The 53,685-nt window shown below is 69.4% G+C and carries 56 protein-coding genes and 1 pseudogene (2 of these 57 cut by a window edge); 28 read left to right on the forward strand and 29 right to left on the reverse strand.

What is annotated here, in order from left to right; genetic code table 11:
* Together Sp245p_RS13520 and Sp245p_RS13525 are read right to left on the reverse strand one after the other, a co-directional pair.
* Nucleotides 1–536 carry the 5' portion of an ABC transporter permease gene (locus Sp245p_RS13520; protein WP_109138547.1) on the reverse strand. The gene continues 430 nt to the left of window position 1, outside the view, so the window shows 536 of its 966 coding nt (coding positions 1–536); the start codon lies at nt 534–536; its stop codon lies beyond the left edge, outside the window.
* Nucleotides 537–681: 145 nt separating this feature from the next.
* A complete protein-coding gene (locus tag Sp245p_RS13525; protein WP_338084135.1) occupies nt 682–2,343 on the reverse strand; it encodes a peptide ABC transporter substrate-binding protein in 1,662 nt (553 codons plus the stop codon).
* Nucleotides 2,344–2,536: 193 nt separating this feature from the next.
* Between Sp245p_RS13525 and Sp245p_RS13530 the strand changes: the two genes are divergently transcribed.
* Nucleotides 2,537–3,316, forward strand: coding sequence for an enoyl-CoA hydratase-related protein (locus Sp245p_RS13530; protein WP_014239364.1), 780 nt, complete (start codon nt 2,537–2,539; stop codon nt 3,314–3,316).
* 102 nt (nt 3,317–3,418) lie between these two features.
* Nucleotides 3,419–4,870, forward strand: coding sequence for a DHA2 family efflux MFS transporter permease subunit (locus Sp245p_RS13535; protein WP_165359974.1), 1,452 nt, complete (start codon nt 3,419–3,421; stop codon nt 4,868–4,870).
* Between the two features lie 27 nt (nt 4,871–4,897).
* Here the strand turns inward: Sp245p_RS13535 and Sp245p_RS13540 are convergent, their stop codons facing one another.
* A complete protein-coding gene (locus tag Sp245p_RS13540) occupies nt 4,898–5,143 on the reverse strand; it encodes a hypothetical protein (protein WP_014239362.1) in 246 nt (81 codons plus the stop codon).
* A gap of 423 nt (nt 5,144–5,566) precedes the next feature.
* Here Sp245p_RS13540 and Sp245p_RS13545 point away from each other — a divergent pair, with 423 nt between their 5' ends.
* Nucleotides 5,567–6,457 (forward strand): LysR family transcriptional regulator, encoded by an 891-nt coding sequence (locus Sp245p_RS13545; RefSeq protein ID WP_041811445.1) that lies wholly within the window; start codon nt 5,567–5,569, stop codon nt 6,455–6,457.
* Nucleotides 6,458–6,932: 475 nt separating this feature from the next.
* Here Sp245p_RS13545 and Sp245p_RS13550 read toward each other — a convergent pair whose 3' ends face one another.
* From Sp245p_RS13550 to Sp245p_RS13565, 4 genes are all read right to left on the reverse strand, one after another.
* Nucleotides 6,933–7,259 (reverse strand): hypothetical protein, encoded by a 327-nt coding sequence (locus tag Sp245p_RS13550; RefSeq protein ID WP_014239358.1) that lies wholly within the window; start codon nt 7,257–7,259, stop codon nt 6,933–6,935.
* 163 nt (nt 7,260–7,422) lie between these two features.
* The gene (locus Sp245p_RS13555; protein WP_014239357.1) at nt 7,423–7,938 is read right to left on the reverse strand and encodes an outer membrane lipoprotein; all 516 of its coding nucleotides are present in this window, start codon (nt 7,936–7,938) and stop codon (nt 7,423–7,425) included.
* A 229-nt stretch (nt 7,939–8,167) separates the two neighbouring features.
* On the reverse strand, nt 8,168–8,587 hold the full coding sequence (locus Sp245p_RS13560) for a hypothetical protein (protein ID WP_014239356.1): 420 nt from the start codon (nt 8,585–8,587) through the stop codon (nt 8,168–8,170).
* Nucleotides 8,588–8,710: 123 nt separating this feature from the next.
* Nucleotides 8,711–9,550, reverse strand: coding sequence for a universal stress protein (locus Sp245p_RS13565; protein ID WP_014239355.1), 840 nt, complete (start codon nt 9,548–9,550; stop codon nt 8,711–8,713).
* Nucleotides 9,551–10,010: 460 nt separating this feature from the next.
* Between Sp245p_RS13565 and Sp245p_RS13570 the strand changes: the two genes are divergently transcribed.
* Entirely contained in the window at nt 10,011–11,759 is a 1,749-nt protein-coding gene (locus tag Sp245p_RS13570; RefSeq protein ID WP_014239353.1) for a putative bifunctional diguanylate cyclase/phosphodiesterase, read from the forward strand.
* A gap of 21 nt (nt 11,760–11,780) precedes the next feature.
* Here Sp245p_RS13570 and Sp245p_RS13575 read toward each other — a convergent pair whose 3' ends face one another.
* On the reverse strand, nt 11,781–12,416 hold the full coding sequence (locus Sp245p_RS13575) for a glutathione S-transferase family protein (protein ID WP_014239352.1): 636 nt from the start codon (nt 12,414–12,416) through the stop codon (nt 11,781–11,783).
* A gap of 208 nt (nt 12,417–12,624) precedes the next feature.
* Here Sp245p_RS13575 and Sp245p_RS13580 point away from each other — a divergent pair, with 208 nt between their 5' ends.
* On the forward strand, nt 12,625–14,040 hold the full coding sequence (locus Sp245p_RS13580) for an aspartate aminotransferase family protein (RefSeq protein WP_014239351.1): 1,416 nt from the start codon (nt 12,625–12,627) through the stop codon (nt 14,038–14,040).
* Between the two features lie 73 nt (nt 14,041–14,113).
* On the opposite strand, the gene Sp245p_RS13585 is transcribed toward Sp245p_RS13580, so the two are convergent.
* Nucleotides 14,114–14,527 (reverse strand): hypothetical protein, encoded by a 414-nt coding sequence (locus Sp245p_RS13585; RefSeq protein WP_014239350.1) that lies wholly within the window; start codon nt 14,525–14,527, stop codon nt 14,114–14,116.
* Between the two features lie 456 nt (nt 14,528–14,983).
* Here Sp245p_RS13585 and hemA point away from each other — a divergent pair, with 456 nt between their 5' ends.
* The 3 genes from hemA (at nt 14,984) to Sp245p_RS13600 (ending at nt 17,831) form a co-directional block, all read left to right on the forward strand.
* A complete protein-coding gene (gene hemA / locus Sp245p_RS13590) occupies nt 14,984–16,198 on the forward strand; it encodes a 5-aminolevulinate synthase (RefSeq protein ID WP_014239348.1) in 1,215 nt (404 codons plus the stop codon).
* A gap of 197 nt (nt 16,199–16,395) precedes the next feature.
* Nucleotides 16,396–16,941 (forward strand): hypothetical protein, encoded by a 546-nt coding sequence (locus Sp245p_RS13595; protein ID WP_014239347.1) that lies wholly within the window; start codon nt 16,396–16,398, stop codon nt 16,939–16,941.
* Nucleotides 16,942–17,054: 113 nt separating this feature from the next.
* Nucleotides 17,055–17,831 carry a response regulator gene (locus tag Sp245p_RS13600; RefSeq protein ID WP_014239346.1) on the forward strand — a complete coding sequence of 259 codons (777 nt, stop codon included), beginning with the start codon at nt 17,055–17,057 and terminating at the stop codon, nt 17,829–17,831.
* A 93-nt stretch (nt 17,832–17,924) separates the two neighbouring features.
* Here Sp245p_RS13600 and Sp245p_RS13605 read toward each other — a convergent pair whose 3' ends face one another.
* Nucleotides 17,925–18,662, reverse strand: coding sequence for an SDR family NAD(P)-dependent oxidoreductase (locus tag Sp245p_RS13605; protein ID WP_014239345.1), 738 nt, complete (start codon nt 18,660–18,662; stop codon nt 17,925–17,927).
* 142 nt (nt 18,663–18,804) lie between these two features.
* On the opposite strand from Sp245p_RS13605, the gene Sp245p_RS13610 reads away from it, so the two are divergent.
* Nucleotides 18,805–19,980 (forward strand): ChaN family lipoprotein, encoded by a 1,176-nt coding sequence (locus Sp245p_RS13610; protein ID WP_014239344.1) that lies wholly within the window; start codon nt 18,805–18,807, stop codon nt 19,978–19,980.
* A 20-nt stretch (nt 19,981–20,000) separates the two neighbouring features.
* Here Sp245p_RS13610 and Sp245p_RS13615 read toward each other — a convergent pair whose 3' ends face one another.
* The gene (locus tag Sp245p_RS13615) at nt 20,001–20,585 is read right to left on the reverse strand and encodes an NUDIX hydrolase (RefSeq protein ID WP_014239343.1); all 585 of its coding nucleotides are present in this window, start codon (nt 20,583–20,585) and stop codon (nt 20,001–20,003) included.
* 175 nt (nt 20,586–20,760) lie between these two features.
* Here Sp245p_RS13615 and Sp245p_RS13620 point away from each other — a divergent pair, with 175 nt between their 5' ends.
* From Sp245p_RS13620 to Sp245p_RS13650, 7 genes are all read left to right on the forward strand, one after another.
* Nucleotides 20,761–22,251 (forward strand): DNA recombination protein RmuC, encoded by a 1,491-nt coding sequence (locus Sp245p_RS13620; RefSeq protein ID WP_014239342.1) that lies wholly within the window; start codon nt 20,761–20,763, stop codon nt 22,249–22,251.
* 201 nt (nt 22,252–22,452) lie between these two features.
* Nucleotides 22,453–22,662, forward strand: a complete 210-nt coding sequence (locus Sp245p_RS13625) for a cold-shock protein (RefSeq protein WP_014239340.1) — start codon at nt 22,453–22,455, stop codon at nt 22,660–22,662.
* Between the two features lie 108 nt (nt 22,663–22,770).
* Nucleotides 22,771–23,001, forward strand: a complete 231-nt coding sequence (locus tag Sp245p_RS13630; RefSeq protein WP_014239339.1) for a hypothetical protein — start codon at nt 22,771–22,773, stop codon at nt 22,999–23,001.
* Nucleotides 23,002–23,127: 126 nt separating this feature from the next.
* A complete protein-coding gene (gene def / locus Sp245p_RS13635) occupies nt 23,128–23,634 on the forward strand; it encodes a peptide deformylase (RefSeq protein ID WP_014239338.1) in 507 nt (168 codons plus the stop codon).
* A gap of 24 nt (nt 23,635–23,658) precedes the next feature.
* The gene (gene fmt / locus Sp245p_RS13640) at nt 23,659–24,627 is read left to right on the forward strand and encodes a methionyl-tRNA formyltransferase (RefSeq protein ID WP_014239337.1); all 969 of its coding nucleotides are present in this window, start codon (nt 23,659–23,661) and stop codon (nt 24,625–24,627) included.
* Nucleotides 24,609–25,346: a tRNA pseudouridine(38-40) synthase TruA gene (gene truA, locus Sp245p_RS13645; protein ID WP_014239336.1), complete on the forward strand. Its 738-nt coding sequence runs from the start codon at nt 24,609–24,611 to the stop codon at nt 25,344–25,346. Before fmt ends, truA begins: the two co-directional genes overlap by 19 nt.
* Before the next feature lie 83 nt (nt 25,347–25,429).
* Nucleotides 25,430–26,776, forward strand: coding sequence for a branched-chain amino acid ABC transporter permease (locus tag Sp245p_RS13650; RefSeq protein ID WP_014239335.1), 1,347 nt, complete (start codon nt 25,430–25,432; stop codon nt 26,774–26,776).
* Between the two features lie 24 nt (nt 26,777–26,800).
* Here Sp245p_RS13650 and Sp245p_RS13655 read toward each other — a convergent pair whose 3' ends face one another.
* The 5 genes and pseudogenes from Sp245p_RS13655 to leuC form a co-directional block, all read right to left on the reverse strand.
* On the reverse strand, nt 26,801–27,241 hold the full coding sequence (locus Sp245p_RS13655) for an EVE domain-containing protein (RefSeq protein WP_014239334.1): 441 nt from the start codon (nt 27,239–27,241) through the stop codon (nt 26,801–26,803).
* Nucleotides 27,242–27,249: 8 nt separating this feature from the next.
* Entirely contained in the window at nt 27,250–27,627 is a 378-nt protein-coding gene (locus Sp245p_RS13660) for a VOC family protein (protein ID WP_014239333.1), read from the reverse strand.
* Between the two features lie 105 nt (nt 27,628–27,732).
* Complete coding sequence (locus Sp245p_RS13665) at nt 27,733–28,212, reverse strand: helix-turn-helix transcriptional regulator (protein WP_014239332.1); 480 nt, start codon at nt 28,210–28,212, stop codon at nt 27,733–27,735.
* A 45-nt stretch (nt 28,213–28,257) separates the two neighbouring features.
* Nucleotides 28,258–28,422, reverse strand: a pseudogene (locus tag Sp245p_RS36260) (helix-turn-helix transcriptional regulator); the annotation flags it as partial.
* A gap of 81 nt (nt 28,423–28,503) precedes the next feature.
* On the reverse strand, nt 28,504–29,907 hold the full coding sequence (gene leuC / locus Sp245p_RS13670) for a 3-isopropylmalate dehydratase large subunit (protein ID WP_014239331.1): 1,404 nt from the start codon (nt 29,905–29,907) through the stop codon (nt 28,504–28,506).
* 248 nt (nt 29,908–30,155) lie between these two features.
* On the opposite strand from leuC, the gene Sp245p_RS13675 reads away from it, so the two are divergent.
* Together Sp245p_RS13675 and Sp245p_RS13680 are read left to right on the forward strand one after the other, a co-directional pair.
* Nucleotides 30,156–30,353 (forward strand): hypothetical protein, encoded by a 198-nt coding sequence (locus tag Sp245p_RS13675; protein WP_014239330.1) that lies wholly within the window; start codon nt 30,156–30,158, stop codon nt 30,351–30,353.
* A gap of 103 nt (nt 30,354–30,456) precedes the next feature.
* A complete protein-coding gene (locus Sp245p_RS13680; RefSeq protein WP_014239329.1) occupies nt 30,457–31,386 on the forward strand; it encodes a DMT family transporter in 930 nt (309 codons plus the stop codon).
* A gap of 203 nt (nt 31,387–31,589) precedes the next feature.
* Here the strand turns inward: Sp245p_RS13680 and rplS are convergent, their stop codons facing one another.
* From rplS to ffh, 5 genes are all read right to left on the reverse strand, one after another.
* Nucleotides 31,590–31,985, reverse strand: a complete 396-nt coding sequence (gene rplS / locus Sp245p_RS13685; RefSeq protein ID WP_014239328.1) for a 50S ribosomal protein L19 — start codon at nt 31,983–31,985, stop codon at nt 31,590–31,592.
* A 40-nt stretch (nt 31,986–32,025) separates the two neighbouring features.
* A complete protein-coding gene (gene trmD / locus Sp245p_RS13690) occupies nt 32,026–32,826 on the reverse strand; it encodes a tRNA (guanosine(37)-N1)-methyltransferase TrmD (protein ID WP_014239327.1) in 801 nt (266 codons plus the stop codon).
* On the reverse strand, nt 32,823–33,419 hold the full coding sequence (gene rimM, locus Sp245p_RS13695; protein ID WP_014239326.1) for a ribosome maturation factor RimM: 597 nt from the start codon (nt 33,417–33,419) through the stop codon (nt 32,823–32,825). The genes trmD and rimM overlap by 4 nt, the downstream gene beginning before the upstream one ends.
* Before the next feature lie 146 nt (nt 33,420–33,565).
* Entirely contained in the window at nt 33,566–33,919 is a 354-nt protein-coding gene (rpsP, locus tag Sp245p_RS13700; protein WP_014239325.1) for a 30S ribosomal protein S16, read from the reverse strand.
* An 81-nt stretch (nt 33,920–34,000) separates the two neighbouring features.
* Entirely contained in the window at nt 34,001–35,368 is a 1,368-nt protein-coding gene (gene ffh / locus Sp245p_RS13705; protein ID WP_014239324.1) for a signal recognition particle protein, read from the reverse strand.
* A 394-nt stretch (nt 35,369–35,762) separates the two neighbouring features.
* Between ffh and Sp245p_RS13710 the strand changes: the two genes are divergently transcribed.
* Entirely contained in the window at nt 35,763–37,127 is a 1,365-nt protein-coding gene (locus Sp245p_RS13710) for a pentapeptide repeat-containing protein (RefSeq protein WP_109138548.1), read from the forward strand.
* A gap of 43 nt (nt 37,128–37,170) precedes the next feature.
* Here the strand turns inward: Sp245p_RS13710 and Sp245p_RS13715 are convergent, their stop codons facing one another.
* From Sp245p_RS13715 to Sp245p_RS13730, 4 genes are all read right to left on the reverse strand, one after another.
* Nucleotides 37,171–37,866, reverse strand: a complete 696-nt coding sequence (locus Sp245p_RS13715; RefSeq protein ID WP_014239321.1) for a hypothetical protein — start codon at nt 37,864–37,866, stop codon at nt 37,171–37,173.
* A gap of 147 nt (nt 37,867–38,013) precedes the next feature.
* Complete coding sequence (locus Sp245p_RS13720; RefSeq protein ID WP_014239320.1) at nt 38,014–38,655, reverse strand: hypothetical protein; 642 nt, start codon at nt 38,653–38,655, stop codon at nt 38,014–38,016.
* 26 nt (nt 38,656–38,681) lie between these two features.
* Nucleotides 38,682–40,013, reverse strand: a complete 1,332-nt coding sequence (locus tag Sp245p_RS13725) for a DUF2336 domain-containing protein (protein WP_109138549.1) — start codon at nt 40,011–40,013, stop codon at nt 38,682–38,684.
* The gene (locus Sp245p_RS13730; RefSeq protein WP_246119778.1) at nt 40,010–41,452 is read right to left on the reverse strand and encodes a sensor domain-containing diguanylate cyclase; all 1,443 of its coding nucleotides are present in this window, start codon (nt 41,450–41,452) and stop codon (nt 40,010–40,012) included. The genes Sp245p_RS13725 and Sp245p_RS13730 overlap by 4 nt, the downstream gene beginning before the upstream one ends.
* A gap of 447 nt (nt 41,453–41,899) precedes the next feature.
* On the opposite strand from Sp245p_RS13730, the gene Sp245p_RS13735 reads away from it, so the two are divergent.
* The 4 genes from Sp245p_RS13735 (at nt 41,900) to Sp245p_RS13750 (ending at nt 45,381) form a co-directional block, all read left to right on the forward strand.
* Entirely contained in the window at nt 41,900–42,571 is a 672-nt protein-coding gene (locus tag Sp245p_RS13735) for a pyrimidine 5'-nucleotidase (protein ID WP_372441578.1), read from the forward strand.
* A 137-nt stretch (nt 42,572–42,708) separates the two neighbouring features.
* Nucleotides 42,709–43,551, forward strand: coding sequence for a 2,3,4,5-tetrahydropyridine-2,6-dicarboxylate N-succinyltransferase (gene dapD / locus Sp245p_RS13740; protein WP_014239316.1), 843 nt, complete (start codon nt 42,709–42,711; stop codon nt 43,549–43,551).
* Between the two features lie 19 nt (nt 43,552–43,570).
* Nucleotides 43,571–44,764 carry a succinyl-diaminopimelate desuccinylase gene (dapE, locus tag Sp245p_RS13745; RefSeq protein ID WP_014239315.1) on the forward strand — a complete coding sequence of 398 codons (1,194 nt, stop codon included), beginning with the start codon at nt 43,571–43,573 and terminating at the stop codon, nt 44,762–44,764.
* A gap of 47 nt (nt 44,765–44,811) precedes the next feature.
* Nucleotides 44,812–45,381: a hypothetical protein gene (locus Sp245p_RS13750; RefSeq protein ID WP_014239314.1), complete on the forward strand. Its 570-nt coding sequence runs from the start codon at nt 44,812–44,814 to the stop codon at nt 45,379–45,381.
* A 146-nt stretch (nt 45,382–45,527) separates the two neighbouring features.
* Here the strand turns inward: Sp245p_RS13750 and cobT are convergent, their stop codons facing one another.
* On the reverse strand, nt 45,528–46,556 hold the full coding sequence (cobT, locus tag Sp245p_RS13755) for a nicotinate-nucleotide--dimethylbenzimidazole phosphoribosyltransferase (RefSeq protein WP_014239312.1): 1,029 nt from the start codon (nt 46,554–46,556) through the stop codon (nt 45,528–45,530).
* A gap of 174 nt (nt 46,557–46,730) precedes the next feature.
* Here cobT and cobS point away from each other — a divergent pair, with 174 nt between their 5' ends.
* Genes cobS through Sp245p_RS13770 form a run of 3 tightly spaced genes read left to right on the forward strand, consistent with a single transcriptional unit; the run spans nt 46,731 to nt 48,679 of the window.
* Nucleotides 46,731–47,510, forward strand: coding sequence for an adenosylcobinamide-GDP ribazoletransferase (gene cobS, locus Sp245p_RS13760; protein ID WP_014239311.1), 780 nt, complete (start codon nt 46,731–46,733; stop codon nt 47,508–47,510).
* A complete protein-coding gene (locus tag Sp245p_RS13765; protein ID WP_014239310.1) occupies nt 47,507–48,133 on the forward strand; it encodes a histidine phosphatase family protein in 627 nt (208 codons plus the stop codon). Before cobS ends, Sp245p_RS13765 begins: the two co-directional genes overlap by 4 nt.
* Before the next feature lie 36 nt (nt 48,134–48,169).
* Nucleotides 48,170–48,679 (forward strand): pyridoxamine 5'-phosphate oxidase family protein, encoded by a 510-nt coding sequence (locus Sp245p_RS13770; RefSeq protein ID WP_014239309.1) that lies wholly within the window; start codon nt 48,170–48,172, stop codon nt 48,677–48,679.
* A gap of 153 nt (nt 48,680–48,832) precedes the next feature.
* On the opposite strand, the gene Sp245p_RS13775 is transcribed toward Sp245p_RS13770, so the two are convergent.
* From Sp245p_RS13775 to Sp245p_RS13785, 3 genes are all read right to left on the reverse strand, one after another.
* Nucleotides 48,833–49,960, reverse strand: coding sequence for a UDP-3-O-(3-hydroxymyristoyl)glucosamine N-acyltransferase (locus tag Sp245p_RS13775; RefSeq protein ID WP_014239307.1), 1,128 nt, complete (start codon nt 49,958–49,960; stop codon nt 48,833–48,835).
* 80 nt (nt 49,961–50,040) lie between these two features.
* Entirely contained in the window at nt 50,041–50,877 is an 837-nt protein-coding gene (locus tag Sp245p_RS13780; RefSeq protein ID WP_051657739.1) for an ABC transporter permease, read from the reverse strand.
* Complete coding sequence (locus tag Sp245p_RS13785; protein ID WP_014239305.1) at nt 50,864–51,664, reverse strand: ABC transporter ATP-binding protein; 801 nt, start codon at nt 51,662–51,664, stop codon at nt 50,864–50,866. Before Sp245p_RS13785 ends, Sp245p_RS13780 begins: the two co-directional genes overlap by 14 nt.
* Before the next feature lie 109 nt (nt 51,665–51,773).
* Between Sp245p_RS13785 and Sp245p_RS13790 the strand changes: the two genes are divergently transcribed.
* Nucleotides 51,774–53,114, forward strand: coding sequence for an ActS/PrrB/RegB family redox-sensitive histidine kinase (locus Sp245p_RS13790; RefSeq protein ID WP_014239304.1), 1,341 nt, complete (start codon nt 51,774–51,776; stop codon nt 53,112–53,114).
* Between the two features lie 14 nt (nt 53,115–53,128).
* Nucleotides 53,129–53,685: the 5' portion of an ActR/PrrA/RegA family redox response regulator transcription factor gene (locus tag Sp245p_RS13795; protein WP_014239303.1), read on the forward strand. The gene runs 28 nt beyond the window's last position; 557 of the gene's 585 nt are visible here — the first part of the coding sequence; the start codon lies at nt 53,129–53,131; the stop codon falls past the right edge of the window.

Genomic DNA, 53,685 nt, shown 5'->3' on the forward strand with positions numbered 1-53,685 from the left:
TCCCACCAGCCCTCCCCGCCCACCGGGCCGAGGCCGGAAGCCGGCAGCCATTGCAGCTCCACCGCGAAGAGCAGGATCAGCAGCAGCGCCAGCCAGAAGGCCGGGACGGAGATGCCGGCGAAGCAGAACAGGTTGATGGCGTTGTCCGCCCAGCCGTAGGGCCGCCGCGCCGCATAGACGCCGAGCGGCAGAGTCACCGCCAGGGTCAGCGCCATCGCCGCGCCGAGCAGCAGCAGCGTGTTGCCCAGCCGCGGGAGGAGAATCGTCAGAACCGGCTGCGCGTAGAGCCGGGAGAAGCCGAAATCCCCCATCAGCGCCGCCTGGAGCCAATGCCAATAACGGTCCAGCAGAGGCTTGTCGAGGCCGTAGAGCGCCTTCAGCCGCGCCGCGTCGGCGGGCGTGGCGCGCGGGTTGCCGGCCAGCATCATGTCCACCGGATCGCCCGGCATCAGCGTCATCAGGACGGTGATGACGAAGCTCATCAGCAGCAGGACGACCAGCGCCTGGAGCAGACGGGAGGCGAGGAAGCGGGTCATGGGAGCGGAGCGCCCACGGCGAAGAGCTTTGCCCCCACCCTGACCCTCCCCCGCTTCGCAGGGGAGGGAACTGCCGCCGCTTCGCAGAAGGCACCCTCCCCTGCGAAGCGGGGGAGGGCCGGGGCGGGGGCCCGACGCGACACCCTCACTCCTTCGCCTTCCACGTCTCGATCCACAGCGTGCTGGAATCCAGATGCCCGGTCGGCACCACGCCCTCCAGCCAGGGCGGCAGGATGAACGGGTCGGCGCGGAAGAACAGCGGCAGGTTCGGCAGGTCCTGGGCGTAGAGCGTCTGCAGCTTCGCCCAGAGCGCGCGGTTGGCGTCGGGCTCGCAGACATGCTCCAGGTCCTCCAGGACCTTGTCCATCTCCGGGTTCCGGTAGCCGGTGTAGTTCTGGCCCGCCCAGTTGTTGGCTTCCGTCGGGATCATGCTGGAATGCAGGATGGTGCGCGGGATGTTCTCCGGCGCGCTGATCCAGGCGAACAGCGCCATCGACTTGAAGCGGCGCTTCTCCAGCGTGTCGCCGAACAGGACGCGGGCCGGCTCGTTGACGATGCGCACCTCCACCCCGGCCTGCCGCCACTGCGCCTGGAGCACCTGCTGCAACACCTCGCGGGAGCGGTTGCCGGCGGTCGTCATGATCTCCAGCGACAGCCGTTCCCCCTTGGCGTTGTGGCGCACCCCGGCGCGCCGCTCGCTCCAGCCCGCCTCGTCCAGCAGCTTGCCGGCCAGCGCCGGGTCGAAGGCGTAGGTCGGGTAGCCCGGCGCGTGCACGCGGTCGAGCGGGCTGATCTCGTTGTGGGCGACCGGCTGGCGCCCGTCGTAGAGCTGCTTGGAGATCGCCTCGCGGTCGATGGCGTGGAGCAGCGCCCGGCGCACCCGCACGTCGGCCAGCGCCGGGTTGTCGAGGTTCAGCTCGACATGCTCGAAAAACAGGCCCGGCTTGTAGAAGACGTTGTAGCGGCTGCCGTGCCGCTTCTCGAAGGCGAGCACCTGATCGAGCGGCAGGCCGGTCTCACCCGGCACCATGTCGACCTGCCCGGCCAGCAGGTTGGCCTCCAGCGCGGCGGTGTTCTCGATGGACTTCACGACCACCCGCTTGAAGGCCGGCTTGGCCCCCCACCAGGTCGGGTTGGGCTCCAGCACCACATGGCTGCCCGGCTCGACCTGGGCGATGCGGTAGGGACCGAACCACAGGCCGGGATTCGTCGTGTCGGTCTCGTACTTGGAGCGGTTGCGGTAGGTCGCCGGGTCGGCCTCGAACACCGCGCGCTCCAGATGGGCGGGCAGGATCTCGAAGTCGTTGATCTCGGCGTAGCTGCACACCGCCTTGTCGCGGTGGATGGTGAAGGTGCGCTCGTCCTTGGCGTCGATCGCCACGATGTCGCGGGCGAACAGGTCGAAGTTGCTGTAACCGCTCTGCGGGTGCTTGCCCACCGCCCAGGTGAACAGCACGTCCTCGGTCGTCACCGGCGTGCCGTCGCCCCAGGTCGCCTTGGGGTTGATGGTGTAGGTGACCTTGATGCCCTTCTTGCCGTCGGCCCGCGTCTCGACCTCCGCGGTGCCCTTGTCCAACGCCGGCAGCTCGGTGCAGAGCAGGCAGGTCAGCCGCCAGTCGGCGTCGTAGGCGGTGAAGGGCCGGCGCGCCATGGACAGGACGTAGCTCTTCGCCATCATCGCTTCCATGGAGGGGTGCCAGTTGGACGGGAACTGGGTCATGCCGATCACCAGTTCGTCCTTCGCCGCGAAAGCGGACGAGCCCATGGGGGCGGCGGCCAGAGCGGCGGCCAGGGTGAAAGCGGCCAATCCCGTTCGCGCCAATCCCGTTCGCATCGCGGCGTCATCTCCGTCCGGTGAAGTCCCGGCTACGAACTATGGGGACCCGCGGCCCTGCGGTCCAGAGTGGAAGCGGCCTTTGCGAAGCCCTTGACGGAACGGGGCCGCCGGTGTTTGTGGTCTGCCCCATACGCAACCGAATGGATGGGGAGCCCGACAGGCCATGGCCGGCACCGTGACCCTGAGCCGCGACGGCGTCGTCGCCACGCTGACCCTCAGCAACCCCGACAAGCTGAACGCCTTCGACAAGCCGATGTGGCTGGCGCTGATCCCGCTGCTGCGCCGGCTCGGCGCCGACGAGACAGTGCGCGCGGTGGTGCTGCGCGGCGCCGGCGGGCGGGCCTTCAGCCCCGGCGCCGACATCTCCGAGTTCGAGACGGAGCGCAACAGCCCCGAGCAGGGCGCCGATTACGGCGTGCTGATGGACGAGGGGCTGGCCCTGCTGCGCGATCTGCCGCACCCGACGCTGGCGGCCATCCAGGGCGCCTGCTGCGGCATCGGGCTGGCCGTGGCGCTGGCCTGCGACCTGCGGGTCTGCACGGCGGGCAGCCGCTTCGGCGTGCCGGTCAGCCGGCTCGGCATCTCCATGGCGCTGCCCGAGCTGAAGCTGCTCCACGACATCGCGGGCGGTCCGGCGGCGCTGGAGATCCTGCTGGAGGGCCGCGTCTTCGGCGCGGACGAGGCCAAGGACAAGCGGCTGGTCCACCGCCTCGTCGCCGACGACGCCTTCGAGGAGGAAATCGCCGCGACCTGCGAACGCATCGCCGGGGGCGCCCCGTTGGCCGCCCGCCTGCACAAGCAGTTCGTCCGCCGCCTGTCCGACCCCGCCCCGCTGTCGGAGGCGGAGATCGCCGAATGCTACCACTGCTTCGGCACGGAGGATTTCCGCGAGGGCTACCGGGCGTTCCTGGAGAAACGCAAGCCGGTCTTCAAGGGGCGGTGAGCGCCCGCGCATGCCAGGGTTCACCCCATAGCGATGGTTTCCGGACGGGGGAAGTCCAGATTGGGAAGGTTGCCTCCCCCGCCCCACCGCACCGTCCCCGCCATGCCTTCCGCCATGCCCCGTGCCACCCGCTGCATTCCCTTCATCATCGCCTGCGCCCTGTTCATGGAGAATCTGGACGCGACGGTGATCGCCACGGCGCTGCCGGAGATCGCGCGGTCGATGGGCGAGGACCCGCTGCGCCTCAGCCTCGCCATGACCTCCTATATGCTGGCGCTGGCGGTGTTCCTGCCGGTCAGCGGCTGGATGGCCGACCGCTACGGCACGCGGACGGTCTTCGCGGCGGCCATCGGGGTGTTCACCGTCGGCTCGATCCTCTGCGGCCAGTCGGACGGGCTGTACGAGCTGGTGGGCGCGCGCATCGTCCAGGGGCTGGGCGGGGCGATGATGGTGCCGGTCGGGCGGCTGATCCTGCTGAAGACGGTGCCCAAGGAGAAGCTGGTCGCCGCCATGGCCCAGATGACCCTGCCGGCGCTGATCGGCCCGGCGCTGGGTCCGCTGGTCGGCGGCTTCATCGCCACCTACGCCTCCTGGCGCTGGATCTTCTACATCAACGTGCCGATCGGGCTGATCGGGATCGCGCTGGTGCTGGCCCTGATCCCGAACGTGCGCGAGACCGAGCGCGACCCCTTCGACGGCCGCGGCTTCATGCTGAGCGCGCTGGCCCTGGCCGCGCTGATGTTCGGGCTGGAGAATGTCGGCCGCGGCGTGCTGCCGCCCGTCGCGGTCGCCGGGGTGCTGGGGCTGGGCTTCGCCGCCGCGTGGCTCTACCTGCGCCACGCCCGCGGGATGGAGCGGCCGGTGCTCGACCCCTCGCTGCTGCGCCTGCCGACCTACTTCGCCTCGGTCATGGGCGGCACGCTGTTCCGCATCGGCATCGGCGCCGTGCCCTTCCTGATGCCGCTGATGCTCCAGGTCGGCTTCGGGCGCACGCCCTTCGAGTCCGGGGCGCTGACCTTCGCCGGGGCCGCCGGGGCGCTGACCATGAAGGCGCTGGCCGGCCCCATCCTGCGCCGGCTGGGCTTCCGCCGGGTGCTGACCGCCAACGCGCTGCTCAGCGGCCTGATCCTGGCAAGCTACGCCACCTTCCGGCCCGAGACGGCGCACTGGGTCATCCTGGGCGCGCTGCTGATGGGCGGCTTCTTCCGCTCGCTGCAGTTCACCGGCCTGAACAGCCTGGCCTACGCCGAGGTGCCCAAGGCGTGCCTGAGCCGCGCCAACACGCTGGCCAGCGTGATGCAGCAGGTTTCGCTCAGCCTGGGCGTGGCGGTCGGGGCGACGGTGCTGCACCTGACGCAGAGCGTCACCGGCGGCCCCGGCGCCGCGCTGACGCCCACCGACTTCGTGCCGGCCTTCCTGACGGTCGGGGGAATGGCCTGCGTCTCGGCCCTGTTCTTCCTGCGGCTGCCGCCCGACGCCGGCGCGGAGATCAGCGGCCACCGCGCCCGCGCGCGGGCCAAGGAGCCGCCGCGCGCGCTCGAAGCGGCCGACTGAAGCCCCGCCGGATCAAAGGCAGCCGGATCAGCGGTCTTCCCAGTCCGGCTCGTCGGCCTTGAGAAGCTCCAGGAGCCGGGCGACCCGGCCCGAGGGGGGATGCCGCGTCGCCTCCCCCATGTAATCGTCGGCACCGGTCCAGCTGGTGGCCTCCATCAATTCGGCGGGCGTCGCGCCCGTGCCGATGATGCTGGCGATGCGCATGTCGTCCAGGCGCCCGCAGATGTCGATCACCTGATCGCGGGTGAGCGCCGGCTGATGCTGATCGGGCATTCGGAATCCCTCCTTCCCAAATCCGCGTCACACCCGATTTGCGGCCCGTCCGCCGCCCGACGCAACGGCGCAAGGGTGGAAGCCCCGCCGCAACAAGAGGGAGGTGCCTTCCCAGGGTCCGCCGGCCCGAGTCTCCCAATCCTGCGCCGGGTCTCGATTGTCGTCCGAGCAAATCCAGAGCAGCGAGGTCGTCCTTCGGTTGCGGGAACGGCAAAAATCCCACAATGCGGGATAAACAAATGTGCGCTCTTCGCAGCACAACGGAAAATTCTTACCAAGCTTGGCTCTTTTTCGTGCGGTGGGCCTTTGGTTGGGGGTGCGTTCGCCGCGCGTTCCCGGTATAAATGAGCATGGCGGCTATGCGCCGTCTTCAAGAATGAACGGGAGGCTCCCCGCCAGGGCGCGGGCAGCAAGACAGGCATGATGGACTGGGACAAGCTTCGGGTCTTCCACGCCGTGGCCGAGGCTGGAAGTTTCACGCACGCCGGCGAGACGCTGAACCTCAGCCAGTCGGCGGTCAGCCGCCAGATCAGCGCGCTGGAGGAGAGCCTCGGCGTGCCGCTGTTTCACCGGCACGCACGCGGCCTGATCCTGACCGAGCAGGGCGAGCTTCTGCACCGCACCGCCCGCGACGTCTTCGCCAAGCTGTCGATGACCGAAGCGATGCTGACCGAAAGCCGGGAGCATCCGAAGGGTCCGCTGCGCGTGACCACCACGGTGGCCTTCGGCTCGACTTGGCTGACCCCGCGCGTCAACGAGTTCCTGTCGATCTACCCGGACATCCAGCTCACCCTGCTGATCGACGACAACGAGCTGGATCTGGCAATGCGCGAGGCGGACATCGCCATCCGCATGAACACGCCGCGGCAGCCCGACCTGATCCAGCGTCACCTGATGTCGGTGCATTTCCATCTCTACGCTCATCAGGAGTATTTGAAGAAGCGCGGCGCCCCGAAGATCCCCGCCGATCTGGACGGGCACGACATCGTCGCCTACCCGCCGGACGTCCGTGCGCCGATCGCCAACGTCAACTGGATCAACGAGGTGGGCGACCCGGCCCCGGGCGCGCGCAAGCCGATCCTGCAGGTCAACAGCATCTACGCCATGTACCGCGCCGTGGAGAGCGGCCTGGGCATCGCCGCCCTGCCCGACTTCCTGGTGGACGGCAGCAAGGAGCTGACGCGCGTCCTGCCCGATGTGGACGGCCCGAAGGTCGACGCCTACTTCGTCTATGCCGAGGAGCTGCGCCATTCCAAGCGCATCGCGGTGTTCCGCGACTTCCTGGTGAAGAAGGTGGCGGAGTCGGCCTTCTGACCCAGCCCAGCCTTTGGGCAGACACCATGTTTGCCTGTTTTTAATGCACGGGCGCTCGGCAAGCCATGCCGGGCGCCTTTCTTTTTGTACGGATTGTACCGAAACCCGTCCCGCATCTTTGCAATACGGTTGCCGTTTTCCGTGCGAGGCCACCTGCCCTTCAGCACCATACGCATCCGCACGCCAATTTCTCACGCTTCTTCAAGCCTTTACAAGCTATGCGGTTCTCGCATGGCCGAATTGGATATTTGGGGATGGAATCCTTTGGGCAGAATGGTCAAATCTTGGGCGTTGGATGTTGCGCCGCAGCATCCGGCGTTTCGTCCCGGAAGCCCGCTTCCGGGGTTGGGTCTTCGGACCCAGCGTCTCCCAGACGTGAAGCCTCCCTGTTCAACTCGCCGCTAGCCCACTGGGTTAGCGGCAGTTTTTTTGTCGGGATGGTACCTGTGGGCACAGGATGGGAGGAGCCGGCGCGTTATCGGACGTCGGGAAGCCGGGCACCCTCACGCGCATAGATCTGGCGCGGCGCGCAATATTCATCGAGTTGCACCACCACGGCTCCGGGCTGGCTGTTCAAGCCCACCCAGGCATCGTAGCCGACGATGTCGCCCGGAATGTTGCGATACAGGCCATAGGCGAGATAGCGGACGTCGGACACCGGTATCCGCACCCCGGCGAGGGACGAGGCGACGGCCCCGTTGCAGCGGTTCGGGCTCAGCCGATCCAGGGCGCTCACCGCGCCGGGCTCGGGGGTGGCTTGCGGGGGCGGGCTCAGCCCGGCGCAGGCCGCCACAAGGACCACCGACGCGACGCCTCCACCCCGTTGGAGCGCCCGGAGGCACCCTGCCCTCCCGACTGTTCCACCCATCATCGGATCATCCTCCTGCACGCCGTTCCTTCGTCCCCCCGGATCAACAGGCAGGAGGACGTCCTGTGCCGGGGCGCCAACCCACGGCCAGAACACCTCAATTCACCACTTTGATGCCCTTGGGACGGCTCGTTTCGGTCGGCAGATGATCGGCCGACAGGACGCGCTGGTAGGTGCCGTTCGTCTGCACCATCACGCGCTGGCCGGGACCGAAGACCGGCTCGTTGGCCCCCTGCTCCTGAACGATGGTGATCGTGCGGCCGGTGGCCAGCGTCACCACATACTCGATCCCCGTGCGATCCGAGATCGCCTGCTCCGCCACGGCGCCGGCCACAGCGCCCACCACCGCACCGCCCAGGATCGCCGCCACGTTGCCGGAGCCCTTGCCGACGTTGGACAGCGCCAAACCGCCGGCAGCCCCACCGACCAGCCCGCCAACTCCCGTGTTCTGCCCCTGGATGTCCACCGGACGGGTCGCCATCACGGTGCCGAACTCGACCGAGGTCGCTTGGCCGACATCCCGGTAGCTGTAGCGGTTCTGGCTCTGGCCGGCGCAGGCGCCAAGCGACAGGACCGTCAGACCCGGCATCGCCGCGGCCAGGCCGCGCTTCATCGACCGACGGTGTTTCGTTTCTTGATAAAGGGAGGACATCGCATCCTCATGCACGCACAGCGCGGCGCCCCGAACCGGGCGCCACCGCCGCGAGCATGGGCGGGCAGCGGGCCGTTGTCCATGCGAGAATACGTCATTGCGGTGCCGTTCCCGCGACGCCCATTCCTTTCAGACAGGTCTTTTCAAACAGGCCGTCTTGAAGCGGACAGCCTTGAAGCGGACCGGCCCGTCACCAGCCCCGGCCCGACGACCAGCCGCCATAGAACTGCACGCTCGGCCCCGGATAGGGACGGGGCCCCCAATCGTTGCGCCAGGCGCGGTGGTGATGGTGACGGGGCGGCGGTCCCCAATAGGGGGGCGGAGCGACCACGATGGGCGGCGGGGGGCGGTAGCCCGGCACGACGATCACCCGGCTTCCCGGCGGCGGTACGATCACCGAAGGACCGCCATAGGGAGAACCGCCATAGGGAGAACCGCCATACCAGGAGCCGCGGTCACGCGGGCCATGCGCGTCCGCCGACGTGGGAAGAACGGCCAGCGCCAGCGCACCGGCGACGCCCAGCACCGCCATACGGGCCGCCGAACGAAAAGCCACAGCCACGCCCGTAGGACGCATGCGGTGGAGGAACGTGGGGATCAGCGCGCTCATACCGGTCTTCCTTCACAGGTCCGGCGGCACCCGTCGACCGAAGTCCCTCGGCCGAAGCCCGGCGCCGCCTCACTGGGATGAACAGGCGGCCCCGCCGGACTATTCCCGGACGACCGGATGACCTCAATGGCTCATCAGGACCGGAACCGTCATGTGTTCCAGCATGTAGCGGGTCATGCCGCCCAGCACCTGTTCGCGCAGCCGCGAGCGGCCGTAGGCGCCCATGACCAGAAGATCGCAGGATTCGTCGGCGACCATGTTCAGCAGTGTGTCGCCCGGATCGATCTGGTCGGTCACGATGTGGGTGGCCTCCACCCGGCAGCCGTGGCGCGACAGATGCTTGGCGATGTCCGCGCCCGGCTCGTCGCCGATGCCGGCGGGACCGGCCTTGGGGTTGACGGCCATCACCACCACGCGCTTGGCGGCGGTCAGGATGGGCATCGCGTCGGCCACCGCGCGGGCCGCCTCGCGGCTGCCGTTCCAGGCGACCAGCACGCGCTCCCCGATGTGGGGGAAAGAGCCGGCGTAGGGCACGACCAGCAGCGGACGCCCGCATTCGAACACCAGATCCTGCGGCAGAGCGATCGGGCGGTCACGGTCGCGGTGCGGATCGGCCTGCCCGACCACCACCACGTCGGCGTAGCGCCCGTGCAGCGCCGCGCTGTCCGTCGGATGGCCGTAGAGGACCCGCCATTCCGAGCGGTCGGTCAGGCCGTTGCGGCGCACCGCGTCGGTGAAGAGTGCCTCCGCCCTGGCGGTCTGGTTCTCGATGTAGCCGCGCTGCATGGCGCGCACCTCGTCCGGCAGTTCCGCCTCGACATAGCCCGGCAGGGTCAGCGGGACGACGGGGTAGAGGCCGGTGATGTGGCCGTCGGTGCGCGCGGCCAGTTGGGCGGCGGCGTCGATTCGCGCCGCAGCGGCGGCGGTGTCGTCGACGACCACCAGCAGGTCCTTGAGTGCCATGGCGATTCTCCCTCGCTCGCGCGGGTGGGCGATCGTTGTGCACCACCTCTTCTCGCGCATTGGTCGAAATTATAGCCCGGCGTGGCCCTCTCTGACGATGCTCAGAATGGGGAACGCTGGCATGCCGCATCTGCGCGCGCCGCCGGCTCGGTCGCCGGCCTAGGATTCGACCATTCGTGGCCTTTCACAGCTCCGGCAACCTGCCGTGGTTTGGCACGGATCGGCACGCGGCACCCCCGGCCCCGTCCGCCACCGATGCCGCAAAATCAATCACCGCCAATCAAAACATCAACCGTGATTTGCATGAATACCCGAGTATGAAGGTCGGTTCTGTCCTCGGGCAACTATAGTGGGGCGATGCTTTCCACCGTCTTCGGCGGCTTTGGTTTTGACGGGCGGGCATTCTTTCGCGTAAGTGTTGATCGTGGTTTTCCCAACGGTGTCTCGACCATTCGCGCCCATGAAGCCGGACCCTCACCTCGCCTCCCTTGCCGCAGCCCTGTCCGGCACCGCTTCCGGGGCTCCGGCGCTCGACACCCTGCGGCAGCTTCTCGACGTCATGCCGGCGATGGTCGGCCTGCTCGACACGCAGCGGCGGCACCTCTACGCCAACCAGGCGTATCTGGACTATATGGGCCGCACGCTGGACTCCCTCATCGGGACCACGGTGGGCGACATCCTCGGGCCGGAGACCCAGCGCAACAACAGCGCCGCGGTTGAACGCGCGCTGGACGGCGAGACGGTGCAGGTGGAGGGCTGGCTTCCCCGGTCCAGCGGCGGCAACGACTACGTGACGCGGGTGCACGCGCCCTACCGCGGCCCGGACGGCTCCATCGCCGGCTACTTCGTCATCATGCAGAACATGACGGAGCGCCGCCGCACCCAGGACGACCTCTTCCGGCTGGCCTACTACGACCCGGTGACCGGGCTGGCGAACCGGCTCCTGCTGGTCAAGCACATGGCCGACTTCCACGGCATGGGGGAACCCTTCACGCTGGTCATCGTGGACTTCGACCGCTTCGTCGACGTGCGCACCAGCCTGGGCCAGAGCTTCGCCAACGAGATCCTGACCGACGTCGCCACGCGGCTGAGCGTGCGGGCCGGGTCGGTGGACCTGATCGCCCGCATCAGCGACCACGCCTTCGCGCTGCTGATCGGCGGCACGCAGGACCCGCTGGCGGTGGAGGAGCGGCTGACCACCATCGCGTCGCTGGTCCGCTCCGCCAAGACGGCGTCGGGCGCCTCGGTCTTCCTGTCGGCCAGCATCGGCGTCGCCGCTTCCTGCGACACCCACACCCGGCCCGAGGACGTGCTGCGCGACGCGGAGATCGCCACCGGCCGCGCCCGCGAGCAGGGCGGCGGGCGCCACGCCTGGTTCGACCCGGCCATGCACGCCCGCGTCGTCGAGCAGGTGCGGCTGGAGCACGACCTGCGCCGCGCGCTGGAGCGCGGCGAGGAGCTGTGGGTCGCCTACCAGCCGATCGTCGAGATGGTCACCGGCGGTCTGGCCGGGTTCGAGGCGCTGGTGCGCTGGAACCATCCCGAACGCGGCAACATTCCCCCCGGCGTCTTCATTCCGATCGCCGAGAGCACCGGCCTGATCGTCACGCTGGGCGCCTGGGTGCTGCGCGAGGCGTGCCGGCAGATCGCCGCATGGCAGGACCAGCGCCTGCCCGGCTCGGCCAACCTGTTCATGAGCATCAACCTGTCCACCCGCCAGCTGAACGACCCCGACATGGTCTCGCTGGTGCGCGAGGTGCTGCGCGAGACCGGGGCCGAGCCGTCCTGGATCAAGCTGGAGATCACCGAAAGCGCGGTCATGGAAAAGGCCGAGCAGTCGATCCGCCTGCTGCAGACCCTGCGCGGGCTGGGCATCAAGATGTCCATCGACGATTTCGGCACCGGCTATTCGTCGCTGTCCTACCTGCACAAGCTGCCCATCGACAGCCTGAAGGTGGACCGGTCCTTCGTCATGGCCATGCACCAGTCGGAGGAGAACCGCGCCATCGTCCGCATCATCATGGATCTGGCGCGGCTTCTCGGCTTCGACGTCATCGCCGAGGGCATCGAGACGAGCGCCGACGCCAACCTGCTGCGCGCGCTCGCCTGCGATTATGGGCAGGGCTACCATTTCGCCCGCCCGATGCCCGCCGCCGACGCCGACCGGCTGGTCGGAGCCGAGCATCTGCCCTGGCAGGTGCCGCGCTGAGCGGCACCCCCCTTTGTTTGCTCAATAGTAAGGGTCGCCGAGCCCTTCGGCCTCGAACGTCGCCTTGACCGCGGGACGGTCCAGCACGCGGGCGAGGTAGGGGCCGAGGTTGGGCAGGCTGCGCGCCGGCGTTCCCATGAAGCGGGTCCAGCGGGCCAGCATGAACAGGTAGGGATCGACGGCGCTGTAGCGGTCACCCAGGAACCACGCCTTGTCCGCCAATTCGCGGTCCAGCAGCGTGAAGCGCTCCAGCAGCCGCGCCTCCGCCATCGCCTTGACCGAAGCCTGCGCCTCCGCCCCTTCGGCGTGACGCTCCGGGTAGAAATAGACCAGCATGTCGGCCTGGACGGTGTTGGTCAGGAAGACCAGCCACTGGTAGAAATGTGCGCGCTCCGCCGTGCCGGGCGCGGGGGCCAGCCCGGCGGCCGGGTGCGAATCGGCCAGATGCAGGCAGATCGCTGCGGCCTCGAACAGCACCAGATCGCCGTCGACCAGCGTCGGCACCCGTCCGTTGGGGTTCAGCCGGAGATAGTCCGGCGCCTTGTGCGCGGCGGTGGCGCGGTCCAGCAGGACGAGGTCAAAGGACAGCCCGATCTCGCGCAGCAGGATGTGCGGGGCCATCGACGCGCTGCTCGGCATTCCATACAAGGTGATCATCGTTCCCCTTCTCTTCCGAAACTCCGGAGCTTGTGCAACGGGCCTGGGTGCCATGCAGGACGGGAATGCCCGCCCCACCCCCTGATTCTCCGGCTTTGTCAGGAGGGCCAACCATGCCTATGATCGGGGGCGCCGTTTAACATTTTCAACAGCGGCGAACCAGCATCGGCAACGACCGACTCCGGCAGCGAACACAGGGATAGAGATCATGACCGAACAGGGCGTCGCGGCGACTGAAAGTTTTGAGCCCGACAATCATGGCGCTGGAAACTCCGCCGCCAGCCGCGACAAGGCGTATTTCCTCCACCCCTACACGAACCTGCACGCGCACGAGACCCAGGGTCCGCTGATCATCGAGCGGGGCGAGGGCGTGCGCGTCTTCGATGACAGCGGCAAGGAATACATCGAGGGTCTGGCCAGCCTGTGGTGCGTGTCGCTGGGCTGGGGCGAGGAGCGCCTCGTCGAGGCCGCCACCCGCCAGATGCGCAAGCTGCCGACCTACCATGTCTTCGGCCACAAGAGCCACGAGCCGGGCATCGATCTGGCCGAGCGGCTGATCAAGCTGGCCCCGGTGCCGATGTCCAAGGTGTTCTTCGCCAACTCCGGATCGGAGGCGAACGACACCGCCGTCAAGCTGGTCTGGTACTACAACAACGCGCTGGGCCGCCCGGAGAAGAAGAAGATCCTGTCGCGCGTGAAGGCCTATCACGGCGTCACCGTGGCGACGGCCAGCCTGACCGGCCTGGTGAACAACCACCGCGATTTCGACCTGCCGATCGCGCGCATCCAGCACACCGACTGCCCGCACCACTACCGCTTCGCCGAGCCGGGCGAGAGCGAGGAGGATTTCGCGACCCGTCTGGCGGAGAGCCTGGAGGCGCTCATCCTGGCCGAGGGGCCGGAGACCATCGCCGCCATGTTCGCCGAGCCGGTGATGGGGGCCGGCGGCGTCATCGTGCCGCCCGCGACCTACTTCGCGAAGATCCAGCCGATCCTGAAGAAGTACGACATCCTCCTGGTCGCCGACGAGGTGATCTGCGGCTTCGGGCGCACCGGGAATTTCTGGGGCAGCCAGACCATGGGCATGCAGCCGGACATCCTGACCTGCGCCAAGCAGTTGTCCTCCGGCTATCTGCCGATCTCCGCCGTGATGGTGTCGGACGCGGTCTACCGGGCCTGCGTCGAGGAGAGCAAGAAGATCGGCACCTTCGGCCACGGCTACACCTACTCCGCCCACCCGGTGGCGGCGGCGGTCGCGATCGAGACGCTGAAGATCTACGAGGAGCGGGACCTGGTCGGCCATGTCCGCGCCGTCGCCCCGCTGTTCCAGCGCCGGCTGAAGGCCCTGGCCGACCATCCGCTGGTCGGCGAGGCGCGCGGCGTCGGGCTGATCGGCGCCCTCGAACTGGTCGCCGACAAGGAGACCAAGACCCCGTTCGATCCGGTGGGCCGGGCCGGCGCCGTCGTGAACGGGCTGAGCCAGGAGAACGGCCTGATCATCCGCGCCATGGGCGACAGCGTGGCGGTCTGCCCGCCGCTGGTCATCGGCGAGGAGGACATCAACCGGATGTTCGACCGCCTGACCACCGCGCTGGACGCCGCGATCCCCGTCCTGCGCGGGTAACGGCCGGTTCCGCGACGAGAAAGGGCCGCCCCGCCATCCGGCGCGGGCGGCCCTTTTCATTCGATGAGGGGCCTCAGGACCGGGCGGTGTTGATGACGTGCGACGAGACCGGGACGCCCGCCGCGGCCGCGTCGCGGATCAGCGCGTCGGCGGTCGGCCAGACCATGCGCCCGTCCAACTGCACCAGCGTGTCCTCGCGCACGGCCATATAGCCGCCCACGCTCGCCATGTAGATCAGCCGCGCCAGACGCTCCGGCCGAGGCGCGGGCTCCGCCGGCTGGGCCACCGCCGCGGCGCGGGCCGGGGACGGGACCGCGGGACGCCGCGGCAGGGGCGCCGCCGGGGAAACCGCCGGGGAAACCACTGCGGCGGGGACCGAACGGAAGGGAATGACCTTGCTCCCGCCGGGACCGATCGCACCACGGCTCAGCTCCGTGCCGGACATTCGCCGGCCACGCGCGCTGTCGAACGTCAGAACGGCATTCATTGCACAACACTCCCCATCAACGGCTTGAATGAACCCTCTCACTTCTCCCCTGTTATCGTCCATACGACCTTGTTCGTAAAAGAACACGACAAAGGTATTCGGCGCAATCGGACAGCAAACGGCCGGCTTATTGCTGTCCGTTATACATTGTGAACATTCAAAAAGACTTGTGATCACCAATGGAACAGCGGCGCGAAAGGGTGTTTCCCGGCCTCGGCAACGGCATGACGGGTCCCGGACATGAGACGCTTCGCCACAGCGATCATCCATAGGTCGAATGGTTCCGCGGCGCCGGATCGGCGAGAATTGGCGTCTCACAGGGCAGAGCTTTTGACCTCGGTCAATGCCGGGTGGCAACACGGCAACGATCATGCCATCTTCCTAACGTGCTAGGCCCGGTGGCTGGACCGCCCGGACTGCACCCGCCCCTTCGGATGAATGCGAACGGAACGCGCGATGGATTACGAGAGCTTTTTCCGCACCCAGATCGCCAGCCTGAAACAGGATGGCCGCTACCGGGTGTTCGCCAACCTCGAACGGCACGCGGGGAACTTTCCGAAAGCCACCTTCCGCGACGCCGCCGGGAAGGAGCGGGAGGTCACCGTCTGGTGCTCCAACGACTATCTGGGCATGGGCCAGAACCCGGTCGTCCTGAAGGCGATGCACGACGCCATCGACGGCGTGGGTGCGGGCGCCGGCGGCACGCGCAACATCTCCGGCACCAACATCTACCACGTGCTGCTGGAGCGCGAGCTGGCCGACCTTCACCAGAAGGAGGCGGCGCTGCTGTTCACCTCCGGCTACGTGTCCAACGACGCGACGCTGGGGACGCTGGGCAAGCTGCTGCCGAACTGCGTGATCCTGTCGGACGCGCTGAACCACAATTCGATGATCACCGGCATCCGCAACAGCGGCGCCGAGAAGCACATCTTCCGCCACAACGACCCAAAGCATCTGGACGAGCTGCTGTCGCAGATCGCCCCGGACCGCCCGAAGGTCGTGGCCTTCGAGAGCGTCTATTCCATGGACGGCGACGTCGCCCCGATCCATGACCTGTGCGACGTCGCCGACAAGCACGGCGCCATGACCTATCTGGACGAGGTGCACGCGGTCGGCATGTACGGCCCGCGCGGCGGTGGCGTGGCGGAGCGCGACGGCGCCATGGACCGGCTGACCATCATCGAGGGCACGCTGGGCAAGGCGTTCGGCGTCCAGGGCGGCTACATCACCGGCTCCACCGCTCTGGTCGACTGCATCCGCAGCTTCGCCGCCGGCTTCATCTTCTCCACGTCCCTGTCGCCGGTCCTGGCCGCCGGGGCGCTGGCCAGCATCCGCTACCTGAAGACCAGCCAGACGGAGCGCGACCAGCATCAGGAGCGCGCGGCGACCCTGAAGCGCCTGATGGCCGAGGCCGGCCTGCCGGTGATGCCGTCGGCCAGCCACATCGTCCCGGTGATGGTCGGCGACGCCCACCGCTGCAAGCGCGCCTCGGACGAGTTGATGGAACGCCACGACATCTACGTCCAGCCGATCAACTACCCGACCGTGCCGCGCGGCGGCGAGCGCCTGCGCTTCACCCCCACCCCGCTGCACAGCGACGCCGAGATGGCGCGTCTCGTCGACGCCCTGCTCGACGTGTGGAGCCGCCTGGACCTGCGTCTGGCGGCGTAAAGCCCCACGACACCCCTCCCCCACGGTCCTGCCGCACGGGGGAGGGGATTCGGTGATCTCCGTGCGATGATGGCATCGGCGCTCTGGACTTGTGGGCCGGAGCGCCTTACCTTTAGGCGTTGATGAGAACGTTTCGCAACGTTCGGTCCGCAACCGTCGACAGCCGCCGTCCAATTGCCACCGCCCAGGAGTTCGCCATGTACCGTGACAACTCGCTGATGCCGAAGGAGGCCGTGCGCCTCGCCGTCCTGGGCACGCTGATCCAGAACGGGCCGCAGCGTTACGCCGAACTGGCCGGCGCGCTCCGCCATTTCCTCGACCGCATCGTCGGCCCGTCGCTCGACCTCATGGGCACGTCGCTGGAGATGCTGCGCTACGAGGGGCTGATCGAGGCGCTGGACGGCACCGGCATGGAGGACAACGCCCTGCTCGGCGCGACCGAGGCCGGACGGGCGGAGTTCGACACGCTGATGCGCGCCAACGTCCGCGCCCCCTCGGCGGACGGGCTGAACAAGCTGGTCATCGCGCTGAAGCTGCGCTTCCTGCACCTGCTGGACGTCGAGTCGCAGCGCGACCAGATCGACCACCTCGCCTCCCTGTGCGAGACGGAACTGGCCCGGCTGGGCGACCTGAAGCGGGCGAGTGCGGGGACCGACGGCCATTTCGCCGATTGGCTGGAGCACGACATCGCCCAGGCCGAGGAACGGCTGAGCTGGTTCAACAATCTCCTGTCACGGTTGTGATCGGCGCGGCGTTTTAGCCGCGTTTCATGCGGGAGTTTGTTTCGCGTTAGGGTTCTGGTGTAACTTTCGGGGCCATAATGCCTAACCCGAAAGCATAGTCAGGACCCCCTCCCATGGCTTCCAACCTGTCGCCCGACGATCTTGAAGACCGCCTGCGCGTCGAATTCATGGACGACGCCCGCGACCGGCTGGAGGTGATGAACGCCGCCCTGGAAGGCGTGGCCAAGGGCACGCGGGAGGAAACCGCGGTCATCGGCGTGCTCCGCCTGGAAGCCCACAATTTCAAGGGCATGGGCACCAGTTTCGGCTACCCCACCGTCAGCCTCGTCGCGCACCGGCTGGAGGATTACCTGTCCGGCCTGAAGCGGCTGGAGGCGCGCGAGCTGAACGACGCGCAGACCTTCGTGGACCGGATCGCCGAGCTGGTGGACCGCGCCGAACAGCCGCAGGTTGCGGAAACGAACCGGATCATCCGCGCCCTGCCGGTGCGTTACCAGTTCGAGATCACCGACATCCAGATCAGCAATGTCGAGATCATGCTGGTCACCCCGTCCAAGGTCGTCGCCAAGAAGCTGGGCAGCGAACTGGCGGCCTGCGGCTTCCGCACCGTGACGGTCAGCGACCCCATCGAGTCGATCAGCCTCGCCGTGCGCGTCCCGCCGGACATGCTGATCGCGTCGATGGTGATGGACGGCCTGTCCGGCCTGGACCTGATCCGCGGCCTGCGCGCGATGAGCGTCACCCACAACGTGCCGATGGCGCTGCTGACCTCGATGAGCCTGGACAACCCGGCCCTGAAGGAAATCCCGCACGGCGTCTCGGTCATCCGCGTCGGCGAGCATTTCGGCGACGACTTCGCGGCGGTGGTGGCGAAGCACAACCTCGGCTGAGGTGGCTGAACACCGTTGCGGGCGACAGCGGCTTCACGGATTACACGGAGTTACCTAGAGAAATCCGCGCAATCCGTGGGTCGGCCATCCGCATCAATACAGGTGTTGCCCGCCGGTGATGAACATTTCCGTTCCGGTGACGTAGCCCGAGTCGGGGCCGCACAGGTAGAAGATCACCGCCGCCACGTCCTCCGGCGTGCCCATGCGCTTCAGCGGGATGCGCGGGATCAGCACGTCGTATTCCGGCCCGGTCATGGCGGTTTCGATCTCGCCCGGCGCCACGGCGTTGACGCGCACGCCGATCTCGGCGAACTCCACGGCCATCTCGCGGGTCAGACCGGACAGCGCCGCCTTGGACGTCGAATAGGCCGACCCCGCGAAGGGGTGCACCGAATGGCCGGCGATGGAGGTCACGTTGACGATCGCCCCCTTCGCCCGCGACAGCGGCGCCGCGAAGCCGCGGGCCAGGACCAGCGGGGCGAAGAAGTTCAGCTCGAACACCCGGTGCCAGCCTTCGATGGCCCCGTTCAGGCAGCCGAGACGCTCCTTGATCGGCGTCTTGGGCGAGATGCCGGCGTTGTTGATCAACGCGTGCAGCGGCGCCCCGTCCAACGCCCGGTTGGCCTCCTCCAGGAAGCGGGCGCGGCTGTCCGGATCGGACAGGTCCGTCGGTATGTGGTGGGTCCAGTTCGGATCGCGCCGGCAATGGTCCGGCACCTCCTCGCGGGAACAGGAAATGACCCGCCAGCCCTCGGCGCTGAAGCGCTGCACGGTGGCGTGGCCGATGCCCCGGCTCGCGCCGGTCAGAATGACGGTTTTACGGTGCGGCATGATGTCCGAAGATACCCCGCTTCGCCGCACCGCGCCAGCGCGGCCGTTGCCAGTCAGACCATGCACCGTTGACGGGCGCCCTCCACCGCCCAACCTTCAGCCTGCGTCCAACCGTTTCACCGAGTCCAGGAGGACCGCCGACGTGCTCCCCCGTTTGATGGCCGTCCTTCTGCTCTCCGGCGGCCTGCTGGCCAGCCTGGGCGACACGGCTACGGCGCAGGCCGCCGCCCGAACCGACGCCTGCGTGCCGCCCGGCGGCTGGGCCGACGCCGCCGCGCGCCCGCTGAACGCCGCCGACCTGCTGCGCCGCGCCGCGGCGTCGCCCGCCGTGCTGCTGGGGGAGCGGCACGACAACGCCGACCACCACCGCTGGCAGCTTCACAGCCTGGCGGCGCTGCACGCGCTGAACCCCGATCTGGCGGTCGGCATGGAGATGTTCCCGCGCAGCGTCCAGCCGGTCCTCGACCGCTGGAGCGCCGGGCAACTGACCGAGGCGGAGCTGCTGCGCGAGACCAACTGGCCGAAGGTCTGGGGCTACGACGCGCGCTTCTACCTGCCGATCCTGCATTTCGCCCGGATGAACCGGCTGCCGGTGGTCGCGCTGAACGTCGACCGCGGGCTGGTCAGCCGCACCGCACGCGAGGGCTGGGCCGCCGTTCCCGCCAACGAACGCGAAGGCGTGGGCGACCCGGCCCCTCCCCCGGCCTCCTACACCGAGCGGCTGCGCCAAGTGATGGCCGCCCACGGCCCGGGTGAGCGCCGCTCCGGCAGTTTCGAACGCTTCGTCGAGGCGCAATCCGTCTGGGACCGCGCCATGGCCGAGCGGATCGCCGAGACCCACCGCCAGACCAACCGCACCGTCGTCGCCATCCTGGGCCAGGGGCACATCGAAGGGCGCGACGGCGTGCCCCACCAGCTGGCCGATCTGGGCATCCGGAACAGCGTCGTCCTGCTGCCCTGGGACGAGGACCGCCCCTGCGCCGAGCTGGACGGGCGGATCGCCGACGCGGTCTACGGGCTGGGCGAGAGCGAGGCGCCGGCCGAGACGCCGCGCCCCCGGCTGGGCGTGATGCTGGAGCCGGGACCGGACGGGGTGCGCGTGCGCTCCGTCACCGAGGGCAGCGTCGCCGCCGCCGCCGGCCTGACGGCGGGCGACCTCGTGGTTGCGGCGGCAGGGTCCCCGGTGCGCGAAGCCACCGACCTGACGACGGTGGTGCAGCGCCAGGCTCCCGGCACATGGCTGCCGCTGACCGTGAAGCGCGAGCAGGGCACGGCGGAGCTGGTGGCGAAATTTCCCGCTTCGCCCACGGTGGAATAACGGGGCGGAGTGATCGGGAGCTAGAGCATGCGCTCCCACTGCGCCAGCACGTCCGGCGTGGGGTTCACCGCCGGGGCGAAGTCCTGGCGGCCCAGCCGCGACCGGTGCTCGCGCAAGGCCCACTGGACGGTCGGGAAGGCCAGATCGTCCCAAGGGATCTCCTCCCAGCGGAACAGCCCGACCTCCTGGCTCTCCGGCCCGGCGGACACGTCCGGCGACAGCAGCCGGGCGCGGAAGATCATCTGCACCTGGCTGATGCGCGGGATGTCGTAGACGGCCAGCAGCGAGTCGATGGCGATTTTGGCCCGCGCCTCCTCCCACGCCTCGCGGGCGGCGCCCTCCATGGTGCTCTCCCGTTCCTCCATGAAGCCGGCGGGCAGCGTCCAGTAGCCCTTGCGCGGTTCGATGGCGCGGCGGCACAGCAGGATGCGGTCCTCCCACGTCGCCACCGACCCGACGACGATCAGCGGGTTCTGGTAGGCGATGTAGCCGCAGTCCGGACAGGTCAGCCGCTCGCGGTCCTCGCCGGGCGGGATGGTGCGGACGCGGGGGCCCTTGAGGGGGCCGGCAGGAAGACCGGAGGAGGAGGACGGATCGTCGGGCATCCGTCGGATATGGCGCAGACGGGGACGGCGGGCAAGCCCGCTTCACCGACCCGCAGCGCAGGCGGAACGGAACCGGGAAGGGATTTGTCTTTGTTCATTGCCCGTTCTCTTTCCTGATTCGTTCCTGTAGTCTCGCCTGTGGTCTCGGCATTTGCAGCGATCTTCGGGGAATTTCATGCAGTTCGCGTTCGACGCACAGTCGGTGCTTCTCGGCGGCCTTGCCGGCGCCCTTCTCGGGGCGATCCTCGCCGGCATGATCGTGCGCCTCTACGCCGCACGCGCCGAGGCGGAGGCCGCCGCCATCCACGCCGAACTGGTCACCCGGCTCGACGTGGCCGAGCGAATCGAAGGCGACCTGCGGGAGGAGGTGGAGGCCCGCGACCACCAGATCACCCGGCTGACCGGCGAACTGTCCGCCGCCCGCGAACGGCAGGCGGAGCTGTCCACCACGCTGGCCCGCGAGCGCGCGTCGGCGGCGGAGAAGCTGGCCCTTCTGGAGCGTGCGCAGGCCACCCTGTCCGACAGCTTCAAGGCCCTGTCGGCCGAAGCCCTGCGCTCCAACAACCAGAGCTTCCTCGACCTCGCCAAGGAGACGCTGACGACCTTCCAGGAGCAGGCGCGCGGCGACCTGGAGAAGCGGCAGACCGCCATCGCCGACATCGTCGCCCCGGTGCGCCAGTCGCTGGAGCGCATGGACGGCCAGATCCAGGAGATGGAGCGCAGCCGCGCCGGCGCCTACGAGGGGCTGAAGCAACAGGTGCTGTCGCTGGTGGAAACCCAGTCCCAGCTCCGCGCCGAGACCGGCAACCTCGTCCGCGCCCTGCGCAGCCCGGTGGCCCGCGGCCGCTGGGGCGAGATCCAGCTCCGCCGGGTCTGCGAGATGGCCGGCATGCTGGACCATTGCGACTTCGCGGAGCAGATGAGCGTGGAGGCCGCCGGCGGGCGGCTGCGCCCCGACCTCGTGGTCAAGCTGCCCGGCGGCAAGACCATCGTGGTGGACGCCAAGACGCCGCTGGAGGGCTATCTCGACGGGGTGCAGGCGGCCGACGACGGCGCCCGCCGCGACGGGTTGTCGCGCCACGCCCGCCATGTGCGGGAGCATATGAAGCAGCTCGGCACCAAGGCCTATTGGGACCAGTTCACGGATTCGCCGGAATTCGTCGTGCTGTTCCTGCCCGGCGAGAACTTCTTCTCCGCGGCGCTGGAGCACGACCCGGCGCTGATCGAGGCGGGCATCGACCACCGGGTGATCCTGGCCACCCCGACGACGCTGATCGCGCTGCTGCGCGCCGTTGCCTACGGCTGGCGACAGGAGCGGCTGACCGACAGCGCCCGCGAGATCAGCGCCTTGGGCGCCGAACTCTACAAGCGCCTGCACGACCTGGGCGGCCATATGGAGCGGCTGGGCGGGCAGCTCGAAAAGGCCGTGGGCAGCTACAACGGGGCGGTCGGCAGCCTGGAATCCCGCGTGCTGGTCACCGCCCGCCGCTTTCGCGACCTCCACGCCACCCCGGACAGCGCCGAGGAGATTCCGTTGCTGGAACCGCTGGACCACGCCCCACGCCCGCTCCAGGCGCCGGAACTTCGCGCGGCCGAGCCCCGGGCAGCGGAATTGAGGGCAACAGAATTGAGGGCGGCGGAACTGCGAGCAGCGGCCAGGGCGTAGGGCTGAAGACTGCAACCCAGATTTGCCCGTCTTGTTTCGCCTTGCAAAGGACGGGAGCGGTCCCAATTTCCCTCCTGTCATTCTGCTTCGGACTGCCGGCCTGCTACGCCTTCGGGTGCCCAGATCGTCGCTATGCCTGGACACAGTCTGATGCGCCGCACCGGCCGATGCGGCGCCTTTCATACTAATCGGAGAGCAATCATGCCCGTCGGTACCGTCAAGTGGTTCAACAGCACCAAGGGTTATGGCTTCATTCAGCCGGACAACGGTGGTGCGGACGTCTTCGTCCACATCTCCGCGGTCGAGCGTGCGGGCCTGCGCAGCCTGAATGAAGGCCAGAAGGTGTCCTACGAGGAGCAGCGCGATCCGAAGCGCGGCAAGACCTCGGCGGAGAACCTGAAGGCCGTCTGAGCCACGTCTCACGGCACGGCATCGGAGGGGGCACCGGGAAACCGGTGCCCTTTTCCGTTGCGCGCTTTTCCTCTACAAGCACCCCCCTGACGTTCGGAGTTTCCCCCCATGGCCAAGACCAAGAAGAAGCAGCCGGTGGACAGCGCCTTCGTGCTGTTCGACGTGCTGTACGAAGACGGCGCCCGCACCTCCAACCGCAAGGTCCCCGGCACGCTGGTCGGCGGCCTGGACGGCGATGAGCCGGCCCGCGGCTTCATCGAGGAGCAGGACCGCAAGATCGCCGAGATGTCCGGCAATCCCCGCGGCCCCATCAAGTCGATCACCCGCTCGCCCCTCTGAGGTGCGGCCGTCCCGATGGGATCGGCGGGTCGCCGCGGGTTGTGCCTTGCGCCTTCCTTGACCTCGTGGCCCGCCCCCCATATTTTGACGGATTGTCGCACCTCCACGCACCGTTGCTGAGTTCCCATGGCCGTTCTCGATATCCTCGTCGCCCCGCACCCCGTCCTGAAGCAGAAGGCGAAGCCCGTCGACAAGGTCGACGCCCGCATCGCCAAGCTGATGGACGACATGGTCGAGACCATGTACGCCGCGAAGGGCATCGGCCTCGCCGCGCCGCAGATCGGCATCCTGGAGCGGGTGATCGTCGTGGACGTGCACGACAAGGACGAGAAGCCGAACCCCATCCGCCTCGCCAACCCGGAAATCGTCTGGAAATCGGACGAGACCTCGGTGTGCGAGGAGGGCTGCCTGTCGGTGCCCGACCAGTATGCCGAGGTCACCCGCCCGTCGTCGGTCCGCGTCCGCTATCTGGACGAGACCAACGAGACGCGCGAGATCGAGGCCGACGGCATGCTGGCCACCTGCATCCAGCACGAGATCGACCATCTGAACGGCGTGCTGTTCGTCGACTACCTGTCGATGCTGAAGCGCAACATGATCCTGCGCAAAGTCCAGAAGATGCAGCGCGCCTAACCTTCTGACGTTGGACGACTCTTCATGACGCCGCTCCGCCTCGTTTTCATGGGCACGCCGGACTTCGCCGTGCCCAGCCTGCGCGCCCTGGCCGATGCCGGGCACGAGGTGGTCTGCGTCTACAGCCAGCCGCCCCGCCCGGCCGGGCGCGGGCAGCAGGTCCAGAAATCCCCGGTCCACCGCTTCGCCGAGGAACGCGGCATCCCCGTGCGCACGCCCAAGTCGCTGCGCAACGCCGAGGCCCAGGCGGAGTTCGCCGAGCTGAAGGCCGACGCCGCGGTGGTCGCCGCCTACGGTCTGATCCTGCCGCAGCCGATCCTCGACGCGCCGCGGCTGGGCTGCCTGAACGTGCACGGCTCGCTGCTGCCGCGCTGGCGCGGGGCCGCCCCGATCCAGCGCTCGATCCTGGCCGGCGACGCCGAGACCGGCATCACCATCATGCAGATGGACATCGGGCTGGACACCGGGGCCATGCTGCTGAAGGACGCGGTGCCAATCACCGCCGAGACCACCGCCAGCAGCCTGCACGACGCGCTGGCCGACATGGGCGCCCGCCTGATCGTCGAGGCGCTCGACGGCCTTGCCGCCGGCCGCCTGACCGCCGAGCCGCAGCCCGAGGCGGGCGTGACCTACGCCGCCAAGCTGACGCGCGAGGATGGCCGGCTCGACTGGACGCGCGACGCCGCCTATGTGGAGCGGCAGGTCCGCGCGCTCACCCCCTGGCCCGGCTGCTGGTTCGACGCCCCGACGCCGACCGGCGGGGTGGAGCGCATCAAGATTCTGAAGGCCGAACCGGTCCCCGACGCCCGCAAGGCGGCCCCCGGCACGCTGCTGGACGACCGTCTGACCGTGGCCTGTTCCGACGGCGCCGTGCGTCTCACCCTGGTGCAGCGGCCCGGCAAGGCCCCGGTGGACGGCGCCGCCCTGCTGCGCGGCTTCGCCCTGCCCGTCGGCACCCGTCTCGGCGACGCCGCATGCAGCGCTGGAAACTGACCCTCGAATATGACGGCCGGCCCTTCGTCGGCTGGCAGCGGCAGGACAACGGCCCCTCCGTCCAGCAGACGCTGGAGGAGGCCATAGAGCGCCTGTCCGGCGAAACCGTGCGCGTCCACACCTCCGGACGGACGGACGCCGGGGTGCACGCGCTGGGGCAGGTCTGCCATTTCGATCTGGAAAAGCCCTTCACCGGGCTGAAGCTGCGCGACGCGCTGAACTTCCACCTGAGGCCCGCCCCCGTCGCCGTCCTGCAGGCCGAGGCGGTACCGGAGGATTTCCACGCGCGCATGACCTGCCTGGGGCGCAGCTACGTCTTCCGCATCGTCAACCGCCGCGCCCCGCTCGCCCTGGAGACGGGCCGCGCCTGGCACGTCATGCGGCCGCTGGACGCCGAGGCGATGCACGTGGCCGCGCAGGTCCTGGTCGGCCAGCACGACTTCACCAGCTTCCGCGCCGCGCTCTGCCAAGCCAACTCCCCGGTCAAGACGCTGGAGCGGCTGGCCGTCGAGCGGGTCGGCGACGAGGTCCGGGTGCACGCCGCCGCCCGCTCTTTCCTGCACCATCAGGTGCGCAACATGGTGGGCACGCTGGAGCTGGTCGGTGCCGGCAAGTGGAGCGCCGATGACCTGCGCCGCGCGCTGGAGGCCCGCAACCGCTCCGCCGCCGGGCCGACCGCCCCGCCCGATGGGCTGTATTTCGTCAACGCCCGCTACTGACGCCCATAAGGCGGCGTCTGGCGCTCGTCGCCAATTGCCGATAGACTCCCAGGCGAAGCACAACCGGCCGGATTTCCGTCGCCGTGCACCGCCGTCCGCCACGCCTGTTCCCACCGTTCCTTCTGCTGATCGTCGCGCTGCTGCTGACCGGCTGCGGCGTGGACGGCGATCAGGCCGCTCTGTGCCGCAAGCTGATCCCCGCCTTCGACTCCGGCCCCGTCACCATCTTGGACACGGAGGCGCTGGGCGGCGACGAGCCCGCGTTGCGCCTGACCTACCGCACGGACAACGGCGGCGCAGAAACGGGCACCCACTGGATCGCCTGCCGCTTCGGCGGACGCTTCTTCGACTCGCGCCGGCACGAACTGGTGGCGGTGGCGACCGACCGCATGGGGCGGCTGCGGCCCATGCAATTCACCATGCTGCGCGTCTGGGCCGGCCTTCCCGCCGCCCGCCTCGGCCTGCCGCCGGAGTCGAGCGGACCGGAACCGCAACCGCGGACGGACTGGGCGCCGCTGCTGTTCTTCCTGCAACAGCTCATCAACGCGGCCACGGTGGCCTGCGTCTACGGGCTGCTGGCGCTGGGCTACACGCTGGTCTACGGCATCCTCGGGCAGATCAACCTCGCCATGGGCGAGCTGACGATGATCGGCGCCATGCTGACCGCCATGGGGGCGGCGGCGCTGGGCATGGCCGGGCTGGGCAGCCTTCCGCTGGCGGTGCTGGGAGTCTTCGCCACGGTGATGGCCTTCACCGCCGTCCAGGGCTGGACCATGGACCGGCTGGTGTTCCGCCGCCTGCGCCGCACCCACAACCACACGCCGCTGATCGCCGCCGTCGGCCTGTCCATCGCCTATCAGGAGGGGATGCGGCTCCTGCACGGCGCCCGCGACTGGTGGCCCGCCCAGTTTCTGGCCGACCGGCACGAGTTGCTCAGCGACGGCGCCTTCACCGTCACCGCCCTGACCTCGCAGGCGGTGATCCTGCTGATGACCGGCGGGCTCTACGCCCTGCTGTGGGCGATCATGCAGCGCACCGCCTACGGCCGCGCCCACCGCGCCTGCGCCGACGACGTGGGGGCCGCCGAACTGGTCGGGGTGGATGTGGACCGCACCGTCGCCACCACCTTCGCGGTGGGCGGCGCGCTGGCCGCGGCGGCGGGGGCGGTGATCGCGCTCTATTACGGCGGGGTGAATTTCTACACGGGCTATCTGGTGGGATTCAAGGCGCTGGCCGCCGCGGTGGTCGGCGGCATCGGGTCGGTCCCCGGCGCCATGCTGGGCGGCGCCCTGCTGGGGCTGGTCGAGACTTTCTGGTCAGCCTATTTCGCCATCGCCTACAAGGATATCGTGGCCTTCGGCCTGCTCACCCTCTTCCTGATCTACCGCCCGGACGGGCTGATGGGCCATCGCCGCGGGCGGGGGGATTGAGAGCCCCCCGGTGGCGGGGACCGGTCAGGGAAGGTCCGCCCCCATGGCTGCGGCGATGGTGTCCAGGTCGCGGTCGGTGACCGTGAACAGCCCGAAGCGGAACGGATAGCCCCAATTCCGCACCCCGGCGGAGAAGTCCAGCCGGTCGAGCAGGGGCAGGATCGGCGTCTCCCGCCCGTCCAGCCACCGCACGTCGCGGCGGAAGGGAACGAAGCCCCCGCCCATGTCGAACGGGTAAGGCGTGCCGTCCCGCACGATCCCCACGGCGGTGAAGGACTGCAGGCGGTCCTTTCCCTGGAAGCGCTCGGTCGGCGAATAGTAGGCGACGCGGTCCCCCGGACGGATGCGGCGCAGCGGCGCCGCCTTGCCGTGGCAGACCTGCATGAAGCCCTCCGTCCGCCCCCGCCGGACATGCTCGGCGGAGGCGACGGCGATCCAGCTGCGGCTGGCGGTGGTCCGATCCATGGCGGACCTCACGCTTCCGTCGGGGCGAAGACGCGCAGGCGGTGCCCGTCCGGGTCCAGCGCGACGAAGGTGTGGCCGAAATCCATGGCGGTCGGCGGCTGGGCGATGGTCAGGCCGCGCCGCACCCAGTCGTCGTGAAGGGCCTGCACCGCCTCGGCACCGCCCACCCGGAAGCCGATCTCCCCGCTGCCGCCGAGCGGCCCGGCGGAGGCCGCCGGCTCCACCGTGTGGCGCGACCACAGCCCCAACATGACGCCGGAGTCCAGGGCGAACATGGCGAAGGTGGGCGACGCCTCGACCGGCGGCTTGCCGGTCAGGTCGGCGTAGAAGGCGGCGCTGGCGGTCGGGCTGTCCACATAGAGAAGGATGATGTTGGCGCTGAACATGGGCTGTTGTCCTCGCTGATCTCCGGCACGGGCGATCCCGTCCGGCGAAGACCAAGCTAGGCCAACACCCTGACAGTTTCTGTCAGCAGTCGTGCGCGGGCACGCTCACCGGACCGGGATGCCCTCGGCCTCGCGCCATTCCTTCAGCAGCGCCTGCCGCCGCCGCGGGTAGCGGGCTTCCAGCGCCGTCACGGAGACGATGCGGTCGGCACGGAAATGGCGGATCGCCCCGCGCAGCTCGCACCACGCGACCATGACGCGCAGCCGGTCGAAGAAGCCGAGCGCGAAGGGCCAGACGGTGCGCTCGGTGGCGGCCCCGTCGCGGTCGCGGTAGGCGATGGACAGCTTGCGCTCGCTGCGGATGGCCCGCCGGACGACGGCGAGGTCGACGCCGTCCCCGACGATCGGCTCTCCCGGCCCGACGAGCAGCGCGGAGGCGTCCATACGGTCGCGGAGGTCCCGTGGCAGCACCACCGCGATCTTGGCGAGCGCGTTCTGCGCCGCCGCCCCCAGCGCGCCGTCGGCGCGGTCGGCCACCCAGCGGATGCCCAGCGCGAGCGCCTCGATCTCCTCCTCCGCGAACATCAGCGGCGGCAGCAGGAAACCGGGCTGGAGGAGATAGCCGACGCCCGGCTCGCCGTCGATGCGGGCGCCCTGGGCCTGGAGGGTGGCGATGTCGCGGTAGATCGTGCGCAGGCTGACGCCGAGTTCGTCGGCGAGGACGTGCCCGCTGACCGGCCGGCGATGGCGCCGCAGGCACTGGATCAGATCGATGAGGCGTTCGGCGCGCGACAGCGGAGATGCCCCTAAAAACGACGAAGCGGGGACGGCTGGAAGGCCATCCCCGCTCCGGGCGTCACAGCGGACCGTGAGAGCTTACAGGCTGCGCACGTCGGTCAGGTGCCCGGTCACCGCCGCCGCGGCGGCCATGGCCGGGCTGAGCAAGTGGGTGCGCCCGCCGCGGCCCTGGCGGCCCTCGAAGTTGCGGTTGGAGGTCGAGGCGCTGCGCTCGCCCGGCGACAGGCGGTCGGCGTTCATGGCGAGGCACATGGAACAGCCCGGCTCACGCCACTCGAAGCCGGCCTCGGTGAAGATCTTGTCCAGGCCCTCTTCCTCCGCCTGATCCTTCACCAGACCGGAGCCCGGGACGACCAGGGCGCGCACGCCCTCGGCGACCTTGCGGCCCTGGGCGATCACCGCGGCGGCGCGCAAATCCTCGATACGGCCGTTGGTGCAGGAGCCGATGAAGACGGTGTCCACCTTCACGTCGGTCAGCTTCTGGCCGGGCTCCAGGCCCATGTAGGCCAGCGAGCGCTCGACGGCGGCGCGCTTGCCGGCGTCGGCCACGTCGGCCGGGTTCGGCACGGTCGCGGTGATCGGCAGCACGTCCTCCGGGCTGGTGCCCCAGGTGACCTGCGGAACGATGTCGGCGGCGTTCAGCACGACGGTGGTGTCGTAGACCGCGCCCTCGTCCGACGGCAGGGTCTTCCAGTATTCCACCGCCTGCTCCCAGGCGCCGGCCTTCGGGGCCAGGGCGCGGCCCTTCACATACTCGAAGGTCTTCTCGTCCGGGGCGATCAGGCCGGCGCGGGCGCCGCCCTCGATGGCCATGTTGCAGACGGTCATGCGGCCTTCCATCGACAGGCCGCGGATGGCGTCGCCGGCGAACTCGATGACGTGGCCGGTACCGCCGGCGGTGCCGATCCGGCCGATGATCGCCAGCACGATGTCCTTGGCGGTCACGCCGGCCGGCAGCTCGCCGTCGACGCGGACCAGCATGTTCTTGGCCGGCTTCTGCAGCAGGGTCTGGGTGGCCAGAACATGCTCCACCTCCGACGTGCCGATGCCGAAGGCGAGCGCGCCGAAGGCACCGTGCGTCGCCGTGTGGCTGTCGCCGCAGACGATGGTGGCGCCGGGCAGCGTGAAGCCCTGCTCCGGACCGACGATGTGCACGATGCCCTGGCGGACGTCGTCCATCGGGAAGTAGCGGACGCCGAAGTCGCGCGCGTTCTTGTCCAGCGTCTCGACCTGGATGCGGCTTTCCTCCTCGACGATGCCCTTGGAGCGGTCGGTAGTCGGCACGTTGTGGTCGGGAACGGCGAGGGTCGCTTCCGGACGGCGCACCGGACGGCCGGCAAGCCGCAGCCCCTCGAACGCCTGCGGGCTGGTCACTTCATGGACCAGATGGCGGTCGATGTAGAGGATGCAGGTGCCGTCGTCCTGACGGTGGACGACGTGGCTGTCCCAAATCTTGTCGAACAGGGTGCGCGGCTTGGACATAGCAACTCTCTCTCGCGGCAATTCTCTCTCGCAAACCACAGACCGGACGAACGAAGCGTGCGGTAAGAGGGCCGCACAATAGCCGTCTCTTTCAACCAGGACAAGGCCGAGCCTGTGGAAAACACCCCGCATCCCGCAGCGAAAAATCGCCGCTCCCCCGCGCCGCCCATCGGCTGGCGGGGAAGGCGCTCCTTATGGTAGCGTCCGCCCACCGATCTCCATTGCCCCATTCGATGAAGGGTCATCCCGTGACGGACCCCACTGTCCGCTGTGAACGCTGCGAACGGCCGTATCCCGCCGAGCTTCCCGGCTGCCCGAACTGCCGGCGCATCCGCCAGACCAACATCGCCATCGCCACCACCATGATCCTTCTGGTGCTGTTCGCCATCGGCGGCTGGTTCGGCATCCAGGTCTTCACCGGCTTCTCCACCGGCGGCACGCCATAACGCCGTAACGCCGGCCCCTCGCGGGGCTGCCGCACCGGGAACGCAGACCTCCCGCCCCCACCCGCGCCGTAGGATGCGGCAAAATTCAGGGTTGGGAGGACTCATGGCGGATCAGGCCATGCCACGCGCCGCGGCCGGCCAGGGACCCGTGGGCGGTCCGGGCGCCGTGGTCTACGCGCAGCTTGCGGGAATCGTGCTGTTCTGGGGGGCCAACTGGCCCCTGATGAAGCTGGCCCTGTCCGACATTGGGCCGCTGACCTTCTGCTTTCTCCGTTTCGCCGGGGCGGCGGCGGTGCTGGCCCTGCTGTCGCGGGTGCTGCGCTTCCCCCTCCTGCCGCCGCCGGGGGAGCGCTGGCCGCTGGCCCTGGTCGGGCTGCTCCAGATCGCCGGCATGCTGGACCTCAGCTCCATCGCGCTGCGGGTGGTGCCGCCGGGACGGGCCGCGGTGCTGGCCTACACCATGCAGATGTGGGCGCTGCCGCTGGGCGTCCTGCTCGCCGGGGAGCGCTTCACGCGCGGGCGAGTGATCGGCGCGCTGCTGACCTTCGCCGGCGTCCTCGTCTTCTTCAACCCTGCGCTGATGGACTGGAGCGATCCGGCGGTTCTGCTGGGCAACGGGCTGCTGCTCGCTTGCGCGCTGAGCTGGGCGCTCGGTGCCACCCTCTACCGCCGGCGCCGCGGCGGCTGGCGCACGCCCTTCTGGACCCAGACCTTCTGGCAGATCGCCGTCAGCGCCGTGGCGACCGCGCCGCTGGCCCTGGCGGCGGAGCACGCCCGGCCGATCCATTGGACGCCCGCGCTGGGCACCGTCCTGGCCTTCAACTGGGTGATCGCGACGGGGCTGTGCTTCTGGTGGTGGGCGAAGTCCCTGACCGCCATGCCGGCGGCGCAGGCCGGGCAGATCATCTGCCTCGTCCCCGTCACCGCCCTCCTGCTGAGCGCGGTCTTCATGGGCGAGCCGCTGACGGCCGGCGTGCTGATCGCGGTGGCGCTGATCGGCGCGGGGATCCTGACAACGATGCGGGCGCGGTAGGGGAGGTGATCGGGTAGTGGTCGACGTGGGCCCCCACCCAACCCTCCCCCGCTTCGCAGGGGAGGGCTTTTCTCCTCCCCCTGCGAAAGCGGGGGGAGGTCGGGAGGGGGGCATCGGCGCAACCACGTCCCCAACGCCAAACACCCGCCCGGATTGCTCCGGGCGGGTGCTGGTTCAGGCGTACCGAACGAAAGGGCGCCGGATTACTCCGCGGCGGCCTTCGTGTTGTTCATGCCGCGGCCGGTCGTGCGCTCGGCGATACGGGCCGACTTGCCGCGACGGTCGCGCAGATAGTACAGCTTGGCGCGGCGGACGGCGCCCTTGCGGACCAGCTCGATCGACTCCAGACGCGGGGAGTAGAGCGGGAACACGCGCTCCACACCCTCGCCGTAGCTGATCTTGCGGACGGTGAAGGACGAGTTCACGCCGGCGTTCCGGCGGGCGATCACGACGCCCTCGTAAGCCTGGACACGCTCGCGCGTGCCCTCGACCACCTTCACGTTCACGCGGACGGTGTCGCCCGGCGAGAACACGGGAATGGTCTTGCCGCCGAGGGCCTTCTCGATCTGCTCCTGCTCGAGCTGCTGCAACAGGTTCATGACACTACCCCTTTCCATCGGTGCGCCTCGCGGCGGACCGTCACTCTGGTTTCGGGCCGCGCCGGCGACCCCGTTTCCCAATCTGACCCTCGGCCTTCTTGCCCGCCTCGTAGCGGTCCCACAGGTCCGGTCGCCGGGCCTGGGTGATCCGCTCCGCCTCGGCGAGCCGCCAGGCGCGAACCTTCTCGTGGTGGCCGGACAACAGGATGTCCGGAACCGACCGTTCCACACCCTGCCCGTCGGTCCAGACCGCGGGCCGGGTGTAGTGGGGGTATTCGAGCAACCCCCGTTCGAAACTTTCCTCGCCCGCCGTCTCCACATTGCCCATGACACCGGGGAGCAAGCGCACCACGGCGTCGATCAGGCACAGGGCGGCGGTCTCGCCGCCGGACAGCACAAAATCCCCGAGGCTGACCTCCTCAAGGCCGTGCGCGTCCAGCACCCGCTCATCCACCCCTTCGTACCGGCCGCAGAGCAGGGTGACCACCGGGGTGGCCGCCAGCTCCTTGACCAGCTCCTGGTCGAGCACCCGTCCGCGAGGCGACAGGTAGATCGCCCGTCCGCGTCCAGGAGTGCCCGGAGGACCCGCCGTCGCGGTCAGAGCCGCGTCCAGCACGTCGGGCCGCATGACCATGCCGGCCCCTCCGCCGAAGGGGGTGTCGTCGACGGAGCGGTGTTTATCGCGCGCGAACGAGCGAATGTCCACTGATTCCAACGCCCAGACTCCATTTTCCAGCGCCTTTCCCGCGAGGCTGAGCCCCAGCGGACCCGGAAACATCTCCGGGAACAGCGTCAGAACCTTGGCCGTCCAGACAAGAGAACCGGAAGCGCCGTGATTCACGGGCGGGTTCCCTTGTTTTCAACGTCGTCTTCAGCGACATCCGCGCCCTCCGGCGCGTCCTCTCCGTCCTTTTCCGCCTCGCCTTCGCGCGCTTCGATGACCGCGGGAAGATCGACCACGACGCGGCCTCCCTTCACATCGACCACCGGAACGCAGGCGCGGGTGAAGGGCAGCATCTCCAGCGGCCCCGATTCCGTGCGGATCTCCAGCACGTCACCGGCTCCGAAGTCGTACAGCGCCTTCACCGTGCCCCAGACGGTGCCGTCGGCGAGTTCCGCACGCAGGCCGATCAGGTCGGCGTGGTAGAACTCGTTTTCGTCCTCCGTCTCGGGCAGGGCGGAACGGTCCACATAGAGCCGGACGCCGGTCAGCTCCTGCGCCTGTTCGCGCGTGGCGATGCCATCGACGCGGACCAGGAACAGGTCCTTCATGGTGCCCTGAAGCGTCAGCGCGAAGCGCCGGGCGCCCCGCTCGTCCGAGAGGGGGCCGTAGGACGCCACGGCTTGCGCATCCTCGGTGAAGCTTTTCACCTTCACGAGGCCGCGGACGCCGTGCGCCCCGGCGAATTGGCCGACGCAGACTTTTGTGGACATGGCTTGAGCGTGTGCGTTGCGGGCTCACTGCCCCCACCCTGACCCTCCCCCGCTTTCGCAGGGGAGGGAAATCGGCCCTCCCCTGCGAAGCGGGGGAGGGAGGGTCCCGCGAAGCGGGAGGGTGGGGGCGAGGAGCGTTCCCTTTATCAGCCCTCGGCGGCGGCCTTGGCGGCGGCCTCGGCCTTCAGACGCTCCTGCGCCTTGGCCTTCGGAGCGGACTTCTTCGGGGTCTCGCGGATTTCCGGCTTGGCGATCAGGCCGGCGTTCGCCAGGAACAGGGCGACGCGGTCCGTCGGCTGGCCGCCGACCGACAGCCAATGCTTGGCGCGCTCGGCGTCCAGGACGATGCGCTGCTCATGCTCGCGCGGCAGCATCGGGTTGTAGGTGCCGATCTTCTCGATGAAGCGGCCGTCGCGCGGGCTGCGGGCGTCGGCAACGACGATCGAGTAGAACGGGCGCTTCTTGGCGCCGCCACGGGCGAGACGGATCTTCAGGGACATGGGACAGTCGCTTCCTTGGTGTAGTCGCTTGGTGTGCGGTTGAACGTGATCGCGCTCATCGCGCGGTGCGGTCGCCGGGGGTCAGTTCGGCCCCCGGAAATTCTTCGGCAGGAGGCTTTGCAGCCCGTGGCGCATCAGCCCCTTCTGCCCCAGCTTCTGCACCTGTTTCATCATGCCGCGCATGGTGTCGTACTGCTTGAGCAGCTTGTTCACCTCCTGCACGCTGGTGCCGGAGCCGGCGGCGATGCGCTTGCGGCGCGACGCCTTGATGAGTTCGGGGTGCTTGCGCTCCTTCTTCGTCATCGAGGAGATGATCGCCTCCTGGCGTTTGATCACCCCGTCGTCGATGTTCGCGTCCTTGAGCTGGTTCTTGATCTTGCCGATGCCCGGCAGCATGCCCATCAGGCCGGACATGCCGCCCATCTTGCGCAGCTGCTTGAGCTGGGAGGCCATGTCGTCGAGGTCGAAGCCCTGGCCCTTCTCCATCTTGCGGGCGAGCTTCTCGGCCTCTTCCTTGTCGATGCTCTCGGCGGCCTTCTCGACCAGCGACACGACGTCGCCCATGCCGAGGATGCGGCCGGCGATGCGGTCGGGGTGGAAGGCCTCCAGGGCGTCGATCTTCTCGCCCATGCCCAGCAGCTTGATCGGCTTGCCGGTGATCTGGCGCATCGACAGGGCGGCACCGCCGCGCGCGTCGCCGTCCACGCGGGTCAGCAGGATGCCGGTGATGCCGACCTTGTCGTTGAAGTTGGTGGCGACCGTGACCGCGTCCTGGCCGGTCATGGCGTCGGCGACCAGCAGCGTCTCCGCCGGCTTGGTCGCGTCGCGCACGGCCGCGACCTCGGCCATCAACTCCTCGTCGATGGACAGGCGACCGGCAGTGTCGAGCATGACCACGTCGTAGCCTTCGCGCCGGCCGGTCTCGATGGCGCGGCGGGCGATGGCGACGGGGTCCTGGCCCGGAACGATCGGCAGGGTGGCGACGCCGGTCTGCTCGCCCAGCACCTTCAGCTGCTCCTGCGCCGCCGGACGGCGCACGTCCAGCGAGGCCATCAGGACCTTCTTGCGGTCCCGGTTCTTCAGGCGCAGCGCGATCTTGGCGGTGCTGGTGGTCTTGCCCGAGCCCTGCAGGCCGACCATCAGGATCGGCACGGGGGCGGCGGCGTTGAGGTTGATCTCCTCGCCCTGCCCCAGCATCTCCACGAGGTTGTCGTGGACGATCTTGATGACCTGCTGGCCGGGGGTGATCGAGCGCAGGACCTCCTGGCCGATCGCGCGTTCCTTGACCTGGTTGACGAACTGCTTGACCACCGGCAGGGCGACGTCGGCCTCCAGCAGCGCCACGCGCACCTCGCGCAGCGCGGCGTTGACGTCCTCCTCGCTCAGCGCGCCGCGGCGGCGCAGCTTGTCGAAGATGTCGCCCAGGCGTCCGGTCAGGCCATCGAACATGGGTCAGCGGTCCTCAGTTTCGGTCTCCATCCGCTCGAACGCGATCGGCTCAAGCACAAACGAGCCAGTGCGCGAAACTCGCGGACTGGCGGAGGTCCCCGGCACGCAGGCCGATGGTACCCGGTCGATGGCTCGACGGATGCAGGTCGGCGGACCATACGCATCGCGGGGGTCGGAGTCAACAACCCAACAACCGCGCCCCGCTGGACCCTCTTGCGCAACGCCCCGCGAAGGGTCACTATTTCCTTACACAACCAAGGGCTTTGCGGCCCGGAAACAGCGCCCGCGATAGAACGCATTCGAGGCGTACTTGAATAAAGCGTTACCGATTGTTAACTTTTTCTTCGCGGCTCCCCTTTAGAGTGTGTCGCGACTCCAACCCGGGATTTCCCTGATGCCCCCCGCGCAAGGCTTCGGAACGAACACGCCGCGCACGAAGCTGACGCAGAGTCAGCTGAACACGATCCTGCTCCGGCATCAGGCTTTCCGGAAAAGCCAGCCGGGCGGTGTGCGCGCGAACCTGAAGATGCGCGACCTGTCGCATCTGGACCTGTCCGGCATCGACCTGTCCGACGCCGACCTGTCCGGGGCGAAGCTGTTCAGCGCCCGGCTGACCCGGGCCAACCTGACCAACGCGAACCTCTACGCCGCCGACTTGCGGCTGGCGAACCTGGAGAAGGCCGATCTGCGCCGCGCCGACCTGCGCGGCGCCTGCCTGCGCGGCGCCGTGCTGTCGGAAGCCATGCTGGTCGAGGTGGACCTGCGCGACGGCACGCTGCTGCATTACACCCCATCGGGCGAGATGATGCCGCACAACTTCGAGGATTCGGTCCTGACCTCGGAGCTGACGGCGGCGGTCATCCGCGGCGCCGACCTGTCGCGGGCCAAGGTGGCGAACGCCTTCGTCATGCAGACCGACCTGACCGACGCGATCCTGCGCGGCACCAAGTTCATGCGCGCGAACCTGACGAACTCCAACCTGACGGGCTGCGACCTGACCGACGCCGACCTGTCGGAGGCCAACCTGTCCGGCGCCCGGCTGTCCGGCGCGGTGATGACCAACTGCGCCATCGGGCGCGCCAACTTCACCAACGCCAACCTGATCGGCGCCATCCTGGACGCGGCCCAGCTCCGCTCGCCCAACCTGTCCGCCGCGGTGATGGCGAAGGTTCTGGAGAATCCGGACGACGACCTGCGCAACATCCTGACCCTGCACCTTTCCTGGATCGACAGCGGCGGCAAGGACGGCAAGCGCGCCGACCTTTCCTCGCTCGACCTGTCGGGGCGCAACCTCGACGGCATCAACCTGTCGGCCGGCATCCTGCAATGCATCACGCTGCGCGGCGCCTCGATGATGGGCACCTCGCTCGCCATCGCCGACCTGTCGCTGTCGGACCTGCGCAAGGTGAACTTCACCAAGGCCGACCTGCGCGGCGTCAACTTCGAGCGGGCGACCCTGACCGGCGCCAACCTGACCGAGGCGCAGCTCGGCCCCGTGCACATCCAGGGGTCGAGCAGCCACGTCTGGCGGGCCAACCTCCAGCGTGCCCGCATGGGCATGGCCGTCCTGAAGGACGCCGACCTGCGCAAGGTGAACCTGTCCGGCGCCAACCTCGCCGGGGCGGACCTGCGCGGCGCCAACCTGAGCGAGGCCGACCTGACCGGCACCGACCTGACCGGCGCCGACCTCGACGGAACGGTTCTGGACGGCACCAGCCTGACCGACGCCATCGGGATTGAGGAGATGACCGGGACCTGATCCCGGCCTCAGCCTGGTACCCAGCCCCAATCCGTTTTAATTTTCAGGTGCGCCGCTGCGTCCAGGGGCCGGAGCGGTAGGCGGTGCGGACGTGGTTGATCAGCAGATTGCGCGCGTCGATCAACTGGGCCATGCGGTCGCGGCAGGCGACCACCCCGGTGTCCGGGTGATAGACCGGGGCCAGCTCGCGGAAGCGCTTCACCACCCGGTCCTCGTCGAAGCACCATTCATTGACGAAGCCGAACATCTGCGCGGCGTCGCGCACCTGGGTCAGCTTGCCGTCCAGCGGGCGGAAGGACACCCGCTCCAGCGCGTGGGCCAGCGCCTTGTTGCGGTAGGTCAGCGTTTCCACCGCACCTTCCAGCCGCCCCGCCTCCTCGGCGGGCATCAGCCGGCAGCCGGGTTCGGCCAGCGCCAGCGCCGCTGCCAGCGCCCGGCGGATCGCCGCGTCGCAGTGGCCGGACGGCAGCCGCAGCTCCAGCACCGCCCGCTCCGCACCATCGTCCGGTGCCCCCGGGTCCGGCATCCGGTCGGACGCCAGCAACAGCGCGGCAGCGGTGAGCGCCGACAGGTCGGTTCCGCGCTTCGCGGCCAGACGGACCGCCGCCGCTGCGAAAGCGGGAGCACAGGGAACCCGGTAGGGGATGGCGGGCGGAGCGCCGACGCTCCTGGCCGACGGGAAAAACCCGGCGTCCGCTTCGGTCAGCGCGGCGAAGGGATAGCCATCCGGAGCGGTCATGAAGGGCACCAACGCGTCGTGCGTGTGCCGCGACTCTAACGCAATCTCCGGATTCCGCGCAACGGCCCACCCCGTCGCAGGAGGTGTAACGCGCAACGCGTCATCCCCTGCCTGTCCGCGCTAGCACAGGCAGGGTCATCCGATCGGTCAGCGATGCATCATGGCCGGTTTGGCCGGCAGCTTCTGCAGCATGTCCTCGATGTAGGCCTCGTCGCTCTTGCCCGACATGGCGGCGAAACCCTTTAGCATCTGGCTGCCGAAACTGAAGACGCCGGTCAGGTCGATCTTCCAGGACCCGCCCTCGCGCACGAAGTCGGCGGGCACCAAGGCCGGGCGGTTGTCGACCATCAGCAAAGCGGAGGCGCGGTCGCCGCGCACCCGCACCGGGCCGAGCCCGCTGCTGCCGATGACGTTGGGGCCGAGCCAGCCGTTCTTCATGCCGTGATCGGCCAGCTCGCCCAGCGACATGCGGCGCAGGTCGGCCGGGCTGACATAGCGGCGCAGGCCCATGGCGGCGAACTTCTCCGCCGGCTCCAGCTTGGCGAGACCGGCGTCGTTGCCGCTGCGGGCGACCCCGCGCACCTGCTCCAGCTTGTCGACCGACGCGCGGGACAGCAGCGGAACCACCGCCGCGCCGCGCTTCTGCGCCAGGGCGGAGCGGGCGCTTTCGAAGACCGCGGTGACCTCCCGCTCCTCTGGAGAGGCGGGCGGCGGGGCGGCGGCGGCGGGAAGGGAGACAGCGGGAAGGGAAAGACCGAGGAACAACAGCAGCAGGGCCAGGGCGCGCATGAACGGGTCCGTGTGGTGGCGTGGCGTCAGGCTTTTTCCTCGACTCCGAAGAAGGCGAGCTGCCAGCGCATCTCGTCGTCGGACATCGGGTAAAGGACGCCTTCCTTTGCCATAAGCGCGGTTTTTGGCGGAATCTGGGCGATGCGCAATTGCACCTGCCGGGCGAAGCGCATCGACAGGCCGCAGCGCCACACCAGAGAGGTGACGGCGCGCGGGGCGTGGGTGCCGATGATGCGGTCGATGATCGGCATGGGAAGCTGCGCCAGTTCGCCCAGCCCGGCCAGGACGAAGGCCCGGTCGCCCTCCGCCAGCGCGCCCTCCAACAGCTTCTCCGTCAGCTTGCCTTCCTTGTTCAGCCGGGCCGCCTTGTCGGACGGGCGTTCGGCCGCCTTGTCCTTGTCGCCCGGCAGATGGCCAAGCTCCTCCTCCCCGAAATCGACGAGGCCGCGGGCGGCACCGGGTCCACCGCCGCCGTTGCCTCCGGCCCCGCGGTTGACGCGCGCCCGTACGCCCTCGGCCAGGGCGCGGGCGGCGGCGGGGTCGAGGTCGGTGCGCTCCCGCAGGACCTTCAGAAGGTTGTCGGCGACGAAGCTCGCCAGACGCGCCACGGCGCGGGCGGGCAGGCGCGGCCGGCGCACCAGCGGGGCGTGCTGCGGCGCCTGATCGAGGATGCGGTCCAGCGTCTCCTCGCGGATCTGGGCCGAGGGGTTGGCGAGCAGAGCGGTCATCGCCGCCTCGTCGTCGGACCGCGCGATGGCGTCGGCGACGGAGGCCGAAATCTGCTTGCGTCCGGCGATCGCCGACAGGGCGCCGGCCACCGGACCGCGCATGATGATGTCGGCCAGATCCTCATCGGTCAGGATCGGCGAGAATTGCAGGACCGGGGCGCAGACCGACAGCTCCACGTCGCGGGCCAGCGTGTTGATGACGCCGTGGGGTGCGCCGGGCAGCTCCTTCAGCGCCTCCGACAGGATGCCGCGCACCTCCGTCGCCTGATCGCGGGCCAGCGCTTCCAGGCACTCCAGCGTCAGCCGCTCGATCTGCGACGCCTGGTCGGCGGACAGGTCGGGCAGCAGCCGGGCGACCTTCTGGGCCAGGGCGCCGCGCACCGCGACCTCCCGGCCCTTCGCCAGCATCAGGTCGGCCTGCCGCGGCGTGCCGGCGTTGGTGGCGATGGCCTGACGGACCTCCGTCACCGCATCGGCGGCCAGGAAATAGAGCAGCTCCGGCCGGGTCTCGGGCGACGCGGCGACGCGGCGGCGCACCGCCGGGTCGGCGCTGCGCGCCATCTGCTTGGCCGCCTCGTAATCGGCGGGGTCGAGAAGCTGGGGGTCGGCGCGGTCGCCGCGGGTGGTCATAGGGACGCCTCCGCCACGGGGGAGCTTTCCCCCCTGGGAGCCGGAGCGACGGCGTAATGGCCCTTCCCGCGCTTCTTGGCGTCGTACATCGCCGAGTCGGCGCGGTCGGTCAGCTCCTGCACGGTCTCGCGCCCCACCCGGTGCACGGCGATGCCGATGGACAGGCCCAGCGGCTTGTCCGGACCGGCGGAGAGATGGCGCAGCGCGACCATCCCGGCCAGCAGCCGTTCGGCCACCGCCACCGCCTGCTCCTCGTCGGTGCGGCCCAGCCACAGGACGAACTCGTCGCCGCCCAGCCGTCCCGGCAGGTCGCCGGGCCGGACGCCGTTGGTCAGCAGCCCACCGATGGCCTTCAGCACGGCGTCGCCCTGCTGATGCCCGTGCAGGTCGTTCACCGCCTTGAAATTGTCGAGGTCCACGTAGAGAAGCGCGGACGGCCCGGTGTCCGAACGGCCGAGCACCTCGTCCAGCCGCTCGAAGAAGGTGCGGCGGTTGAACAGGCCGGTCAGCCCGTCGCGCTCCGACAGGCGGCGCAGCCGCTCCTGATAGGCCAGATGCGCGTGGGCGATGCCGATGTGGTCGGCCACGCCGGACAGCAGCATCCGGTCCTCGTCGTCCCACGGATCGGAATCGTCGCCGCGCCAGATCACCACGGCGCCGTTGACGGCCTGACGGTGCTCCGTCCGGGCGGCCAGCAACCGGTTCGCCCCCAGGGTCAGCTCATGCGGGTCCTCGCTGCCGGCGATCTCCTCCAGAACGGGGCGCGACAGGTCGGAGAGCAGTTCCTCCGGGATCTCCGCGGCGAAATCGGCGGCGGGACGCAAGGCGCCCGTTTCCGTCGCGCGGTAGATGCGGCAGCCGTCGGCGCCCAACGCGCGCGCGGTCTCCACCGCGGCGACGTGCAGCGCCTTCTGGGCGTCGAGCTGGTCGCGCAGCGTGTGGACGATGTGGGCGAGCATCTTTTCGCGGTTGCGCACCCGCGCCAGCTCGGCGGAACGCAGCACCTGCTCCGTCGTTTCGCGGCAGACCCCGCGCGCTCCCATCCATTCGCCTTGCGGGCCGAACAGCGGCACCGCCGACACCACGAAGCAGGCGGGCAGATCGTCCACCCGCTTCAGCCACAGCTCCGCCTGATCGACGGGGCGGCGGCTGTCGAACGGCAACGGCAGGTCTCCCCACTCGGTCACCGCCAGATCCTTGGGGTTGCGACCAATCAACGCATCGGGGGTGTAGCCCAGCGCACCCTTGGGCGTGACGAAGACGAATCGCCCGTCGCTGCCTGTTTCCCAGGCAAAATCGCTCGAAACCTCGACGAGATCCTTGTAGCGGCGGCGCGACTCGATCAGCGTCTGGCGGAGCTGCCGTTCCAGCGTGGCGTCGCGTCCCAGCAGCAGGATGCCCCCGTCGGGCAGCGGCGTGGCCGCCCATTCGACGATCATCACGCCGCGCGGCAACGCCACCGGAAGGGAGCGCAGGCCCGGCGCGACGCTGCACGTCGCCAGCCACCCTTGGATGTCTGCGAGCCAGCGTCCGCCGGCGGACAGCAGCTCGTCCGGGCGGCGTTCGCGGCGGCAACCGCGTGAGCGGAATCCAACCGGATCGCCGGACCGGGGAATGCGGCCAGGAGCGTGGGGGTAAGGATGGCGCCGGGCGGGTTGGCCGGCGGAACTTCGGACATTGGGTCTGCGGACACGGTGCGAACCTGAGACTGCGCGGGGCGGAGTATACCGGAAAAATGCGTTTCTTCGCCGAATCTTTCTTCAGGCGGTCCGGGCACCTGCCATACGCAACCACTCATTGAAAGCACCGCCGCTCCGGAGCGGAAACGGGCCATGCGGCGAAGCGGCTTGCGGGCGGACCGGCGAAGCCCCATTGTTCAGGCCATGATGGCTTCCCTTCGCGACACCGGGGTCTGGATCTTCGACCTCGACAACACCCTCTATCCCGCCTCCTGCAACCTGTTCGCCCAGGTGGACCGGCGCATCGGCGATTTCATCGCCGGGCATTTCGGCATCACCTACGACGAGGCGCGCGTCATGCAGAAGCGCTTCTTCCGGGAGCACGGGACGACGCTGCGCGGCCTGATGGTGGAGCACGACGTCGATCCGGTGCCCTTCCTGGATTACGTCCACGACATCGATGTCAGCCCGGTGGCCCCCTGCCCCAGCATGGCGGGCGCGCTGAACCGGCTGCCGGGGCGCAAGATCATCTACACCAACGGCTCCGTCCGTCACGCCGAGAACGTGACGCGGCAACTGGGCATCGACGGCTGCTTCGAGGCGACCTTCGGCATCGTCGAGGCTGGCTATGTGCCCAAGCCCGACCCGCGCCCCTACGACATCCTGGTGGATCACTACGACATCGACCCCGCCCGCGCCTGCATGGTGGAGGACATCGCCCGCAACCTCGTCCCCGCCCACGCCCTGGGCATGACGACGGTGTGGGTGCGCAGCGAAGCCGACTGGGCCCGCCCCGACGAGGGCGGAGTCGGCACCGGCAGCCACATCGACCACACGGTGGACGATCTGCCGGCGTGGCTGGAGGAGATCGCGGGCTGAGCGGCGGCCGCAAGGCCCCTCCCTCCCCCGTGGAAACCCTTTAAGAACAAGGCAACGTTGACAAGGCAACGTTGACAAGGCGGCGCGGCCCGGCCCATGTTCCGAACCCTCGAACAGACAGCCCAGCGAATGCCGCCATGAGCCACGCCAGCCTCGAATCCGCCGTCAACGCCGCGTGGGAAACCCGCGACACCCTGAATGTTTCGACCAAGGGCGCCGTTCGCGACGCCGTGGAGGAGGCCCTGTCCGGCCTCGACTCCGGCGACCTGCGCGTCGCGCAGAAGACGGACGCCGGCTGGGTCGTGAACCAGTGGCTGAAGAAGGCGGTCCTGCTGTCCTTCCGCCTGAACGCCAACGAGACGATCCCCGGCGCGCCGGGCGGCGCCTCCTGGTACGACAAGGTGCCGCCGAAGTTCGAAGGCTGGTCCGAGGCGCAGTTCCAGGCCGCCGGCTTCCGCGCCGTTCCGGGCGCGGTGGTCCGCCGCTCCGCCTACGTCGCGCCGAACGTCATCCTGATGCCCAGCTTCGTCAACGTCGGCGCCTATGTCGACAGCGGCACCATGGTGGACACCTGGGTCACCGTCGGCTCCTGCGCGCAGATCGGCAAGAACGTCCACCTGTCGGGCGGCGTCGGCATCGGCGGCGTGCTCGAGCCGCTCCAGGCCAACCCGGTCATCATCGAGGACGATTGCTTCGTCGGCGCCCGCTCCGAGGTGGTCGAGGGCGTGATCGTGGAGCGCGGCGCCGTGCTGTCCATGGGCGTCTTCATCAGCGCCTCCACCAAGATCATCGACCGCAACACCGGCGAGGTCTTCGTCGGCCGCGTGCCGGCCTACTCCGTCGTGGTGCCGGGCACCCTGCCGGGCAAGCCGCTGCCCGACGGCACGCCGGGTCCGGGCCTCTATTGCGCCGTGATCGTGAAGCGCGTGGACGAGCAGACCCGCGCCAAGACCTCCATCAACGACCTGCTGCGCGACTGACGCCGGGGAAGACGCCACGATGAGCACCGCCGCCGCCGCTCCCTCCTTCGACCCCTGCGATCCCGTCGCGGTGGCGCAGGCCCTGATCCGCTGCCCCAGCGTGACGCCCGAGGACGGCGGCGCTCTGGGCGTTCTGGAGGCGGCGCTGGCGCCGCTGGGCTTCGTCTGCCACCGCCTGCGGTTCGAGGAGGAGGGCACGGCGCCGGTGGACAACCTCTACGCCCGTCTGGGCACGGAGGGGCCGAACTTCTGCTTCGCCGGGCACACCGACGTGGTGCCCCCCGGCGAGCTGAAGGGCTGGTCCATCGACCCCTTCGCCGCGGAGATCCACAACGGCCGCCTCTACGGCCGGGGTGCGGTGGACATGAAGGGGGCCATTGCCGCCTTCGTCGCCGCCGCGGCCCGCCACGTCAAGGCCGTCAAAGAAACGGGGGACGCGCCCAAGGGCTCGATCAGCCTGCTGATCACCGGGGACGAGGAAGGGGTCGCCATCAACGGCACCCGCAAGGTGCTGGACTGGCTGCAGGCCAAGGGTGAAAAGCTCGACGCCTGCGTGGTCGGGGAGCCGACCAACCCCAAGGCGCTGGGCGACATGATCAAGATCGGGCGGCGCGGCAGCATGACCGCCTTCCTGACCGTCCACGGCGCGCAGGGGCACGTCGCCTACCCGCATCTGGCCGACAACCCGCTGCCCCGGCTGGCCCGCATGCTCACCGCCATCACGGCGGAGCCGCTGGACGCCGGCACCCCGCATTTCCAGCCGTCGAACCTGGAGCTGACCACCATCGACGTCGGCAACCCGGCGCACAACGTCATCCCGGCGCAGGGCAAGGCGACGCTGAACATCCGCTTCAACGACCTGCACACCGCCGACACGCTGCTGGCGTGGCTGCGCGAGCGGCTCGACGGGGTGGGCGGCTCGTACGAACTGGACCATTTCGTGTCGGGCGACAGCTTCCTGACCCCGCCCGGCCCGCTGACCGAACTGGTGGCGGACGCCGCGGAGCGCGTCACCGGGCGCCGTCCCGAATATTCGACGACCGGCGGCACGTCGGACGCCCGATTCATCAAGAATTTTTGCCCGGTGGTCGAGTTCGGCCTCGTCGGGCAGACGATGCACAAGGTGGACGAGCACACCGCGCTGGACGACCTGACCCGCCTGACCGACATTTACGGCGAGGTTTTGCGGAACGTCTTCGACCGGATCGGTTGACGTAAGGCTTCCTCCGCCCGTTCCCACCACCCTCCGGTGACCGCAACATGCCGCTGACCGCCCGGGACGTCGCCTCCTCCGTCTTCGGCGCCTATCGCCTGGCCCGGTTCGATCCCACCGGATTGCAGCATCTGGACCGCACCCCCGAAGGGGCGTGGAAGTCCTTCTACGCCGCGGTGATCGTCGCCCCGGCCTGGACGCTGCTGCTGGCGATCCGGCTGTGGGGGCAGGTGCCGGACACGCCGCTGTTCCAGCTCGTGGTGGTGGAGGCCATCGCCTACGTCATCAGCTGGACGGCCTTCCCCGTGGTCATGCACGGGGTGAGCGGGCTGCTCGACCGGCAGAGCCGCTACATCGATTTCCTGTGCGCCTACAACTGGTCGTCGGTCGTGCAGATGAGCATCTATCTGCCGGTGGTGATCCTGGCCGCCACGGGGATTCTGCCCGGCCCGATTTCCGAAGGGCTGGTGTTCGGCATCATGCTGGCGATGCTGACCTACCAGTGGTTCGTCATGCGCACGGCACTGGACATCTCCGGCGTCGCGGCGGCGGTCCTGGTGCTGCTCGACCTGTTCCTGTCGGCGCTGATCACCGATTTCGCCGACGGGCTGCTGTAGTAGCGGCGGGTCGCACTTGCCCCCACCCTGACCCTCCCCCGCTGCGCAGGGGAGGGGACTGCCGCCGCTTCGCAAAATCGCCCTCCCCTGCGTAGCGGGGGAGGGAGGGACCCGCGAAGCGGGTGGGTGGGGGCAAAAGCCCCCCCTCACACCCCGCGGGTGCTGACGCCCGCGTCAGCGAAGGTCGCCATGCCGGCGTGGCAGGCGCAGGCCGACTTCACGATGTTGATCGCCAGCGCCGCGCCCGAGCCCTCGCCCAGACGCATCCCCAGATCGAGCAGCGGCTCCTTGCCGATGGCCGCCAGCAGATGGTCGTGGCCCGGCTCGACCGAGCGGTGGGCGACCATGCAATGGTCAAGCGCCCGACGGTCGGCCTTGAACAGCACCGCCGCCGCCGCCGTGCAGGCGTAGCCGTCGAGCAGCACCGGCACCCGCGCCATGCGGGCGGCCAGGATGGCGCCGGCGATGGCCGCCAGCTCATAGCCGCCGAAGCAGCGCAGCGCCTCGAACGGGTCGTCCTTGGCCTGTGGGTTGGCGGCCAGACCGGCCTCGACGGCGGCGACCTTGCGGGCCAGCCCCTCGTCGTCCACGCCGGTGCCGCGGCCCGTCCAGTCCTTGGCCTCGCCGCCGAACAGCGCGTGGCAGAGCGCCGCCGCCGCGGTGGAGTTGCCGATGCCCATCTCGCCGAGCGCCAGAAGCTGGACGCCCGTCTCCACCGCCATCATGCCGTAGGCCATCGCCTGGCAGCAGTCCTCCTCGCCCATCGCCGGACCTTCGGTGAAGTCGGCGGTGGGGGTCTCCAGGTCCAGCTCGTAGACGCGCAGGTCGGCGTCGGCCACCTCGCAGAGCTGATTCACGGCGGCGCCGCCGTTCTGGAAGTTCTGGACCATCTGGGCGGTCACCGCCGCCGGGTAGGCCGAGACGCCGCGGGCGGCGACGCCGTGGTTGCCGGCGAAGACGGCGACGCGCGGGCGGCGCACCTCCGCCGGGTGCTGGCCCTGCCACGTCGCCATCCACTGGGCGATCTCCTCCAGCCGGCCGAGCGCGCCCGCCGGCTTGGTGAGCTGCCGTTCGCGTTGGAGGGCCGCCGTGCCGGCGTCGAGGTCCGGCCCCGGCAGGTTGCGCACCAGCGCGCGGATTTCCTCGAAGGTGATGGCGGGCTGCGTGTTGCTCATGGCGAAGGGTCCTGGCGCTGACGGCAGAGGATGTGATCGGGAAGCGATGAAAAAAGCGGCGCGACCTTGGACCATTCCCGACCCGCTGTCAAAGCGCCTCTCGTCCGGTCTGTCATCCGTTGCTGGGCTGTTATCCGTTGCGGCGGGCCTGGGCTTGCCGTACTCCGAAGCGCCATGCCCGCAGACTCCCCCGCCCCGTCCCTCTCCCGCTGGACCTCCGATCTGGCGCTGGCCGTCGTCTTCCTGACACGGCTGCCGCTGCGCCTGTCCGGCCCGCTGGCCGGGGACGCCCACGCCCGCGCCATGGGCTGGTTTCCCCTGGTCGGCGCCGGGGTCGGGCTGTTCGGCGGCGCCGTCCACGGGCTGGCCGCGATGGCCCATCTGCCGCCACTGCCGGCGGCGCTGCTGGCGCTGGGCGCGATGGTCTGGCTGACCGGCGCCCTGCACGAGGATGGCGCGGCCGACGTCGCCGACGGCTTCGGCGGCGGGCGCGACAAGGCGCGCAAGCTGGAGATCATGCGGGACAGCCGGGTCGGCAGCTACGGCGTGCTCGCCATCGTCTTCTCGGTCGCCGTCCGCGCCTCGGCGCTGGCGGCGCTGGCCGAGCCGAGCCTCGTCATCCCCGCCCTGCTCGCCTCGGGCGCCCTGTCGCGCGGCGGCATGGCGGTGATCGCCCGATTCATGGCTCCGGCCCGCGCCGACGGCCTCGCCGCCCGGCAGGGACGCCCGTCGCCCGGCACGGTGGCCCTGTCGCTCGCCCTGGCGTTGGCCGTGGCCGTGGCGGCGCTGAAGGGGCTGGCCGCTGCCGCAGTCGTTGTCGCCACGTTGGCCGTCCTGGCGGTGGCGTGGCAGGCGCGGCGGCAGATCGGCGGCCACACCGGCGACGTCTTCGGCGCCGCCCAGCAGGTGGCGGAGGCCGCCGTTCTGCTCACCCTGGCCGCGACTGTTGCATGAAAAACACTCGCTGGTGGCTCATCCGCCACGCTCCCGTCCCGAATCCGGGAAACGCGATCTACGGACGGAGCGATCCCGCCGCCGACACCGGCGATTCCGACGCGCTGGCGGCGCTGGCGGCGCGGCTGCCCGCGCAGGCGGTCTGGGTGACCTCGCATCTGCGCCGCACCCGGCAGACGGCGGCGGCGCTGCGGCTGCCCGGCAGCGACATGGCGCTGGTCGAGCGGGCGCTGGCCGAACAGGATTTCGGCCGCTGGGAAGGGCTGTCCCACGACGCCGTGGCGGAGCTGCATCCCGAGGAGGCCCGCCGCTTCTGGAGCGACCCGGCGGCGAAGGCCCCGCCGGACGGCGAGAGCTTTAAGGCGGTGATGGAGCGGGTGGCCGGCGCCGTCGCCCGGCTGACCGACCTCTACGCCGGGCGCGACATCGTGGCGGTGATCCATGGTGGGTCGATCCGCGCGGCGCTGGCGCTCGCCCTGGACCTGACGCCGCAGGCGGCGCTGCGGCTGGCGGTGGCGCCGCTCTCGCTGTCGCGGATCGACCATTACGGCAGCGACGAAGGCGGTTCGTGGTCGGTCGCGGCCCTGAACGCGCTCGGAACCTTTCCAGGCAGCGGGCGTTGACCGGACTCCGTTGGGCTACCAATAGAGGGTCAGACCATGGCAAGAAGCGCTGACGATCGCGAGGCCGCCGAGAAGCTCTGGGGCATGATCAAGGGCGTCCGCATCTGCATGATGACGACGCTGGATGAGAACGGCATTTTGCACTCCCGCCCGATGGCCACCCTGCCGCACGCGGGATTCGACGATGGAACCTTGTGGTTCTTTACGCGGGCTGACTCACCGAAGGTCCATGAACTGAAGACGCACTGGCGCGTCAACCTGTCCTACGCCGACCCCGACAAGCAGGATTACGTGTCGGTGTCCGGTGTGGCGGAGACGGTGCGCGACCGCGACAAGATCCGCTTCCTGTGGCGGGACATCCTGTCCACCTGGTTCCCGCAGGGGGTGGACGACCCCGACCTCGCGCTGCTGAAGGTCAGCGTCGATCAGGCCGAATATTGGGACAGCCCATCGAGCGCGATGGTCTACGCCTACGGCTATGTCAAGGCGAAGATCACCGGCGAGCCGCCGAAGCCGGGCGATCACGCGAAGATCGCGTTCCAGTAGGAGCATCACAGGGGGCAGGGTTTGCCCCCACCCTTCCCATACTTCGCATGGGCCCCTTCCCTCCCCCGCTGGGCAGGGGAGGGAGTCATCTCCCGCGAACCTCTTCCCTCCCCCGCCCAGCGGGGGAGGGTCAGGGTGGGGGCAAGTGCTCCCTCACTTCTCCTCGACCGCCGGCTTCCCGCCGCCATCCAGCGCCCCGACCCGCTTCTTCAGGTCGGTTACATCCGCGTGCATCCGCTTCAGCCGGGCCAGCCCCTTGTACTGGTCGAAGGCGCGGTCGCGCGGCACCGCCGGGTAGCCCATGTAGACGGCCTTCGCCGGGATGTCCGTCCCCACGCCGGAGTTCGCCGCCACCACCGCGTCGTTGCCGATCTTCACATGGTCGGCCACGCCGACCTTGCCGGCCAGCACCACGCGGTCGCCGATGGTCGTGCTGCCGGCGATGCCGACATGGCCGCACAGCATGCAATTGGTGCCGATCTGCACGTTGTGGCCGATCTGCACGAGGTTGTCGATCTTGGTGCCGGAGCCGATGCGGGTCGCCGTGATGGTGCCACGGTCGATGGTGGCGTTCGCCCCGACCTCCACATCGTCGCCGAGGATCACCGTGCCGATGGAGTTCACCCGGTGAATCAGCACGTTGGTGCCGACCACCTTGCCCGTCGCCTTGGCCGATTCGACGCTGCCCGGCTCGGGCGTCACGAAGCTGAAGCCGTCGTTGCCGACCGCGGCGTTGGGGTGGATGATGCAGCGCTCGCCCATCACCACCCGCTCGCCGATGCGGGCGCCGGGGTGCAGCAGGCAGTCCTTGCCGATCACCGCCTCCGCCCCGACCGTGGCGTGGGGCATGACGATCACGCCCGCGCCCAGCACCGCCCTCGGCCCGACATAGGCGAAGGGACCGACCGAGACGCCCGCGCCCAGGATGGCCTCCGGCGCCACGAAGGCGGCGGGGTGGACCCCCGGCTCAGCGTGGACCGGCTTCTCGAAGACGGTGGTCAGGCCGGCCATGGCGAAGCGCGGGCGCTTCACGACGATCCAGCCCTTCAGATTGGCCGGCACCTCCGCCCCCTCCGCGATCACGGCGGCGACGGCCTTGCCGTTGGCCAGCAGCTCCGTCAGGCCCTTTTCCATGGCGAGCGCCAGATCCTCCGGCCCCTCGGCCTCCGACGGATGGACGGCGCGGGAGATTTGCAGGGTGCCGTCGCCCTCCAGCGCCGCGCCCAGGGCGGCGGCGATCTCGGCGAGGGTGACCGGGGCGGCGGGGGAAACGGGAGTCATGGCTGGGCTCTGGCTGTCGGTCCGAAGTGGCCGGGACGCTAGCACGGCGGGCCGGTGCTGGCGAGGGCCGGCGCTTTTTGTCATTCCCCGGTCTGCAGCAGCGCCCCGCGCACCCGCGCCTGATGGAAGGAATAGAGGAAAGCCGCCGTGCACAGCCCCATGAACAGCGCGTTCAACCCCACCGCCCAGGCCAGATGGTCCCAGCGCATCGTGCCGTCGAACAGGATGGCGCGCATCCCCTCGAAGACGTGGGCGGAGGGCAGCGACAGGGCCACCCATTGCAGCCAGCCCGGCAGGACGCTGACCGGGTAGTAGACGGCGCTGACCGGGGCCAGCATGAAGACGACGATCCAGGCCAGCCCTTCCGCCCCCATGCCGTAGCGCAGGATCAGCGCCACGATGACCAGCCCCAGCGACCAGCCGAAGACGATCAGGTTGGCAAAGAAGCCGGCCAGCGGCAGCCCGAGGTCGAACAGCGAGTAGCCGAACAGCGGAATCGCCAGCAGCGCCGCCGGCACGACGCCGATGACGGTGCGGATCAGGCTCATCCCGAACAGCGCCGCCACCCATTCGCCGGGGCGCAGCGGGCTGACGAAGAGGTGGCCGAGGTTGCGCGACCACATCTCCTCCAGGAAGGACACCGACACGCCGAGCTGCCCGCGGAACAGCACGTCCCACAGCAGCACTGCGCTGACCAACACCCCCGCCCCCTGCGCCACCCAGGCGCTGGAGGAGGCCATGAACTGGTTGATGTAGCCCCACAGGATCATCTGCATGGTCGGCCAGTAGGCCAGCTCCAGGAAGCGCGGCCAGGAGCCGCGCAGCAGATACCAGTAACGCAGCACCATCGCCCCGACCCGGCGCAGCGAGAAGGCCGGATTCGGGTGAACCATCGCAGCGGCGTCACTCGGCAGCATCGGCGGCCTCCCGACTGGCGTTCTCCGCGCCGGCGCGGTCGCGGGCGATGTCGAGGAACACGTCCTCCAGCGAGGTGCGGCCGTAGCGCGCCAGCAGCCCGGCCGGCGACCCGCGGTCGACGATCCGCCCCTGGCGCATCATCAGCACCTCGTCGCACATCCGCTCCACCTCCAGCATGTTGTGGGAGGCGAGCAGGATGGTGGCCCCCGACTCCAGGCGGTAGCGCTCCAGATAGGTGCGGATCCAGTCCGCGGTGTCGGGGTCGAGCGAGGCGGTCGGCTCGTCCAGCAGCAGAAGCTCCGGCCGGTTGAGCAGCGCCTTGGCCAACGCCACCCGCGTCTTCTGCCCCGCCGACAGCCCGCCGGAGGGGCGTTCGAGGAAGCGGGTCAGCTCCAGATGCTCGGCCAGCTCTTCGACCCGCCGTTTCACTCCCTTCAGGCCGTAGAGATGGCCGTAGACGGTCAGGTTCTCCCGCACGGTCAGCCGGTGCGGCAGCTCGACATAGGGGGACGAGAAGTTCATGCGGGGCAGCGCCGCGTGGCGATGGCGCACCATGTCCACGCCCAGCACCTCGACCGTGCCGGAGGTCGGCAGCAGCAGCCCGAGCAGCATGGAGATGGTCGTCGTCTTGCCGGCCCCGTTGCCGCCGAGAAGCCCGGTGACCGACCCCGCCGCGACGGTGAAGGAGATGCCGTCCACGGCGGTGACCTCGCCGGACCGGGCGGTGCCGTAGCGTTTGGTCAGGTTCACGGCCCGGATGGCGTGCTGTTTTGCGCATTGATCCATAGGCGGAGAATATGGCCGCTTGGCGCGCAAACGCCAGAGTGGCAAAACAGCACCCAGCCATTCGATGTGACGCCGCGGGAAGAGCGGCCTTGCCGGAAAGTCCGCCCCCATGACCGTCGGTTCCGCAACCGCCGCCACCTCCCTTCGCCACGCCATGACGCACGCCGGCCGGCCGGGTCCGGCCCAGTGGACCAACCTGGACGGGCGCGTCACGCTGCGCACCCTGATCCTGATCCGCTGGATCGCCGTGATCGGACAGCTCGCCACCGTGGCGACGGTGCAGCTCGTCATGGGCTTCCCATTGCCGCTGGGGCCGGTGCTGGCGGCCATCGGGGCCTCGGTCCTGCTGAACCTCGTGGCGATGGCCCAGCGCGGCGGGCGGCTGCGGCTGGCCGACCGGGACGCGGCGCTCTACCTCGGCTACGACATGCTGCAGCTCACGCTGCTGCTCTATCTGACCGGCGGCCTCGCCAACCCCTTCGCGATCCTGCTGCTCGCCCCGATGACGGTGGCCGCGGCGATCCTGTCGCGCTACAGCGTGGTCCTGCTGACCGGGCTCAACCTCGTCTGCCTGACCGTGCTGGCGATGTGGCACTTCCCGCTGCCCTGGCCGGAGCCGATGCCCTCGGTCGCCCCGCTCTACGCCTTCGGCATCTGGCTGTCGCTGTCGGTGTCGGCCGGCTTCATCAGCGGGTACGTCTTCCGCGTGGCCGAGGAAGCGCGGCGCTTCGCCAACGCCCTGTCGGCCTCGCAGGTGGCGCTGGCGCGCGAGCAGCGGCTGTCCTCGCTGGGCGCGCTGGCCGCCGCCGCCGCGCACGAGCTGGGCTCGCCGCTGGGCACCATCGCGGTGGTGGCGAAGGAGCTGCTGCACGACATGCCGCCGGACAGCCCCTTCACCGAGGACGTCGCCCTGCTGCAAAGCCAGGTGATGCGCTGCCGCGAGATCCTGGCGGAGCTGGCCCGCAAGCCGGAGGCCGATGGCGGCGACCCGTTCGAGCGGCTGCCCCTGACCGCGCTGGTGGAGGCGGCGGGCGCGCCGCACCGGCTGGGCCACATCCAGTTCACGGTCGAGCGCAGCGACGGCTCCGTGGGGGAGGAGCCGATCGTCCGCCGCAGCCCGGAGATCATCCATGGCCTGGGCAACTTCATCCAGAACGCCCACCAGTTCGCCGACGGGCGGGTGACGGTCGCCGCCTCCTGGGACGCCCGGTCCGCGACGGTGGTGGTGATGGACGACGGGCCGGGCTATCCCGCCCATCTGCTGAGCCGCATCGGCGAACCCTACCTGTCGGCAAGAAGCGAGCGGTCGGGCCATATGGGTCTGGGAATCTTTATTGCACAAACGCTGCTAGAGAAAACGGGTGCCCTTGTAGCCTTTAGCAATAACCGTAGCGGCGGCGCGCGAGTTGTCGTACGTTGGGACCGTGGTGTCTTAGAACCAGAGGACTAGTGGTGGATAGCGCGATGACCACGGACGAGAGTCCAACGGGCGAAACCGCCAAGCTGACGTTCACGGGTGACGTTACCCGCAGCCTCCTCATCGTCGACGACGACGCGCCTTTCCGAACCCGCCTCGCGCGCGCCATGGAAAAGCGCGGTTTCAACGTGGTCGCCGTGGACAGCGTGCAGCTCGGCATCGACGTGGCCCAGGAATCGGCGCCGGCCTTCGCGGTGGTCGACCTGCGGCTGGCCGACGGCAGCGGCCTGGACGTGGTCAAGACCCTGCGCGACGCCCGCCCCGACGCCCGCATCGTCATGCTGACCGGCTACGGCAACATCGCCACGGCGGTCGCCGCGGTGAAGGCCGGCGCGGTGGACTATCTGCCGAAGCCGGCGGACGCCGACGCCGTGGAATCCGCCCTGCTGGCCGACGGCCGCCCGCTGCCCTCCCCGCCGGAAAACCCGATGTCCGCCGACCGCGTGCGGTGGGAGCACATCCAGCGCGTGTTCGAGCAGTGCGACCGCAACGTCTCCGAAACCGCCCGCCGGCTGAAGATGCACCGCCGCACCCTGCAGCGCAT

The sequence above is a fragment of the Azospirillum baldaniorum genome (genome assembly GCF_003119195.2).
Classification (GTDB): Bacteria; Pseudomonadota; Alphaproteobacteria; order Azospirillales; family Azospirillaceae; genus Azospirillum; species Azospirillum baldaniorum.

What these genes read in the sequence shown, in the direction of transcription:
- rimM (WP_014239326.1), bottom strand. Translation starts at nt 33,419, where the DNA reads ATGTCCACAAAAGTCTGCGTCGGCCAATTCGCCGGGGCGCACGGCGTC.
- Sp245p_RS13570 (WP_014239353.1), top strand. Translation starts at nt 10,011, where the DNA reads ATGAAGCCGGACCCTCACCTCGCCTCCCTTGCCGCAGCCCTGTCCGGC.
- Sp245p_RS13560 (WP_014239356.1), bottom strand. Translation starts at nt 8,587, where the DNA reads ATGAGCGCGCTGATCCCCACGTTCCTCCACCGCATGCGTCCTACGGGC.
- Sp245p_RS13680 (WP_014239329.1), top strand. Translation starts at nt 30,457, where the DNA reads ATGGCGGATCAGGCCATGCCACGCGCCGCGGCCGGCCAGGGACCCGTG.
- Sp245p_RS13715 (WP_014239321.1), bottom strand. Translation starts at nt 37,866, where the DNA reads ATGACCGCTCCGGATGGCTATCCCTTCGCCGCGCTGACCGAAGCGGAC.
- Sp245p_RS13750 (WP_014239314.1), top strand. Translation starts at nt 44,812, where the DNA reads ATGCCGCTGACCGCCCGGGACGTCGCCTCCTCCGTCTTCGGCGCCTAT.
- Sp245p_RS13540 (WP_014239362.1), bottom strand. Translation starts at nt 5,143, where the DNA reads ATGCCCGATCAGCATCAGCCGGCGCTCACCCGCGATCAGGTGATCGAC.
- rpsP (WP_014239325.1), bottom strand. Translation starts at nt 33,919, where the DNA reads ATGTCCCTGAAGATCCGTCTCGCCCGTGGCGGCGCCAAGAAGCGCCCG.
- Sp245p_RS13545 (WP_041811445.1), top strand. Translation starts at nt 5,567, where the DNA reads ATGGACTGGGACAAGCTTCGGGTCTTCCACGCCGTGGCCGAGGCTGGA.
- fmt (WP_014239337.1), top strand. Translation starts at nt 23,659, where the DNA reads ATGACGCCGCTCCGCCTCGTTTTCATGGGCACGCCGGACTTCGCCGTG.
- Sp245p_RS13655 (WP_014239334.1), bottom strand. Translation starts at nt 27,241, where the DNA reads ATGGATCGGACCACCGCCAGCCGCAGCTGGATCGCCGTCGCCTCCGCC.
- Sp245p_RS13730 (WP_246119778.1), bottom strand. Translation starts at nt 41,452, where the DNA reads ATGATCGTCGAATGGGCGGCCACGCCGCTGCCCGACGGGGGCATCCTG.
- rplS (WP_014239328.1), bottom strand. Translation starts at nt 31,985, where the DNA reads ATGAACCTGTTGCAGCAGCTCGAGCAGGAGCAGATCGAGAAGGCCCTC.
- def (WP_014239338.1), top strand. Translation starts at nt 23,128, where the DNA reads ATGGCCGTTCTCGATATCCTCGTCGCCCCGCACCCCGTCCTGAAGCAG.
- Sp245p_RS13605 (WP_014239345.1), bottom strand. Translation starts at nt 18,662, where the DNA reads ATGCCGCACCGTAAAACCGTCATTCTGACCGGCGCGAGCCGGGGCATC.
- cobS (WP_014239311.1), top strand. Translation starts at nt 46,731, where the DNA reads ATGCCCGCAGACTCCCCCGCCCCGTCCCTCTCCCGCTGGACCTCCGAT.
- dapE (WP_014239315.1), top strand. Translation starts at nt 43,571, where the DNA reads ATGAGCACCGCCGCCGCCGCTCCCTCCTTCGACCCCTGCGATCCCGTC.
- Sp245p_RS13620 (WP_014239342.1), top strand. Translation starts at nt 20,761, where the DNA reads ATGCAGTTCGCGTTCGACGCACAGTCGGTGCTTCTCGGCGGCCTTGCC.
- Sp245p_RS13660 (WP_014239333.1), bottom strand. Translation starts at nt 27,627, where the DNA reads ATGTTCAGCGCCAACATCATCCTTCTCTATGTGGACAGCCCGACCGCC.
- Sp245p_RS13595 (WP_014239347.1), top strand. Translation starts at nt 16,396, where the DNA reads ATGTACCGTGACAACTCGCTGATGCCGAAGGAGGCCGTGCGCCTCGCC.
- ffh (WP_014239324.1), bottom strand. Translation starts at nt 35,368, where the DNA reads ATGTTCGATGGCCTGACCGGACGCCTGGGCGACATCTTCGACAAGCTG.
- Sp245p_RS13725 (WP_109138549.1), bottom strand. Translation starts at nt 40,013, where the DNA reads ATGACCACCCGCGGCGACCGCGCCGACCCCCAGCTTCTCGACCCCGCC.
- Sp245p_RS13625 (WP_014239340.1), top strand. Translation starts at nt 22,453, where the DNA reads ATGCCCGTCGGTACCGTCAAGTGGTTCAACAGCACCAAGGGTTATGGC.
- Sp245p_RS13665 (WP_014239332.1), bottom strand. Translation starts at nt 28,212, where the DNA reads ATGTTCGCGGAGGAGGAGATCGAGGCGCTCGCGCTGGGCATCCGCTGG.
- Sp245p_RS13790 (WP_014239304.1), top strand. Translation starts at nt 51,774, where the DNA reads ATGACCGTCGGTTCCGCAACCGCCGCCACCTCCCTTCGCCACGCCATG.
- Sp245p_RS13780 (WP_051657739.1), bottom strand. Translation starts at nt 50,877, where the DNA reads ATGCTGCCGAGTGACGCCGCTGCGATGGTTCACCCGAATCCGGCCTTC.
- Sp245p_RS13615 (WP_014239343.1), bottom strand. Translation starts at nt 20,585, where the DNA reads ATGCCCGACGATCCGTCCTCCTCCTCCGGTCTTCCTGCCGGCCCCCTC.
- Sp245p_RS13785 (WP_014239305.1), bottom strand. Translation starts at nt 51,664, where the DNA reads ATGGATCAATGCGCAAAACAGCACGCCATCCGGGCCGTGAACCTGACC.
- hemA (WP_014239348.1), top strand. Translation starts at nt 14,984, where the DNA reads ATGGATTACGAGAGCTTTTTCCGCACCCAGATCGCCAGCCTGAAACAG.
- Sp245p_RS13630 (WP_014239339.1), top strand. Translation starts at nt 22,771, where the DNA reads ATGGCCAAGACCAAGAAGAAGCAGCCGGTGGACAGCGCCTTCGTGCTG.
- cobT (WP_014239312.1), bottom strand. Translation starts at nt 46,556, where the DNA reads ATGAGCAACACGCAGCCCGCCATCACCTTCGAGGAAATCCGCGCGCTG.
- truA (WP_014239336.1), top strand. Translation starts at nt 24,609, where the DNA reads ATGCAGCGCTGGAAACTGACCCTCGAATATGACGGCCGGCCCTTCGTC.
- Sp245p_RS13775 (WP_014239307.1), bottom strand. Translation starts at nt 49,960, where the DNA reads ATGACTCCCGTTTCCCCCGCCGCCCCGGTCACCCTCGCCGAGATCGCC.
- Sp245p_RS13765 (WP_014239310.1), top strand. Translation starts at nt 47,507, where the DNA reads ATGAAAAACACTCGCTGGTGGCTCATCCGCCACGCTCCCGTCCCGAAT.
- Sp245p_RS13735 (WP_372441578.1), top strand. Translation starts at nt 41,900, where the DNA reads ATGGCTTCCCTTCGCGACACCGGGGTCTGGATCTTCGACCTCGACAAC.
- Sp245p_RS13770 (WP_014239309.1), top strand. Translation starts at nt 48,170, where the DNA reads ATGGCAAGAAGCGCTGACGATCGCGAGGCCGCCGAGAAGCTCTGGGGC.
- Sp245p_RS13580 (WP_014239351.1), top strand. Translation starts at nt 12,625, where the DNA reads ATGACCGAACAGGGCGTCGCGGCGACTGAAAGTTTTGAGCCCGACAAT.
- Sp245p_RS13535 (WP_165359974.1), top strand. Translation starts at nt 3,419, where the DNA reads ATGCCTTCCGCCATGCCCCGTGCCACCCGCTGCATTCCCTTCATCATC.
- Sp245p_RS13600 (WP_014239346.1), top strand. Translation starts at nt 17,055, where the DNA reads ATGGCTTCCAACCTGTCGCCCGACGATCTTGAAGACCGCCTGCGCGTC.
- Sp245p_RS13555 (WP_014239357.1), bottom strand. Translation starts at nt 7,938, where the DNA reads ATGAAGCGCGGCCTGGCCGCGGCGATGCCGGGTCTGACGGTCCTGTCG.
- Sp245p_RS13530 (WP_014239364.1), top strand. Translation starts at nt 2,537, where the DNA reads ATGGCCGGCACCGTGACCCTGAGCCGCGACGGCGTCGTCGCCACGCTG.
- dapD (WP_014239316.1), top strand. Translation starts at nt 42,709, where the DNA reads ATGAGCCACGCCAGCCTCGAATCCGCCGTCAACGCCGCGTGGGAAACC.
- leuC (WP_014239331.1), bottom strand. Translation starts at nt 29,907, where the DNA reads ATGTCCAAGCCGCGCACCCTGTTCGACAAGATTTGGGACAGCCACGTC.
- Sp245p_RS13565 (WP_014239355.1), bottom strand. Translation starts at nt 9,550, where the DNA reads ATGGCACTCAAGGACCTGCTGGTGGTCGTCGACGACACCGCCGCCGCT.
- Sp245p_RS13585 (WP_014239350.1), bottom strand. Translation starts at nt 14,527, where the DNA reads ATGAATGCCGTTCTGACGTTCGACAGCGCGCGTGGCCGGCGAATGTCC.
- Sp245p_RS13575 (WP_014239352.1), bottom strand. Translation starts at nt 12,416, where the DNA reads ATGATCACCTTGTATGGAATGCCGAGCAGCGCGTCGATGGCCCCGCAC.
- Sp245p_RS13720 (WP_014239320.1), bottom strand. Translation starts at nt 38,655, where the DNA reads ATGCGCGCCCTGGCCCTGCTGCTGTTGTTCCTCGGTCTTTCCCTTCCC.
- Sp245p_RS13710 (WP_109138548.1), top strand. Translation starts at nt 35,763, where the DNA reads ATGCCCCCCGCGCAAGGCTTCGGAACGAACACGCCGCGCACGAAGCTG.